A 57671-nucleotide genomic window follows, 5' to 3' on the forward strand; every position below is an offset into this window, starting at 1 on the left:
CGAAAATCCCCCGGCCGCACTTAAGCATGAGGCAAATAAGAAAGGTATTTAAAAAGCAGCCTTGATCTTTTTTGCTTCTGTTTTTTGGATCAAGCCAAAAAATGAAGTCGGGTTTGGGCGAAGCGCCAATTTAATTAGGACAATAATGCCTAAATATTGAAATGTTTGGCTAAAAAAGCAGATTTATACTCTAATGATAGTATGCGGCTATGGTTGCCAATAGTTTGGGATTACTTACCCAAATCGTTTGGGATTACCTTCCCCGATTGTTTGGGCTTACCTTCCCAAATCGTTTGGGATTACCTTCCCAAATTGTTTGGGCTTGTAAGCTTAGATAGTTTACGGCTGGAGACATCACAAATGGGAATGGTTCCTTGCTTGATATTTTTGTATTACCTTTAACATCAATTTTATAGATAAAGCCATTTTAGTCCGTTGAAAATCAGTATAACTGTAACTACATCCATCCATGTGGATTTGTATTTAAACAGTACTTTTTATTCTTTTTAAACCTGCAAAAATGAAAAAAATTAGCTTTTATCTTCTCTTGCTGACTACTCTCTGGCTCAGCGCTTGTTCCCAACCAAAAGCAGATCATATCCAGTTAAAAATAATGGGAACCAGTGATGTACATGGTGCATTATTACCCTACGATTTGGTGAACGATACCGAAACCAATTCCTCTTTAGCACAGGTTTATTCCTATGTTGCCGAAGCCCGTAAAGATAAAACTACCGATCTTATTCTTTTGGATAATGGGGACATTCTTCAGGGCGATCCTATGGTTTACTATTCTAATTTTGAGAGAACCGATACCACGCATATTTGTGCGCAAGTGATGAATTATATGCACTACGATGCCGCAACTGTAGGGAATCATGATATTGAACCAGGTCATGCAGTATACGATCGGGTAAGACAGGAATTTAAATTTCCATGGATGGCTGCCAATGCCGTTCGCAACAGCGATGGAAAGCCTTATTTTAAGCCCTATACCATTATCGAAAAGGAAGGTGCGAAGATTGCTGTACTGGGATTGATAACACCTGCTATTCCAAAGTGGTTACCCGAAAAAATATGGTCGGGAATGCATTTCGAACCCATGGTTTCCAGTGCTAAAAAATGGGTGAAAATTATTCAGGAGAAAGAACATCCCGATTTTGTGATTGGTTTGTTTCATTCCGGAACAGGAGAAACATCAACGAAAGAGGGCGAAGTGCCCGAGAATGCTTCCATTTTGGTGGCCAAAAATGTTGCCGGTATCGATATGGTAATCTGCGGACACGATCATCACGAAAATATACTTTGGGTAGAAAATCCGGAAGGTAAAAAAGTATTGGTGATGGATCCTAGAAACAAAGCCAGGTTTATCGCTGAAGCCGATGTGGATCTGGATTGGAATGCCGAAACAAAGGCTTACGACAAACAAATAGAAGGCAAATTGGTTCAAGTCTCCGATTTAAAGGCATCTCCCCAATATGTAGCTCATTTTCAACCAATGTTCGAGGAAGTGAAAAGCTATGTATCCAAGCCCGTTGGTGTTTTTAAGGAAAGTATTTCTACCCGCGATGCCATGTTTGGTGATTCTCCTTTTATGGATTTGATACAGAACATTCAACTGGATTTGGCTAAGGCTGATATTTCTTTTGCTGCACCACTGTCCTACAATACAAGTATCGATTCAGGAAAACTATATGTTCGGGATATGTTTAAACTGTATCGTTTCGAGAATTTGTTGTACACCATGAATCTCACCGGAAAAGAGGTGAAAGACTTTTTGGAGTTTAGCTATAAAAATTGGTTTCGGCAGATGAAAAAACCAACGGATGATTTGCTGAATATCGAAACTACCGAAAAAGGAAGTCGCTTAACCACCTTGTTTTTTAATTACGATGCCGCCGAAGGAATCGATTATATTGTAGATGTTCGCAAGCCTTACGGCGATAGAGTTAAGATTCTGCAAATGAGTAACGGCAAAGCTTTCGACGAAACTAAAATGTACAGGGTTGCTTTAAATTCGTATCGTGGCAATGGCGGCGGAAACCATCTTACCGAGGGTGCAGGATTGAGCAAAGCAGAACTAACCTCCCGATTGGTGAATTCTACTACCAAAGATTTGCGTTATTATCTGATGAAATGGATAGAGAAAAAAGGAACGGTAGCTATTAAATGTAATCACAATTGGAAAGTAGTTCCCGAAAAATGGTGGCAGCAAGCCAAAGCAAAAGAATACAAATTGCTTTACGGCGAAAAATAAAATAGGAAAGGGATGTTCATATGAGCATCCCTTTTTTTGATTTTAGTAAAGAACTAAAGTTTTTTAGCACTCATACACAATCCGAAAAATCTCCCGTAAGCATTCCTGCCGTTGTTCGATAAAACCCATGTGTCCTGAGGTTTGCAAAATGAAAGGAGTTAGTTCATTATCCTGGGCAATTTTACCTGCCACACTCATCGGAATAAAATTATCTTTCTTGCCAATGATACTCACTTTTGGTATATCCAGTGCTTTCAGTACATGGTTCCGGTCTGGTCGGTTCATCATTGCTTCTAAAGCGGCAATGATTCCCTTCTCGGGAGTTTTAAATGCAATTTGAGTGATTCGCTTAATTTCATGAGCAAATTTTTCTTGATTTTTATTCGAGAAGGTATTCGGAATATTAGTTTTACAAATCAGCTCTTTCTTACCTTGCCGAATCAGTTCAATTTCGCGTAATCTGTTTGCCTTTTTTTCTTCTGTATCAGCATTGGGAGTAGAATGAAACAGGCAAAAACTCTCTAATTTATCGGCATATTTATCTGCGTAAGCAAGCGCTACATAGCCACCCATCGAATGCCCAAACAAGTTAATTTTATCCAGTTTTAAGTGTTTGGCTAAATCATTTACAGCCTCAGCCATATCCTCCACGCTACATGTATCCTTTTTTAATTCCGACAAACCATGACCTGGTAAATCGAGTGTAATTACACGTGCCAGCCGGGCTAAGTCATTGGCAAAAGTTTCGAATGTTTCTAAGGATTCCAAATAGCCGTGAAGAAGAATTACAATATTTCCTTTTCCTTTATCTCTGTATCGTATGCTGTAATCTTTAAATTGTAAAAATTGATTCATTTTGGTAAAACTTATTGAATATTAAAAGAGTCCATCAGGAGAACTATTTTTTGATGTGATTAATAATTATTGATTGGTAATGCTTTGTTTTTCCAAAGTTTATTAAAAAATTGGAAACAATATTTTACGGAAGTAAAAATAATTGCAGATTCTAAATTAAAACAATCTCTCAAAACCTTGTTCTATAACATACGATTATTTTATAAGTTGCCTTTTTTTGCAGGAAATCAATAAGGAAATATTTCTTCAATTGGTTTATGCTTAGAATTATAGCTAGATTTAAACCTCTGAAAATATAGTAGCTTGAAACTCAGGTTTATTGTAGAATCAGTCTAAATAAAATGCACATGTTCCTAAATATTGTTTCCACAGAAAGGAGCATCTACATTTGCGTGATTATTATAGTAAAGCTTACAAAAAAAACAGTCTAATTTAATCTTTTAATCTTATGAGCAGTTTTTTAGGTTCATCTATTGGGAAAAAGTTGATAATGAGTTTATCAGGCCTTTTTCTTGTACTATTTGTTTTAGTGCACCTGATATTGAACTCCTTTTTAATGTTTGACAGTACTGGGGAGTTGTTTAATGCGGGAGCGCACTTTATGTCATTGCCAATTATCCGTTTCGGATTGCAGCCTGTTTTGGCAGCTGGTTTTCTTATCCATATCATTTATTCGATAATTTTAACCTTGCAAAATCAAAAGGCTCGTCCACAAAAGTATGCTACTCAAAATTTGAGTGAAAGCAGTACCTGGTCTTCCCGCAACATGTTTGTTTTAGGAGGTTTGGTTTTGGTTTTTATTGCGATGCACTTATTGCATTTCTTTATTCCAATTCAGATTCATGGTAATGTACACGATGATTATCAGTTAGTAAAAGAGCTTTTTACTAATGGTAGTACCGGATTAATTTACAGTGGTCTATATGTAGTAGGAGCAATTTTATTGGGTTTACACCTGGCACACGGATTCTGGTCTTCTTTCCAATCTATTGGATTTAGTAATACCATCTGGCGAGCTCGTTTGGAAAAGTTGGGTTATATCTACGCCATATTTATTGGTGCCGGATTTACCACCATTCCTTTGTATTTACACTTTTTTGCTTAATTGCTAATAATAAAAAACGGTTATGACAATATTAAATTCAAAAATTCCAGCCGGACCATTAGCTGAAAAGTGGTCGAAACATAAAGCTGCTATTAAAGTAGTTAGTCCTGCGAATAAGAGAAAATTAGATATTATCGTTGTAGGAACCGGATTAGCCGGTGGATCTGCTGCTGCATCATTAGCAGAGATGGGATACAACGTAAAGGCATTTTGCTACCAGGATTCGGGTCGTAGAGCTCACTCTATTGCTGCCCAGGGTGGTATTAATGCTGCTAAGAATTATCAGAACGATAACGATTCGGTATATCGTTTATTTTATGATACAGTTAAAGGTGGTGATTATCGTGCTCGTGAAGCTAACGTTTATCGTTTGGCAGAAGTAAGTGGTGACATCATCGACCAATGTGTTGCACAAGGAGTTCCTTTTGCACGTGAATATGGTGGAACGCTTGCCAACCGTTCTTTTGGTGGAGTATTGGTTAGTCGTACTTTTTATGCTCGCGGTCAAACCGGACAGCAGTTGTTGTTGGGTTGTTACGCTTCTATGAACCGAATGATCGGACAAGGTAAGATTGAAATGCACGAGCGCAACGAATTACTTGATTTGGTAATTGTTGACGGAAAAGCCCGTGGTATCATTACACGTAATTTGGTTACTGGCGAGATTGAGCGTCATGGAGCACATGCTGTTGTAATTGCTACAGGTGGATACGGTAATGTATTCTTCCTTTCTACTAATGCAATGGGATGTAATGGTGGTGCTGCATATCAGGCATATAAAAATGGTGCTTACTTTGCAAATCCTTGCTACGTACAGATTCACCCAACTTGTATTCCGGTTCATGGAGAACAGCAGTCTAAGCTGACTTTGATGTCGGAATCATTGCGTAATGATGGTCGTGTATGGGTTCCTAAGAAAAAGGAAGATGCGATTAAATTGCAAAAAGGTGAAATTCATGCCAATGACATAGTAGAAGAAGATCGTGATTTCTATTTGGAAAGAAGATACCCATCTTATGGTAACTTGGTTCCTCGTGATGTTGCATCACGTGCAGCAAAGGAAAGATGTGATGCTGGTTTTGGTGTGAATGAAACAGGAAAAGCAGTTTATCTCGATTTTAAATATTCTATCGAAAGATTAGGGCGAGATGTAATTGAAGCTCGTTATGGAAACTTATTCCAGATGTATGAGAAAATTACAGATGCCGATCCTTACAACGGTCCGATGATGATTTATCCTGCAATTCACTACACAATGGGTGGTGTTTGGGTAGATTATAATTTAATGACCAATATACCTGGCTTGTATGCTATTGGAGAGGCTAATTTCTCTGATCACGGAGCAAACCGTTTGGGAGCTTCGGCCTTAATGCAGGGATTGGCTGATGGTTATTTCGTATTGCCATATACAATTGGAGATTATCTTGCAGGTGAAATTCAGACTCCTCGTATCGATTTGAGTCATCCTGAATTTGAGAAAAAAGAGAAAGCTGTGAGTGAGCGTATGTCTCGTTTGTATAACGTGAAAGGTACCAAGTCGGTTGATTCATTCCACAAGCACCTGGGTCACATCATGTGGGATTATGTAGGTATGGCTCGTAACGAAGAAGGATTGAAATTCGCTATCACCGAAATTCAGAAGGTTCGGGAAGAGTTCTATAAAGATGTTCGCATACCAGGGGAGCTTAACGCAATGAATATTGAGTTGGAGAAAGCCGGTCGTGTAGCCGATTTCTTGGAGCTAGGCGAATTGATCGCTCGTGATGCTTTGAACAGAAACGAATCTTGTGGTGGTCACTATCGCGAAGAATCAACTACTGAGGAAGGCGAAGCAAAACGTGACGACGACAACTTTACTTATGTAGCAGCCTGGGAATATCAAGGCGAAGGAAAAGATCCTATAGTTCATAAGGAAGAATTGGTATTTGAGAATATTAAATTGACTCAACGTAGCTATAAGTAAAGTAGTATCTTGATTCTAAATTTCTAAAGAAATGGCAGATAAAATATTAAAAGAATTAACATTGAAAATTTGGCGTCAAAAGGATGCTAAATCAAAGGGTCAATTTGAGACCTATAAGGTAAATAATATCTCAACCGGAACTTCATTTTTGGAAATGCTTGATATTTTAAACGAGCAGCTAATTAATGAAGGAAAGGAACCTGTTGCATTCGATCACGACTGTAGAGAAGGTATCTGTGGAATGTGTAGCTTGTTTATTGATGGACGTGCTCATGGACCAGACGATGATATTACTACTTGTCAGTTGCATATGCGTAAGTTTAAGGATGGTGCAACCATAACTATTGAGCCATGGCGAGCTGGTGCTTTTCCAATAATCAAAGACTTGATTGTGAATCGTACTGCTTTTGAAGAAATTCTTCAGTCGGGTGGTTACATTTCTGTAAATACCGGAGGTATACCTGATGGTAATGCAATTCCAATTTCACAGGATGATGCAGAGGAAGCAATGGATGCTGCTGCTTGTATTGGTTGTGGTGCTTGCGTAGCAACTTGTAAAAATTCATCGGCTATGTTGTTTGTTTCGGCTAAGGTATCTCACCTTGCTAAACTTCCTCAAGGTCGTGTAGAAGCTGCTCGTCGTGCGAAGAATATGGTTGCAAAAATGGACGAATTAGGTTTTGGTAATTGCACCAATACTGGTGCTTGCGAGGTAGAATGTCCTAAGGGGATTTCTATTGCAAACATCGCCCGTTTGAATCGTGAGTTCTTGTCGGCTAAGATTAAGGATTAATTTAGACTGTAGTCCAAATATGTAGAGCGTTGCCCAAGGGTAACGCTCTTTTTTTACCACTATAAACGAGTGCAGAAAGCTTTCGGTATCTTGTGGTTTATTACATCAGTACAGCAAACTGAACCTATTTAAGGATCTCTATCTGAATTCAAGCACGAAGGCAAAATTCAATATTTTTAGAATAGGCAAAAAAAAATCCGGTACAAAACCGGATTTTCCTATTTATTGGGAATAATTACTCTGTAACTGTTGTGCTGTTGGCAAGGTTTGTATAATAAACTTCCCAAGCCACTTTATTTACTAAATGCTCTGCGAAATAAAGATTAGACATAGAGCTGAAAATAGTATCCAACATATCAAGGGAATCACCTAAAAGTTCGGATAGAACAACTTCAGATCCATCAGCAAATGTGATTTTTAAGTCACGTCCTTTTCTACAGAATGCAATATCAGAATCAACAGATGTGCCATTTTCGTCTATAACTTCCACTACTGCGCCTTCTTCCAATGCGCCATCGCGATACACCTGAAGACTATCATTGGCAGAAGTTTTCACCAATTGAATATTACCAATGGTCAAAGTGTAATTCATCACATGATGGTTGGTAGTGTCTTTATTAATTTGAATTTCTTCTCCAAACAATACTCCTTCAGCATTATCTAAATGATATGCGTAATGTATGGTATCGCCGAACTGGAAATTAACGCCTACGGAATAATCATCGGTGAAGGTATAATTAGATTCATATTTGAAGTTGTGATCTGCTGCAATAGACCAGTTTACAAATAGATTTCCGGCAAAGGCTTCTTCAACATCCAAACGTGTATCTAAAAGATAATCGAATTGCATTCCACCTTCGTAGTTGTAATGAAAATCTGAAGTAGTAATCACAAAATCATTTACCAAACTACTATCAGCAGCTTCTGTAACGTACAGATTCCAAGGAGAAGTAGCCTTTTCTTTAGGCAAACGAATAATAAATTGATCGCTGTCTCCGGTTCTTTCAAAAATCTTTTGAAATCCAAATTTCGCTTGGGTGGTTTCATTGTTTACTGCTGGATTGTAATCGTAAATTCCTTTTACATCATCCAATGTGATACTTGCCGAGAAGCGGGAATCATCCGTCATTCCATCCTGAGAACCGGATTTCGTAGAATTAGAGTCTTCCATTGTGATGATTTCAAAACCTTTAGAGGCACTTATATCAGCAACGGCGGTACTTAAATCCTGAGCTTTAATATCCAAAGACTGTACCAGAGACAAATCTTTTTCCGGGTTATTATCTGAGCTGTTAGAACAACTCCAAAGACCTGCGCTTAACAACAATGACAAACCAACTGCAACAATATTTCTTTTCATATTCCTAAATTTTTAGTTGTTAAATATCCTATAGATTTGATTCAAATAAGTGAAAAGATGCAAATAGAATACCAAGTTCACTTTTTTTAATCTTGATTTTTAATTTGGATTGATAACAACCTGTAAACGAAAAGAAAAGCGAAATGGTTACAAGATTGAACCAGTTAATTGAAATTGGTACTTTTAGTTAATTTGGGGAATAATGTTGAACAAATTGTAGATATATTCCACAGAAGCATTTTTTTTTTTTGAAGTCAAAAGAAAATCCCGAGCTAATGGATAGACGGGATTTTACAGGTTGAGAATTAGGGGAGTTTCTTAAAATCTCCAGAGTAACATACTAACTAAAAACAGAGAGCCATAAACAATTGGAATGAGATACATGATAGAAGTATTTTTCACATTTATCTTTTCGTTGACTTTTCTGATTGTAAACATGCTAATTGCAATTCCAGAGGAAAGGATTAATACTGAAAGGATAGAAATCATAAGCTGAGGCATTTGCCCTAGCTGAAATAAACTGATTTGTCCCGTAAGAAATAGATGAGTGTTCTGTAATCCGTTAATATTCGAGAACACATGCTCAAAATAAGGAATTCGAGACGTTGTTTTTAGTAATGCCTTACATAGGTGAGCGGATGCCATTATGGGAATGAATCCAGCAGCAAAAGTCTTTAAATAGGTCATTACTGATATTTTTTCTCTGAATAATCTGCTCAAACCAAATGGGAGGAGCCAGATCATGGTAGGGACGAATACATATAAAATGATCGATCGAAGCATACCGGAGAGAAATGGATTGTCTATGGCTAGCCATGTATTCACATGCTTCGGTAAGAACATTAAGACGGATTTGGTTACAGACCATTCACTTAATATTTCATAGACTACAAAGCCAGACAATATCATGGTAAAAATAAGTTCGGGGGAACTCAATTCTAATTTTGTAAAGATGTTGTTCTTGACCTTTAAGCGCACAAAGCCAGGGTTAGGGCGAGATTCATCTTGTTTGGAGTTGGTACTCTCACACGCCTGTCTACAACCGCCGCATAAGATGCAGGAGGAATTGTCCGTAATATTTTGGGGATATAAATCCAATTGACAGCTTTTTTGTCTAATCTTATAGAGATTTGATTTCTGCACACAGGATTTATCCTTACAAGTATCACAGGTATTTGGTTCTTTCACTCTCCATCCCAAAAAGGAGAATCGGGAATATAAACCCAGTAAAAAGCCAATAGGACAAACGTATTTACAGAATGTGTTCTTGCGGTAAATTGCACCAATTATAATGGAAATACACACAATACTTAATAAGTAAATAGCCATGTATCTTGGATTCCGGTGAATTGCGAATCCATTGATTCCTACAAATAGAATAAAAACATAAAGAAAAGTAATTAGCCAACCTGATTTTAACCAACCTGGTCTTTCTTTGCGTAATCCTAATTTGGCTGCCAGTGAGGTAAGGAGTTCAACCGGGCAAATCATACACCATATTCTACCAAAAAAAATAGAGGAAACAACCAGAAATGGCCACCAGTACGACCAAATAATTAAGTTGGCCAAATTGAAGTTTCGAAGTTGTTTTAATGTCGCCGAATCGTTTGAATCGGCCGAAAAACCAATGATTATCAATAGCATTAAAACTAACAGAATCACAATTTTGATGCTTTGTGAAAAATATCGAAGAGTAATTAATTTATTCAATAATCTCATTGGGTTGTCCTTAAAAAAAAGAGGGATGGAATCCCTCTTTTAATATTCTTAATAAGTTGTTGTTTTACTTAGTACCGTGGAAATTAGTAGCTTTTGCTGATAATTGTTCCATCGTCTTAGTACTTTGAGAACCACCTAAACCATTTACATCTTTATGACATTGGTAGCAAACATAGTCTAATGACATTCCTAATCCTTCAGGATTTGCAACAGTACCTTCTGCATTAAATAATTTACCATCGGCAGCAGCGTTGATATTGAAAATGTGAGTTTTGATATCACCTTTATAATCACCTGTTTTAATTGCAGATTTTGAAGCTTTAGGCATGTGACAAGTAATACATTCTAATTGAGCACCGCCATGGTTGTCTGCATTAAATGTAGAGTGACAATCAGTACAAGCTTTGGTTACACCTTGTCCTAATGCTTTATCATCATATTTTACTGATGCATGAGGATCATGACAATCAATACAACCAACATTATTTGCATTGTGACTACTGGTCAACCATTCGTCATATTGTTCGTGGTGCTTGATAAAACCTCCACTTGCAGCGATAGAACGGTCTGCATTTCTGGTGTGACATCTTCCGCATAATTCAGATGTTTTGTCTACATGTATATCTGATTCCTCAGTAGTAACAGTATGAATGTTACCCATTCCATGGCACTCTTCACAATGAACCCCACCAGCAAAAAATTCACCTGCAATACCTTCCAGGCCATCCTGATGTGCACCACCGTCGTCTGTAGATTTCCATCCTGTAGTGTGGCATTTACCACAATCATAAGGTTTTGTACCCATTGCATGACTTGTTGAATAACCAACTTGTGTCCCATCTGCCATATTAAATTGGGTATCATCATTACTGTTATTATCAGTCATGATATAACCATTTGAATCTAACCAACGAGCTTTCCATCCATAACCACCAATCATATAGGTTACATCAGCCCATGTCTTGCCTTGTGGTAATTGAATATATCCAAGATCGTGCCATGGAATTTCAGGCTCATTACCATCAACAACTTTATTCAATTTGTAAGGGTGACCGCTTTCAATAAACATGTCATATTTGTCTTGGTGACATGTTGCGCAAGTTTCCGATCCTGCAAATGCCAACTCTGTTGGTACTGGATCTGGATCCGGAGTAATTGGATCATCATTATTACTACAACTAGTCAAACTTAAACTAGAAGCGATAAAAACGAGCCCCATTATTGGAAATAAATTTTTGATTTTCATTTTATTAAGAATTAAGTTTTTTTCGATAGTATAAAACTACATACGCCTAATTCTTAATACAATCGCAACTTTTACGTATTTCTTCTACCAGATACTACGTAGTTTTTTGGGTGAAATTCTGTGGTGTTTTTAAATTGCATTCGTTACGACTCTTAGAAACAGGGCTAAGTACCCCCCATTTCAGGTCAATAAAGTCCTACTTTTGTTCCTGTCGAATAGATTGGTTCAATCTGTATTTTTATAATCATTACTTTTCATTTTTAAATGATTTACACCACCCGATTCTGTGATATTTTAGTCCTAAAAAACACTTTTTAATAACATCCTTTAAATATATTCTGTCTGCGAATGCATGCAATTAATTTTATAAATTTTGTATATTCGCATTAACCATACTAAATTATTCATCAAGCAAAACCTGAATGCCCTACCGAAGATTACCAAATACCGACCTGGCGCGTGTTCGTGCTCTAAAAACTGCTCTTGACCAAAGTAAGAAGGAAAATCGCTTTGATATGAGCTTTTCTTTTCCTTTTCTTCAAAAATTGGAATGTTTTGTTCCGCATTACGAACTTGCCGTTCAAAATCAACGTTTGGCTTTAAAGCAACAATCCGAAAAAGGGAGGGCTTATAATGAGAAAATGAGAAAAGCCAGGTTATATGTTTCTCATTTTCTACAGGTTTTGAATTTTTCTATTTTGCGTGGTGAGTTAAAACCTGAAGTACGGGAGTTTTATAGTTTGAAAAAAAATTCTAAGGCTATTCCATCTTTACTGCAGGAGAAAAAACTTATAGAATGGGGTGATAAACTGATAAAAGGAGAACAGGAGCGCATTAGAAGAGGTGGGAATCCCATTTATAGTCCATCGATTGCTTTGGTGCGTGTTAATTGTGAAAATTTTAAGCAAGCTTACAGTTATCAGAAAACCTTACAAAACAATACACAGCGATTTTCGGATAAAGCGCTGGAGTATCGGGATAAAGCAGATCAGTTAATCTTGAATATTTGGAATGAGGTGGAAGCCCATTACTCTAATTTGCCAATTGATGAACGCCGTGAAAAATGTAGCGAATATGGTGTAATATATGTTTGGAGAAAAGAAGAAATAGAAAAACTAAAGCTGAATCAACAGGCCAAAGAACAGGAACTTAGTTTAAATTTCACGCCTCCAGAAGAATCCGAACATCAAGAGAATCACCAGAAAGCATGATAATAAACCTAAAAACCAAAAGTTGTCATTGGTTCCAACACTTTCCATTTGTTTGGGTAAGTTTCCTCTTTGTATATAGTAGGCGCTTAATACGGCTAATCCGTTATTCATTAGATGCGCAACGATTGGTACCCATAAACTTTTCGTCCAAATTAGTAAATAACCAAAGAGAATGCCCATTGCCATTCTGGGGAGCAAACCAAAAAATTGCATGTGGAGGGCTGCAAATAAAAATGCTGTGATCACGATTCCCCAATGAATATTATTGGTCATATTGGTGAAAATCTTTTGAAGGACACCACGAAATAATAATTCTTCGCCTAATGCTGGAATCACTGCTATTAGAAGTAAATTAAGCAGCAGATCCAAGGGAGAGTTCATCACCAAAAATTTTTCAGTAATGGTTTTCGCCTGATCTTCGCTTGTTCGCATCCACGATTCTGCGCCAGAAAGGAAATCCGGTAATTGGAGATGAGAATTGATTTCTGCCAGAAAGTTAATCATAGGTAATGCTACGATAATAGTTACACTGGCAACTACAAAGGTTAGAAAAGGAGTTTTGTGATTCAGAAATAAAAATCCAAACACATTATTGTGCACCAAATATGCAAGGATGAAAGGAGGAATAATAAACATTCCGGTGGAATAGATGGCCTGATAAAATTTTAATGCAGATATATTTGCCGCATCACTAAGTATATTAATGCTTTCCGTATCGGTTAATATATTGATATTAAAAAAGAAATAAGCTAAAACACTTCCTGCAAACATGGTAAGAAAAAATGATCCCAAAATGATCAACAAACTTAGAACTAATTGAGAAAGCGGACTATAATGACTAAATGAAGCTTTTAACATGGAACTTATTTTAATGTAATGCACAAAAATACAAATTCCTTTTAAGGGAGAGACAATTCCATTCGTAAAGCAGCTATTTATTCAATAACAATTACCACAATAGGAGGAAACCTTTTATAAGGTATAGCGAATTAGGAAGCCAGCAGCGAACACCTCCACTATTTGTTTTATCTTTGTTAAAATTTTAGATTAGGATTTATGGATACAACTAGACAAAACAAAGTGTCAAGGTTATTACAAAAAGATTTAGGGGAGATTTTTCAATTAGAATCTAGAAATCTTTTTGGAGGAAAACTAATATCGGTGACTACCGTTAGAATCAGTCCTGATTTGGGATTGGCAAAAGTCTATCTTAGTATTTTCCCAACGGATAAATCGGAAGATACTCTAAAGGCTATTAAAATGAATACCAAAAATCTGCGCAGAATATTAGGAAATAGAGTGGGGAAACAATTAAGAATTGTTCCCGAGTTGGCTTTTTTTGTTGATGATTCACTTGATTATATAGAGAACATTGACAATTTACTTTCCTAATTCAGTTTTTATTTCAATATTCTCTAGCATAAATTGAATCTTCCATTTTATATTGCCAAGCGATATCTCTTTTCTAAGAAGAAGCAAAACGTAATCAATATCATTTCTTTGATTTCGGTAATTGGTGTGTCTGTTGGTACCATGTCTTTGGTTATCGTTTTATCTGTATTTAATGGATTCGACGGATTGATCACCAACTTGTTTGGAAGCTTCGACCCTGATCTTAAAATCCTACCCGGCGAGGGGAAGACCTTTATTCCTGATTCTACTTTTGAACAGGTGAAGAAGTTGAAACAAGTCGTTTTTTATAGTGAAGTATTAGAGGAAAATGCCCTGCTAAAATATGGAAATCGTCAACGTCCGGCTATCGTAAAAGGAGTGGATGAGGAATTTAGCCTCATGACAGGTATTGATACGATGATGGTAGAAGGGAACTTTGTTCTAAATCGTCCCAATCAGCAATTTGCTGTTTTGGGTTATGGAGTAGCTGCAAATTTAGGCGTTGGTTTAAGCTTTGTGGATCCCATCAAATTTTATGTACCAAGGCGGAATGCCAAGTTGGGACTTAATCCGATGGATGCTTTTAATGTGGAATATTTATATCCTTCGGGATATTTTATGATTCAGGCCGATTTCGATGCACAATACGTATTGGTTCCCTTACAATTTGCACGTAAACTATTCGATTACGATCGCGAAGTTAGTGCTATTGAATTATCCATAGGAGATAAGGAGGAGATTGAGGAGGTTAAGCAACAAATTCAAAGTCTTGTAGGAAATGGTTTTGTTGTAAAAAACAGGTTTGAGTTGCATAGCGTTCTGTTTAAGATGATGCAATCCGAAAAGATGGCAATCTTCTTCATCTTAGCATTTATTCTGTTGATTGCCTCCTTTAATGTAATCGGTTCTCTCACTATGCTTATCATCGATAAAAAACAGGATATTTCTACACTTCGTAGTATGGGTGCGACGGAAAAAACCATTCAGAAAATATTCCTGTTGGAAGGCTGGTTAATATCAATCTTAGGTGCTTTTATTGGAATATTTTTGGGGAGTGTGATTTGTCTGCTTCAAATACAATATGGCTTTATTGAATTTCCCGGAGGTGGGAGTTTTATCGTGAACAGCTATCCTGTAGAGCTTCAAATTAGCGATATTTTTATCATCTTTACCACTGTTGTGTTAATTGGATATATTGCTTCGCGATTTCCGGTTCGATACATCACCAAAAGGTATCTGCAGTTCAATTAAAATTGATCTGAACGGATACCAAACCATCAAATACACCGTTTCAAGCATGTTAGGATAGTCTTCCTTTGATTTATCCGCAATAAGATTTAAAACTTACAAGAATGAGACAAATGATGCTTTTTTGCTTGTTTATTCTGGGAATCTCCCAATTGGTACAAGCACAACAAACAGCTACTACTTCCACTGGCAAAGTGGTAATTCTTTACGATAATGGAAGCTGGAAGTATGTGGATGCAAATCTTGCAGAAGAAAATGTTAATTCTCAGAACAATTTACAAAGTAATAGTCTGGAAGAATTTCCCGTTAGTAAAGAAGTGAAAATAAAAGACGGTGTAGTGGAAAAGACTGTCTTTGTCGAAGGACCTAGTGCGAAACTTCAAAAGTACTTTAAAATTAAAAATATCGTTCGTTGTAACTTTACATTGAATTCTAAAGATGGCAAAGTGACTCTAAAAACGGATTGGAAAGTAATGAACGGAGAAGGATATTCGTATTTTGGTTTTATCAACAAAGGCAATAAAATAAGCCTGGAATTGGTCGGAGGACAAAGTCTGGATTTGGTATATACCGAAGAATTTGAACCCAAAGAATTCCCCAAATATGGTTTTACTACCTATACCGCTTCGTTGGAGTTAAGCAAGGAGCAGATTGAATTGTTACGCAGAAGTATTGTATTGCGCGCAAGCATGAACTGGAGCCGAAGAACGGAGGAATATAAGGTAATTGCACCTTCCTATTTTATCAAAGCACTTGCTCAGATTTTAGAATAATCATTACTATTAAAAACCCAAATACATAACCAATGAATAAGATAGGCATAGTGCTTGTTTTCTTGCTGATTCCACTTTCCCATCTGGATGCTCAAATAAGACTGAGAACTCCCGAAGGTAAATTTGTACTCCTATTTGATAATGGAACCTGGAAATACGAAGAAACAAAACCGGTAATTCAAGAAATGAAGGAAGTTGCTCCTCTGCAGATGAAGGAGGAGGCTGAAAAGCCCATAAATTTTAAAACTGCAAGTTTGGATGCTCAAACCGTTATTAAAGGAACTAGTGCCAAACTGAGTAAATTCTCGAAGACCAATAATGTGGTAAAATGCGATTTTGCATTGGTTTCCACAAAGGAGAAAGCGATTCTCCATACCAATTGGAAAATAATGGATGGGGAAGGCTTTCGATTCTTTGGATATATCACGAAAAAATCGAAAATGGAATTGGAACTTTCCAATGGGGAAACCATTATTCTACAATATCAACAGGATTTTGCACCCAAGGAATATCCGCAATATGGATTTACCACATTTACAGCTGAGTTGGAATTAAGCAAGGAGCAAATTCAAAAGCTACAAGCTGCCTATCTGCAAAAGGTAAATATGTATTGGAGCAGAAGAGTCGAAAGCTATGATATATTCAATCCCGATTATTTTATCAAGGCAATACCGGAAATAACGGAGTAGGCATTCCTACCTGTATATATCACTTAAATAGTGATTGAGCCGCCATCAGCTAACAGCAGAATCCAATTCATTAACAATCCATACGTAAACATATGCTTGTCTGCCTTCATCGGGATATTTCTATCCCCGATAGGGAAGGCATGCCTATATAGGGCGTATGGAAGCGGTAAAATAGTACTAAATCACTCTCTTTTTACGCTTACCACATCTCTTTTTAACAAAATGGCTTTCTTGTTGCTCTTACTCACTATCTTTTCATCCTAAACTGGTGTCTTGTTACCCTTTTCTTATTTCTTTTCTAACAAGAAAGGCATTTAGAACAACTAGAAGGGAATATAGTTAACAAGACACTAATTTAGAGCAACAATGCAGTTGTTTAGTTTAACTAGAGAGGCTTTTTGCTAACAAGCTTGCTATTTAGAATTAATATCGTCCTAAACGTTTCTGTTTATTTATATCTTTTATTGCAATCCAAATGTTTATGGCTGATAATACTATAAAGGGGTTGTTTTTAAGGATCTTGAACAGTGGCATCTTCTTTAAATACTTTTCGTTTTACGAAAGCTTTAGTAAGACCGGGAAGTTGAGAACTTTGTTCGAAAATCACCCGGCCGCACTTAAGCTTGAGGCAAATAAGAAAGGTATTTAAAAAGTAGCCTTGATCTTTTTTGCTTCTGTTTTTTGGATTAAGCCAAAAAATGAAGTTGGGTTTGGGCGAAGCGCCAATTTAATTAGGACAATATTGATTTAGAATATATTTACACCGATTTTACTACTTAAACAGGAAATCGTTAGACACGAATCATCGATTCATTACATCTTTTTTACTTGTCTTGAGTATTGGCATTGCTTTAAGCGGTTTGCTGCCTTATTTGTCTTCCTTTTTAGTCTTCCCCGATGGATAAATCGCCCCAATTGGCCGAAATCTTATCCAAAATCTCCATCAAACTGGCATAATCATTTGCCCGAAGCATGGCAATACGGGTTTGTTTAAAGTCGTATAAGCCTTTAAACATACCAGCCATATGCCTTCGCATGTGCAAAATTCCACGGCGTTCATCTATCCAATCAATGGCAGTATCAATTTGTTCTTTTAGCATTTTTACCTGTTGCGAAACGGTGGCAGGAGGTAGGAGTTCTCCGGTTTGCAGGTAATGCTTCACATCGCGGAAAATCCAGGGTTTTCCAACCGCAGCGCGCCCAATCATAATGGCATCAACACCATATTTATCAAAAGCCAGTTTTGCCTTTTCGGGATTGGTAATATCGCCATTTCCGATAATAGGGATGTGCATTCTAGGGTTGTTCTTCACCGCACCAATCAGACTCCAGTCAGCTTCTCCACGGTACATTTGGCAACGGGTTCTGCCATGAATTGTGAGACCTTGAATTCCCACATCCTGTAATTGTTCTGCCAGTTCAACAATTATTTGCGAATCAGCATCCCATCCCAAACGTGTTTTTACCGTTACCGGGATATTTACAGCCTTTACCACCTCCTCGGTGATTTTTAAAAGCAAAGGAATATTTTTAAGCATTCCCGATCCGGCACCTTTAGTGGCAACCTTTCGCACCGGACAACCAAAATTCAAATCTAAAAATTCGGGATTGGCTTGCTCCACAATTTTGGCAGCTTCCACCATAGGATCCACTTCCTTCCCGTAGATTTGAATCGCTACCGGTCTTTCTTCTTCCAGAATCGTCAGCTTTTTCATTGTTCGGTTGACCGAGCGAATTAAAGCATCTGAGGAGATGAATTCGGTGTACATCAAATCTGCACCATATTGCTTACAAAGCAAACGGAACGGAGGATTGGTAACATCTTCCATGGGAGCAAGAAGCACAGGTTGTTGACCTAAATCAAGATTTCCTATTTTCACACGACTTTCTTTTGATTTGGGCACAAAGATATAAAATCCTATCACATCTATTTTTACCTTTGCCAGCTATGACGGAATGGTTCGAATATGGATACTGGGGTTTGTTTTTTGCTAGTTTTCTGGCGGCAACATTATTGCCTTTCAGTTCCGAAGCCATTTTAAGTTTGTTTCTGTTTTCAGGCTATGATCTCACGCTTACTATTGTCATTGCCAGTTTGGGGAATTGGTTAGGTGGTATGTTGAGCTACTATTTAGGATATTTGGGCAAGTGGGAGTGGATAGAGAAATTTCTTCGGATTAAAAAAACAAAAGCCGAGCGCATACAGGAATACCTTAAAGATAAAGGTGGGGCTCTGGCATTTTTTGCATTTTTACCATTTATTGGAGATCTCATTCCGTTAGGCTTGGGCTTACTCCGAAGTAAAGTAATTTGGGTTGCCCTTTTTATGGCTGCCGGGAAGCTATGCAGATATGTGGTTTGGGCCTGGCTAACGATGCAGGCTTTATCTGCCTAACCTTTTAGCAGATTCTGTGGGGTATTTTTATGGAACTTTCTACTGAAAGGATCTAGCTCAACTTACAGTTTTTTCTTAGCTACCAACTATTAGAGATCAACAGACCCGGATTTTCATCCAGGTCCATTTTCTACTATTACTATAGTTTGTGATATATTATACTGCCAAAATATCCCGAATAATCGGTTTTAGTCCGCTAAAAAAGAATTCTACAGCAATAACCATCACAATTAAACCCATTAAGCGCATTAGGATTTTATTTCCGGTATCGCCTAAGAAATTGGTGATGCGGGAAGAACCCCATAGAATGAGATAAGTAGCCAAACAAATTATCAGAATGGAAGCCACTAAAATTATCATCATATTAATACCATTGGCCGATTCCATCAGAACAATGCCATTGGTAATAGCTCCGGGTCCACAAATCATTGGTATTGCCAAAGGTGTAATGGAAACATCATTTACATATTCCTGAATTTCTCCTTCGCTCACTTTTATTTTGCTAAGTCGAGCCTGTAGCATATCCTGCCCCATGATAAAGAAAATGATTCCACCAACGACTTTAAGGCTGTTAACCGATATTCCGAAAAAATTGAAAAGTAATTGTCCGGAAAAGGCAAAAGCCACTAAAGTGAAAAAGGATACTATGGTAGCCTTTCGTGCCGTTTTCTTCCTTTGTTCAGGACTCAAATCACTTGTAATGGTCATGAATATAGGCATCACTCCCAATGGGTTGATCAAAGTAAAAAAGGAAGTAACTGCCAATAAACCAAAAGTCCAGTATTCGTTCATTTCAATGCTTGCTTTATTTCAATCCTAATTTTTTAGCAATGGCTTCGGGTATGGCATTCTTATTCACCATCACCGAAATGGTTTTGTACTGCACAAATGCCTTGGAAGCATAAAAATATCCGCCATAGGAATTCAAATCGGTTCCCCAGCTATTTTTTATCAGGTAATATTTGCTTCCGTTCTGATCTTTGGCAGTTCCCACCATATGCATCAAATGGTCTTCGGTAGATTGATAATTATCAAAAGCTACCTGGCGCATTTCCTGCGTAATTTCTTTTTCTTTCACAGGATGATCGAGTCCGTAGCTGGATTTATCCTCTTTGCTCATTTTTTCCCACTTCGAGATTTCGGCATTATCCATATTTTCTTTGGCTGTTTCCGGCACAACGGCAACTCCCTTGCGATGCGAAAAGCCATCCTCACTAACATCGCTTCCCCATGCAATAGAATATCCTTTTTCGATGGCAGTATCTATTACTTCCATCATATCATCCATAGGCACATTGTACACCTCTCCCAACGACCAGTTGTCGGGACCTTCGAAAATAAAAGGCTGGTAAAAAGGATGATGCGTAAAGGAAGTAATCGTAACATAGTCATCCATATTTAAACCCAGTTCTTTCGCAAATGATTTCGGAGTATATTCCTTCCCCTTGTATTGAAACGATTCCGGTATTTCGCCTAAATAAGCATTCAATATACCATCAAATCCTTTTAACCACACGGGTGTAATCTTTTTATTCTTATTTTTCACAATGCCATCTACATAAGCTTTTAGAACGGCATCCATTTCACCATGAACCGGAAGTTTTTCACCAATGGTATTTCCCGAATAAGCCTTTTGTGGCATCAAACCAAACTGGCGAACTACATTCAAAGCATCCCAACCTTCGGCGCCTGGCGAAAAGCTCTTCATTCCATGATAACGCACATAGTCGGTAGCCCGCAGATGATAATTTCGATTCACAATAAACATCTCCGAAAGGTCGAAATCCCCCTTTCCCATTCGTATCAATTCCGATTCTAAAAAAGATATGCTGGCAAAAGACCAACAAGTACCTGATCTATGCTGATCTTTCACTGTGGTGGCCTTCAATTGTTTTTCGATGGTAAACTGATAGCCTTTTTTAGGCTGTTCTTTCTTTTTTGCAAAGGAAGTTTGCAGCATGGCAAACATCAATAATCCTACAAGTAATAATCGATTCTTCATTTTTTGTAAGTGTTGCTTGTTTAAATAAATTAAAAACTATTCGCTTAAAGTATTCCTTTCTTGATAATGCAAAGGATTGCATGTATTTTTGATCTTGCAATTTTAAGCGTGCAATGTAAAAAAATATTGAATCAAGTTTATCCTTATTCGCGCTTATAAGAACCTAAGTTCATTATCTAACTAAAATTTAATTGTATCTATGAAAAAAATCACATCCATTGTTTTATTTCTTGCTTTAGGATTGGGCTTTACAGCCTGTAATCAGAAAGTAGAAAAGAAGGCAGAAGTATCTCCCATGCAAAAATTGGTTGATCAATATGCAGAGGTTGACCTAACAACCAATACCAGCGTATTGAGCGAAAAGCAAAAACAAATGCTTCCTATCCTGTTCCAGGTTGCGGATATTATGGAGGAATTATTCTGGAAAGATGCCGTTGGCGATAAAACAGAGTTCCTATCAAAATTAACCGATCCGGCTGCTGTTGCTTATGCTAAAATAAACTATGGTCCCTGGGATCGTTTGAATGACAATAAACCTTTCTTAAAGGGATATGGAGCAAAACCGTTGGGCGCAAATTTCTATCCTAAAGATATGACCAAGGCGGAGTTTGAGGCTTTGGATGATGAGGCAAAAACCAGTTGGTACACCAAGATTCAACGCGACGATGAAGGAGCACTTCAAGTTGTTCCTTATCATGTAGTTTACAAAGAACAAATCGAAAAAGCTGCCACATTGTTGAAAAAAGCTGCTGAATTAGCCGAAAACGAAGGCTTAAAAAAGTTCCTTAGTTTACGTGCTGATGCACTTTTAACCGATGATTATCTTGCTTCTGATTTGGCTTGGATGGATATGAAATCTAACACCATTGATTTTGTTGTTGGTCCGATCGAAACTTATGAAGATGCTCTTTTCGGATATAAAGCTTCTCACTCGGCTCAAATTCTGATAAAGGATAAAGTATGGAGCGATAAGCTGTCTCATTTTGCATCCTATTTGCCAAAATTACAGAAAAATCTTCCGGTACCTGCCGAATATAAAGCAGAGAAAGCAAATGCAAATGCCGATTTAAATGCTTACGATGTGGTGTATTACGCCGGAGATTGTAATGCTGCCAGTAAAAATATTGCAATTAATCTTCCCAACGATCCTAGAGTGCACGCTCAAAAAGGAAGTAGAAAGTTACAGTTGAAAAATGCTATGAAAGCAAAATTCGATAAGATTCTGGTTCCCATTGCCGATCTGCTAATTGACGATAGCCAACGCAAAAATGTGACCTTTGATGCTTTCTTCGAAGATGTAATGTTTCATGAAGTATCCCATGGTTTGGGAATCAAATACACGATTAAAGATCATATTAGTGTTCGCAAAGCATTAAAAGAAACCTATACTTCTATGGAAGAAGGAAAAGCTGATATTTTAGGATTGTACATGATCACACAAATGGCAAAATGGGGGGAGTTGGATGAAAGCAAGCTAATGGATAATTACGTGACCTTTATGGCTGGTATCTTCCGTTCGGTTCGTTTTGGTGCTGCAAGTGCTCACGGAAAAGCGAATATGATTCGCTTCTATTTCTTCCAGGAAATGGGTGCATTTAGCAGAAATCCAGAGACAGGAAAGTATAAAATCGATTTTGAGAAAATGCAGCTTGCCATGAACGAATTGGGAAAACAAATCCTGATTATTCAAGGTGATGGCGACTACGAAGCAGCAAAACAATTAATTGCTGAAAAAGGTTTTATTCGCGCTGATCTTCAAAAGGATTTAGATCGTGTGAACAATGCTGGCATACCAAAAGACATCGTATTCAGACAAGGTCCTGCAGTTTTGGGATTGAAATAAATTTCTAAACAGAAAAATATTAAAAAGCCATCTCTCTCGGGATGGCTTTTTTAGTGCATTTTGTACTCTACTACTTTTATATCTTGCACTCTCTTAAAATTTGCTTGGGATCTTCTCCTTTTGCAGTAAGTTCTTGCTCCATTTCGTGTTTCAGTTTTTTTAAAACAGGTATTAATTCCTTATGCATTTTCTGATTTTGCACATACGATTTTTTCCACATCGAAAGTAATCGTATAGCTTGCTTATCCTTTCTTAATCGCAAGTAATTTTGATAGCTAATCTGAAGATTATCCTCACAATATTTTATAAATATTGGATAGATATAAGTTGATCCAAATTGATATTGCCAATCTTGTTGATTTTTGATCCATTTTAATTTGGATTCATAGTATTCAAAAATCTTAATCTTTAAGCTGCTATTTTTTATCAGATTTGCTCCATCATACTTGGCACACTCAAAAGCTCCGTTATTCTGATCCATGTAAGAGTTTCCAACAGGTAGCATTAAAGGTTTTTTCAAACTCTTAAAATCAACAGGTTTTGAAGTTTGCAAGCAACTGTCCAGTCTGTTTAATACTTTGATGTATGAAACATCAAATTTTCTGATTACACTTTTCACATCCACCAAGTCCGTATTTAAATCAACATAAATAGCACTCAATAATTTCAGCTCCTTCTGTTTTTGTTTTCGTGCCTCGTTCCAATTATTAAACTGCATGGATAGTGTAATTCCAAAAAATATCATGAGAATTTCAAATATTTTGGAGCTTTTTGTAAATCGGGATAGTAGGTTAGTCATGTCAGAGGATTAGTTCGTATTATATAATTCCGAACAAAAGTAATTAAACCATCTTTTATGACCAATAGATTATCTGTCGGTATTTACTTATTATCGCAATGTCGATCAAAAGTATTTTTTTTGATTGTAGATTATGAAGTAACTTGAGAAGAAAAAATATCATGAAAGAACTAGTGCGCTGTCGTCCCTGTGGTTACGTAATGGAAAAAAACAAACTAAATGGTGTTTGTCCCGCCTGTGGTTTACCCGATAAAGTTTTCGAAGCCTATCGGGAGCGAGTTTCCCTAAACCGTCTCTTCATCTTAAATTTAGATTTGCACCCTATTGCAATTCATATATCACAAAGTTTTATTGCCTTAATTCCGCTCCTATTAGGAATTTTATTCTTGTTCCCAAATTACCATGCTGAAGAATTATTCATTGTTGTAACTTTCCTAATCACTCTTTTACCCTTTGCGCTTATCCTGGCATTTTTAACTGGAATGATTGATGGAATAACACGTTTCAAAAGTCTAAAACCTCCGCTCTTAAGAAATAAAATAATATACAGCGCTTTACTTCTGATTACATCTGGGGTATTACTCTTAGCATCTTCACAAGCTAAATCGATATTAATTCTATTATTTGTGAGCATTATCGGTCTAGTATTCGCAGTAATATTAGGTTTAATTGGAAAAAGCTTGTTAAATGTAATTCTGCCTGGCAAGTATCCACAGAAGAAAGCACAAAAAAAATAGTTTACTCATATCTATTTTATTCGGGAAGTGAAGAAATTACCAAAAGAAAGCTTCTATTTTATAACATAGAGAATAAAATCGAAGCTTAGTATATTACCAATCATTCCGAATCCGATAAATATAATGTAAGTATGAGGCAATTTGGTAATATAAGTTGGAGAGGCAGTCTCTTATTTTTTCTTCTGTTTCTTTGTTGTTTTCAGGCTACTGCCCGAAAGCAGAGAGTGTTGGTTTTACATTCGTATCACCAGGGTTTGAACTGGACCGACAATATTAGCAAAGGAATTCAGTCTGTTCTGGAAAAAGAGTCTAATGTAGAACTGACATTCGAATACATGGATACCAAACGTCATTCGGAACCTGAATACTTGAAAGAATTTGCTAAACTTTATGCGTTAAAACATCAGCGAAACCGATTCGATCTTATCATTGCATCCGATAATAATGCACTGGATTTTGTACGAAACTATTATTCAGAATTTTTTAAGGGCATTCCTATTGTCTTTTGTGCTATTGATCAGTTTAAGCCTGACTTAATTGAAGGAATCGATCAGGTTTCAGGAGTGACTGAAGAAATTGATTCCCGTAAAACTATTGAGATTGCTTTGCGACTTCATCCCAATGCCAAGCAGCTGGTGGTGATCAACGACAATCAAACCAAATCGGCTATTCTTAATCGAAACAACATCAAAGCCCTTTGGCCAAAAATAGATACCAAAGTAAAATTGGTTTTTCTTGAAAATCTTTCTATTCCAGATTTAATCAAGCGTGTAAAAAAGCTGGATCCTAATAGTGTGATTTATCTAATCAATTTTAGTCGTGATAAAGAAGGTAATTTTATTTCGTATCAGGAGAATATCGAGATTATTCGTAATGCTACCAATCTTCCCATTTACAGTAGTTGGGAATTCTATTTTGGAGAAGGAATTGTAGGAGGAATGCTCACGAGTGGATTTAAACAAGGTGCTTTGGCTGCTCAAATTGCCTTGCGAGTTCTTAAAAACGAAGATATCGCAACAATCCCAATTGTAAGAACCGGTTACAACAGCTTTAAATTTGATTATAAGCAAATGAAACGGTTTGGTATCCTTCCCAAACAACTTCCTGAAAATAGTTATATAAGCAATCGTCCCCCGTCTATTGTACACCAATACCAAACCTCTTTATTGGTTATTGTTTGTTTTATAGTGCTGATCACAATCTTGCTGAGATATTCGAAAATAAAGAGGGATAGAAATGAAAAAAGATTAATAAAAATCAATACGGAACTAGACCGCCGGGTAGCTGAGCGTACCAAAGAATTAATTTTTGTGAATGAAAAATTAGAGCTGCAAACCGATCAAATCATTAAGCAAAACAAGGAATTAGAGCAGCACCGACACAATTTACTGGAATTGGTTCAGGAAAGAACCGAAAATCTGGAAGAAGCAAATTTGGAATTGAAAAGTAGTAGGGATAGACTTTTACGCATGCTGGATGCCAATTCCGATGGGGTATGGGAATACAACTTTTTAAATGAACAGATCTATATCAGTAAAATTATTTGGGATAAGTTGGGTTATCAATCTGTAACCATTTCAAAAACTAAAGAACTGCTTCGTAAGCTTATTCATCCCGAAGATCTGATCACCATTAAACAGAAACAGAAGCTGAACAGACAAGGGAAAAGTGAACTTTTTATCGTTGAATTTCGAATGTTAACCAGGCAAAAAGAATGGATGTGGTTTAAAGCGAAGGGTAAAATTTTGGATTATAATGAAAAGGGAATTCCTTTGAATATTGTTGGTACTCTAATTAACATCACACAGCGCAAAATAGCGGAGGAAAAAATAAATATTGAAGAAAAAAAACTTAGACTATCCGAAAAACGCTGGCGTTCTCTCATTGAACAAGCTTCCGATGAAATCCTAATTTATGATATCGATGGTTGTATTCTGGATGCCAATTCAGCAGCCTGCGAATGGTTAGGCTATACCAATGAAGAATTGTTGAACCTTAACTACTGTGAAATTGACCAAAGCCATCGTTGTTCTGAGTTACAATCCTATTGGAAAAAATTAAATACTTCGAATCCTTCCTATTCTTTTGAATCGACCCAAAAAAGAAAGGATGGTAGTAGTTTTCCAGTGGAAATTCGATTGAGTTTGATTGAATTGCAGGATAGTAATTTGATTCTTTCTGTGGGAAATGATATTAGCAAACGACAGGAAACCGAACGGAAGATTCTGAATACAGTTATCAATACCGAAGAAAGTGAGAGAAAACGCTTTGCAAAAGATTTACACGATTCCATCGGACCGCTCCTATCCAGTATTAACTTATATCTTTCTACCCTTAGCAAAGTAAACACAGAAAGCGATAGAGACAATATAATCAGAGCTTCGGTGGATGCAGTGAATGAAGCACTTGTTAGCATTAAGGAAATATCCAATAATTTAAGTCCGCATATCCTTAACGATTTCGGACTGGAAAAAGCCATTCGTTCTTTTACTAATAAAATAAACCTTTCTCAAGCTATTAATATCAGTTTCATCGCAGAGAATCTGGAGGAACGAATCAATCATCAGGTGGAAGTTGTTATCTTTAGAGTGGTAGCTGAATTAATCAACAATACCATTAAGCACGCAAAAGCCAAAATAATAGAAATTAATTTGTCTAAGGAGGTGAATTTGCTTTCTTTAATTTATATCGATGATGGAATTGGTTTTGATACCAATGCTATCAATGCTGGTACTTCAACCGGAATGGGTTTGTACAATGTCTTGAGCAGAATCCGTTCCCTGAATGGAACCCACAAAATTAAAAGTAATCCTCAAAGAGGTGGAATGATGGTTGTTGTGGAAATAAATCTAAATTAGAATCAAATGAAAGAATATAAGGTAATAATTGTTGATGACCACAAAATGTTTCGTAGTGGTCTGCGATTTTTATTAAATAATGTACCTGATATAAAAGTTATTGGGGAAGCTGCCAATGGAAGCGAATTTTTGCAGATGGCAGAGAAAGAACCAATTGATATTGCCCTCATGGATATTAATATGCCGGAAATGAACGGCATTGAAGCTACCAAAATTGCCATGGAAAAGTTTCCGGATTTAAAGGTAATTGTGCTATCCATGCATGGAGAGGAGGTGTATTATGACCAGATGCTGGATGCCGGTGTAAAAGGTTTCCTACTCAAAAATTCAGGGGCTGATGAACTAATACAAGCATTGGAAGCTGTAATGGCCGGGAAAAGCTACTTTTCGCAAGAATTACTGGTTAATATTCTGGATCAGAAAAGACAACAAAAACTGAATACCAATGCCGTTAAATTATCCAATCGGGAATTGGAGGTGCTTAAATTAATATGCGATGGCTACAGCAATGCCGAAATTGCAGAAGCATTATTTATAAGTCAGAGAACTGTTGATCGGCATCGTTCGAATCTCCTAAGTAAAACTGCTTGCAAAAACTCTACTTCGCTGGTAATGTATGCCGTAAAAAACAGAATTGTAGAAATAGAATAAGTGTCTTTTAAAAATCATTTCGATATGGTTCGATAAATCGGTCGGGTTATTTCTAATTAACAAGGTATTTGTATAACACAATCAAAATAAAATGATCTCCTTCAAAAAAGGCTTGCTGCTTGCTCTACTACTTTTTTTTCTAAGCATTTCGACTGATGCACGAAGAAAAAAAATTTTGGTATTGCATTCCTATCATCAGGGACTAAACTGGACTGATAATATTACCAAAGGTATCTTGTCAGTACTCCAGCCAGAGGATAACCTGGAAGTGCAGTTTGAATATATGGATACCAAACGGCAATATAACAAAGAATATCTGGACGCATTTGTGAAATTATATCGTCTCAAACACAAAAAAATCCCATACAATGTTGTAATTGCTTCCGACAATAATGCCCTATATTTCACTCGCGACCATCAAGACGAATTCTTTAAAGATATTCCTATTGTATTCTGCTCTATTGACCAATTTCAGGATAGTTTAATTAAAGGAATGACCAATGTTACCGGTATTACCGAGGATATTGATTTTAAGCAGACCATTGAACAGGCATTGCGCCTTCACCCCAAAGCAAAAAATCTAATCGTAATTAATGATAACGTAACCACTTCCGCAATCATTAATCGAAATCATATAAAATCCTTTTGGCCGGAACTTCATACTAATGTCCACCTAAAATTTCTGGAAAATCTAAGTATTGATGAGTTAGTGGAGAAAGTGAAAAAACTGGATGATTCCAACATTATTCTTCTCATCAATTTTAGTCGGGATAAGGAAGGAAACTATATCTCCTATCAGGAAAATATTGAGATTATCCGTAATGCTACAAAATTACCTATCTACAGTGCCTGGGAATTTTATTTTGGAGAAGGTATTGTCGGAGGAATGCTCACTAGTGGTGTTAAGGAAGGTCAACTTGCTGCTGAATTAGCTGTGAAAATTATTAATGGAACTTCTCCGGATTCTATTCCGATAGTAAATACAGGTTACAATAGTTTCAAGTTCGATTATAATCAAATGAAACGTTTTGGTATAAAAACGGAAGATTTACCAAAAGGTAGTTTTGTACTCCATCAACCACCTACTTTTTTGTCAAAGCACAAGCTTAGTCTGATCATCTTTTTCTCTTTTCTAGCCTTATTGCTGATTATTATTGCTTATGCCAGAGTGAAACGTCGCCAGGCAGAGAATCGCCTAATTGCGAGAAATAATCAATTGAAAACCAGTAGAAACAGATTGTTACGAATGCTGGATGCCAATTCTGATGGAGTTTGGGAACACAACTTCATCGAGAATTCAACTTATCTGAGTAAAAGCATATGGGAAAAACTAGGTTATCACGCCGATTTAGTTCAGAACAAACCAGAATTTGTGGAAAGGCATATTCATCCTGATGATTTAAAAGTCTATCTGGAGGAAAGAATAAAATTGGAAACTCGAAAACTTGACCTCTTAAATGTAGAATTTAGAATTCAAGCAAAAGATAAAACCTGGATGTGGCTAAAAGCAAGAGCTAAAATACAGGAATTTAATGAGCAAGACAAAGCGGTAAATTTGGTTGGAACCCTCATGAATATTACCAAAAGAAAACTTGCCGAAGCAAAAATAAAGGAAGATGAAATTGAAATTCGCGCCTCGGAGAAACGCTGGAGATCACTTATTGAGCAAGCCTCCTACGAGATTATTATTCATGATTTAAAAGGAACAATATTAGATGTGAATCCAGCGGCTTGCAAATGGTTGGGATATAGCAGGAAAGAATTAATTGGTTCAAATTTTTCTCAATTAGACCAAGCTAATGACTTGCAGCATTTTTGTAATGTTTGGAATAAATTAAATCAAAAGAACCCTTCCTTAAAGTTGGATTCGATTCAGAAACGCAAAGATAAATCTACTTTTCCTGTTGAAATTCAGCTTAGCTTGATTGATCTTACAGATAGTAAATTAATTCTGGCAGTAGCTAGTGATATTAGCGTTCGTCAGGAAACAGAAAGAAAGGTTCTCAATGCAGTAATTGAAGCGGAAGAAAATGAACGTAAAAGATTTGCAACGGATCTTCACGATTCCATTGGTCCTTTGCTTTCCAGTATCAACCTGTATCTTTCGGCTTTAAGCAAAGCGAATCCAAATGAAAAAAGTGAGAAAATAATACTTGCCTCAAGAGAAATAGTAAATGAATCTTTAATCAATATTAAAGAAATATCGAATAATCTGAGTCCCCATATTTTAAACGACTTTGGACTGAAAGATGCCATTCAATCCTTTATTCAAAAATTAAATCTATCGGACGATATTCATATTTCCTTTGAAACAAAAAACCTGGAAGGTAGATTAAATCAACAAGTTGAAGTGGTTATATATAGAGTGGTGAGTGAATTAATCAATAACACCATTAAACATGCTGGTGCAAAAAATATTCAAATTACTATCTCCTTAGAAAATCACTCCTTAAATTTGGTTTATATTGACGATGGAATTGGTTTTGATCCGGATCAAATTTCCAGTAAAAAAGAAAAGGGAATGGGATTGCACAATATCCTAAGTAGAATTAAATCCTTAAATGGAACTCATAAAATTCAGAGTAATCCTGAAGTTGGTGGTATGATGACTGTTGTAAATATAAATTTGAAGTAAAAAATGGAAGATTATAAGATAATAATAGTTGATGATCATAGAATATTCCGAAAAGGACTTCGCTTTCTTCTAGACGATATGGAGGGAATTAATGTAGTGGGCGAAGCCGAAAATGGCAAAGAATTTCTCACACTGCTCAAGATTACTTCAGCTGATATTATTTTAATGGATATCAATATGCCGGAAATGGATGGTATAGAAGCGACTATTAAAGCTCTGGATCGTTTTCCTGAATTAAAAATAATTGTGCTATCCATGCATGGGGAAGAACAATATTACGACAAGATGGTAGAAGCAGGTGCAAAAGGATTTTTGTTGAAAAATTCCGACGTTGATGAGCTATCGAAAGCCCTGCACACCATCGGAGCAGGAGGAACTTATTTCTCGCAGGAACTTTTAGTAGGAATCCTTAATAAACGAAAACAACAAAAACACCCTTCGGAAGTTATTCAGTTCACCGATCGGGAATTAGAAGTGTTGCAATTAATTTGCAAAGGGCATAATAATAATAAAATAGCCGAAGAACTCTTTATTAGTATCCGAACCGTGGAGCGGCATCGTGCGAATTTACTTAGCAAAACCAACTGTTCCAACTCCATCGCTATGGTGATGTATGCCGTAAAAAATAATATTATCGAAATATGATCCCAACTTTTTAAGTCCCCTCTTAATTGTAAACATTCCAAATAAAGTGTAACTGTCTACATTTCCATTAGTTACGCCCATAATCTACGTAAAAATACTCATTTGTATGTGAGCGTATTGTGAGTGAAATTGTGCAAAATTACCCTTTTCATCCGCAAACGATTCCAGTTGTTTTGTATCGATATAAATTATCTGATAGATAAATTTTTACTCAAAACAAAACAACTAAATTATGGTAACTTTTTTCTTAAGTATTGCGGCTCTTATTATCGGATACATAGTGTATGGTAAATTTGTAGAACGCAAATTTGGAGTAGATCCCGAAAGAACAACCCCAGCTATTGAACTAGAAGATGGAGTTGATTTTGTACCTATGAATTGGAGGAAAATCTTCCTCATTCAATTTTTAAATATTGCCGGATTAGGTCCTATTTTTGGAGCCATTGCCGGAGCTTTATGGGGACCAGTAGCATTCCTTTGGATTGTTTTTGGTTGTATTTTTGCCGGAGGTGTTCACGATTATTTTTCCGGTATGCTTTCTGTTCGTCACGATGGTGCAAGTATTCCTGAAGTTGTTGGTAAGTATCTTGGACCTGCCTTTAAAAATTTCATGAGAGTATTCTCAGTAGTGCTTTTAGTTTTGGTTGGTGTGGTTTTTATCAAAGGCCCTGCAGCCATTCTTAACGGATTAACAGGATTTAATGTAACCATCCTAATCGGTGCTATTTTCCTTTACTATATTCTGGCAACCTTAATTCCTATCGACAAACTTATTGGTAAAGTCTATCCATTCTTTGGACTTTGTTTATTGATCATGGCAGTTGGTATTGCAGGTGCGTTAGTATTTGGAGGATACAGTATTCCTGAACTAATTCCAGCAAACATTGCTAATATGCATGCTGCTCCAGGAAAATACCCTGTATATCCATTATTATTTATCACTATTGCCTGTGGAGCAATTTCCGGATTCCACTCTACTCAATCTCCTTTGATGGCACGTTGTATGACCAATGAAAATCAAGGAAGAAAGATATTCTACGGCACAATGATCGCTGAAGGAGTTGTAGCACTTATTTGGGCTGCAGCAGCAATGACATTTTTTGGTGGTGTTCACGAATTAGGAGATACCATGGCTGTTACAGGACACAATGCAGCTTATGTGGTGAATATAATTTGTAATAGTTTACTAGGTAAAATTGGAGGTTTACTTGCAATCTTTGGAGTAGTAGCTGCACCAATTACCTCTGGTGATACTGCCTTTAGAAGTGCGCGTTTAACTATTGCCGATTCTCTTAATTTTTCTCAAAAATCTTTGACTAAACGTCTAATTATCACCCTTCCTCTTTTCTTAGTTGGATTCCTTTTAACACAAGTGAATTTTGCAATTATCTGGAGGTATTTTGGATGGGCAAATCAAACTCTTGCAACCGTTGTGCTTTGGACTGCAGCAATGTATATGGTTACTAAAGCCAGAAGCCATTGGTTTATTTCCATTCCTGCTACATTCATGACAGCAGTAGTTGTTACTTATATTCTTATTGCACCTGAAGGATTTAGTATCTCTCAACAGATTGCTTATCCTCTTGGAATTATTGCAGCAGTTTCCAGTCTTGGAGCCTTCCTTTTTGTAGCAAGTAAAAAGCATGCAAAACAAGTGAAGTTAGAATACAACATCAATAATCAAAACTAAATCTATAAAAATGAAAACTTTTAAACTTTTACTAATTGGAGTATTGATCGGTTCGGGTTTACTTGCAAAAGCACAAGAAAAACCAAAAGTAACGCTTCATGGATTTGTTGTTGCTGAATCGTATTTTGATACCAGAAAAACAGTTTCAGCAAGAGACGAAGCTATCCTTTTATTTCCTGCCGCCAAATCATTAGATGCTCAAGGAAATGATTTAAATGATCGTTCTGAATTCATGATGACTGGTATTCAGTCCAGACTTCAAGCTAAAATGACAGGATTTGAAGCATTTGGAGCAAAGGGTACTGCTGTTATCGAAGGTGACTTTGTGGGTACCACTAATGATCAAACAGGTTTATTTCGCCTGCGTCATGCCTTTATCAAATTAGATTGGGAAAAAGATCAATTGTTAGCTGGTAAATATTGGCATCCACTATTTATAGAATCTGCTTTTCCACGTGTATTGCACTGGGGTGCAGCAATTCCTTTCGGAGTGCTAAATCGCGCACCACAATTGAGATATACCCGCAAATTCAAAAACAGTAAGTTGAGCTTTTCTTTGCTTTCTCAAATGGATTTTAAGAGTAAAGGACCTGATGGCAATAGTGTAAAATACGCACAGCAATCCAGCATACCGGAATTCAATGCCAGATTCGATACCAAACTTTCGAATGTTATTTCAACCGGTTTTACTGTTGGCTACAAAACATTAATGCCATTAACAGTAAATTCTCTTGGAGTTAAAACAGATGAGAAAATCGGTAGCTACTATACCAATTTATGGTTGGGTATTACTGGTAAAAAATTCAAATGGAATCTTCAAAATATCTATGGCCAAAATATGTGCGATTTCTATATGATTGGCGGATATGGTGTGAAGAATGTAAAAGCTAATGGCGATTATGAATATACCAATATCAAAACCTGGAATTTAGTTTCTGATATCTTCACTACTACTGGAAATGTTAGATATGGTTTGAATGCTGGTTATAGCAAAAACCTGGGAGCTGATGATGATTTGGCTTCTAACAATGGTAGTTTCGTTGGTCTGTATAGCCTTGGATCCAATATCGATTACCTTTATCAGGTGGCTCCCAGAGTTGAATTTTTAGCAGGTAAGATGAAAATCGGAGGAGAAATTATTTACACCGCTGCTGCTTATGGAACAACTCAAACAGATGGTACCGTAGCTAATACCGATTTGGTAAACAGCACTCGATTCCTATTACATTTTAAATATGCTTTTTAGTAAAAAATATAATTAGTGGTTCTATTTAAAATCAGATCCGGGTTAAAAGGAGCCCGGATCTATTTTTAAAATTTGATATATCACGAAACAAGCCGTTAGTAAAGCTTTCAATCCCAAGTATAGGTTTATTCAGGCGGCTACCATGTGGCCTTAACACGAAAATTATAACACATGAAACAGGCAGAAATCTTTTCTCAGGCGTTGAATTTACCGAAATCATGGCTTATTGACACAATTGAATTTCAGGATGTAAATCAAGCTCAAAAGGCACTTCATATTCAAATTAAATATCAAACCAGTCATTATTTTCGCTCTTTAGATGGGGAGAAATATCCGATCTACGATTGTATCGAGATGATACAAAGACATTTCAGTTTTTTAAACTATACTTGCTATCTGCATTGGTCTTTGCCAAGATATGTAGATGCTTCGGAACATTTGATTCAAGCAAATCCTCCATTCGAAAAAAATCATCTTACATAAATTTGTAAGAAAATAATATTTTGTATTTTTAACATTAAAATTATTGAAAATACAAGATGAAACAGAACTCCGAACTCCACTTAGCAAACCAATATATTCGATACACCAATACCAACCTGTTTTTAACAGGAAAAGCAGGAACAGGAAAAACGACTTTCCTGCGAAAACTAAAAACAGACTTACCCAAACGTATGGTTGTGGTAGCTCCCACCGGAGTTGCAGCAATTAATGCAGGAGGAGTAACCATTCATTCCTTTTTTCAATTGCCTTTTGGTCCGATTCTACCAGGACAGATCTTAAATGACAGCAGAAATGATGCTAAGGCATCCGGGAAAGCTTCCTTTCGGAAATTCCGTCGCGAGAAAATCAATATTATTAAATCGCTCGATCTGCTTATTATAGATGAGATTAGTATGGTTCGGGCTGATTTATTGGATGGAATTGATGAGGTGCTTCGAAAATACAGATATTCCAACCAACCCTTTGGTGGTGTTCAGGTGCTCATGATTGGCGACTTGCAACAATTACCTCCTGTGGTGAAAAATGAGGAGTGGTCCTTACTTAAACAACATTATAACTCGCCCTTCTTTTTTAGTAGTCTTGCCTTTCAAAAATCACAGCATGTTAGTATCGAACTCAAACATGTTTACCGCCAGAAAGATGATGATTTTATCCATATTTTAAACGAAGTACGAAACAACCAGCTTTCCGAAGCTTCCTACAAAAAGTTGGAGGAAAGATATCTCCCCGATTTTAATCCCGGCGATAAGGAAGGATATATAACCCTCAGCACCCACAATGCTCGTGCAGAAAAAATAAACGAGGATAAAATAGCTCAGCTTAAAGAGAAAAAACAAAGCTTTAAGGCGACAATACAAGGGCAATTTCCCGAATATTCCTATCCAACAGCTGAAAATCTTATCCTGAAAAAGGGTGCACAAGTGATGTTTGTAAAGAACGACAGCTCGCAGGAGAAACGCTATTTTAATGGAAAAATAGGAAACGTAATCGATTTTGAGGATGATTTGATACGGGTACAATGCGATGGGGATGAAACGGAGATTGAAGTATATACCGAAGAATGGCAAAATATCAAATACACGATTAACGCAACAACAAAAGCGATTGAAGAGGAAGAGGTTGGCTCTTTCATTCAATTTCCTCTAAAGCTTGCCTGGGCAATTACCATTCACAAAAGCCAGGGACTTACCTTCGAGCGGGCGATTATCGATGCCAATGCAGCCTTTGCCCACGGTCAGGTTTACGTTGCATTAAGCCGGTGTAAATCACTGGAAGGAATGGTTTTAAAATCGCGCCTAAGTAAAACGGGAATCATCTGCGAATCGTCGGTTTCTGAATTTACCAGGGAGGTAGAACAAAATCCGCCAAACGAAAAGAATTTTGAAACAGCAAAACAAAATTATCAATTTCAACTGCTGCAAGAGTTATTTTCCTTTCACGAAATTTTCCGATTCTTTCGCTCTTGCGACAAACATCTGCAAGAAAATGCAGCCAGCGTATTAGGCAACTTGAAAGACAAGATAAAAGATTGTTTTCCTTCGGTACGAACCGAGATATTGGAAGTAGGAGAAAAATTTATTCCACAAATAAGACAATATTGTTTTTTGGAGGAGGAATTGGCACAAAATAAAACTGCTCAGGATAGAATTCAAAAGGCAGTCAGTTATTTTATCAGCAAATTGGAAGAAAATGTTTTATCGATTCTGCAGGATTACACCTTCGATACCGACAATCAGGCGATAGAGAAAACAATCAATGGCTATCTGGAACAATTAAATGAGAAAACAATTATCAAATTAAATTGTTTAAAAGCCTGTTCCAAGGGTTTTGTTATTGGAGAATATCTGGATAGCAGGGCACAGGCAATTCTACAAAAAGCTACGGCTCGTAAAAAGAAAGCAAAAGAGATTTCGGAGGAAAATATCGAACATCCGGAACTGTTTAATTTATTGCGGAAATGGCGAAAAGAAATATCAGAAAAAAATGATGTTCCTGCTTTTTATATTGCTTCGCAAAAAAGCATGGTTGAACTGGCCAATAAGTTACCCTATACCTCAGATCAATTAAAAAACATACATGGTATGGGTAAGAAAAAAATAGAGCGATACGGCAAGGATATTATGGCTATTGTACTGGAATATCGACAAAAAAATAAACTCGGACTCCTAAACTTCACCCTTGATGAGAAATCGGAACCAAAGAAACCCAAAATCCCAACCAGAGAAATTAGTTTCGATCTTTTTAAAAAAGGAAAATCTATTGCTGAAATTGCAACAATTCGCGATCTGAAGGACACTACAATTGCCAGTCACCTGTCCCATTATGTAGGTCTGGGCATTTTGCCGCTGGAGGATTTTGTGGACAAGAAAAAAATTGAGAAAATAAAGGCACAATTTAAATTAAGTGGCATGGAAGCTTTACGCGATGTGAAAAATACTATGGACGATTCGATTAGTTTTTCCGATTTAAGATTTGTACAGGCTTTTCTGAAAAATGCAAATACAAAATAAGCTGATGAACTTTTAAGTTTCATTAACTTTAATTCTATCCTTTTAGCACTCCTATGCACTACATTTGTAATGTAAAAAACAGAGAAAGTTTTTTCATGGGTTAGATTTAGGTTAGTAATTAGGGTTAGAGAAAATCCCAGGCTGTAAAGTCTGGGATTTTTCTATTTAATAAAATCTGATACGAATTTTAATCACTCCTAATTTTTCCTGCAAAGTACTTGTCGTGACAATTTAATATTTATATTTGCCATGACAAATATATAAACAATGAACAAAGTAAACCTAGAAAAATCAGTAAACCATCATATTGCGATAAGTGCAATCATGATAAAGCGAGTCTTCTTTAAAATATTAAATGATAACAAGCTTGATATTACCCCTGAACAATGGAATATTCTATATCATTTAAACGAATCTGATGGCATGACAATAGGCAAACTGAGTGAAATCACATACAAGGATTTCGCTAATATGAGCCGAATGACTCAAAAGCTTGAAACAGCAGGTTTTGTTGAAAAAAAACGAGAGGATATTGACAAAAGAGTATTCAAACTGTTCATTACCAAAAAGGGCAAAAAATTAAATGATCAACTACATCAATGTGCTTTTGAATCAACAAATATAGCTCTTGAGGGATTGGAGGAAGAAGCCAGAGAAATCATGATAAAAAACCTCAAACATGTTATCACAAATACTCAGAAATTTCTAAAATAAAGAACATGAAACAATTGTCAACCACTCAAAAGAAATGGCTTAAATCAATTCATCTTTTAGCTGCCGGAATATGGATAACAACGGGATTAATCATGTTCCTTTTACATTTTATGCGCAACGAAGTACAAACTGGGGATCATTTGTATTTAATGAATAAAATCATCCATTTTATTGATATGAAGATACTGGTTCCGGCAGCAATAGTAAGCCTGCTCACCGGATGGGTTTATTCCCAATTTACAAAATGGGGCTACTTTAAACACAGTTGGATGACATTTAAATGGATCATCACCTTACTGATAATCATACTTGGTACGCTGTATTCGGGACCATGGATTGCCGAAATGGTAAGAATATCAGGTGAGCTTGGCATGGCTGCCCTTAGCAATACCGAATACCAATGGTATGATAAATGGCAAACAGTTATGGGAATTTGCATGAATGCTACTCTAATCATCACCATTTTTATATCAGTATTCAAGCCAAAAAGAACAATTAATAAGGCATTATAATTAGGTCGAATTTAAACTGTATTGAGACGAATAATACCAAAATCGATGCAATGAATAAGGATTTGAAAGTTGCATTTACAAATTTGATTCACTTTATTTGTATTCATTTTAAATAACAGAACTATGAAAGATATAGAATCTCCTTGTATTAAGATTTGCCGACAGGATAGCAACGACGTATGTTTTGGTTGCAGAAGAACTTCCGAAGAAATCGGCAATTGGTCGCTATATACCAACAACGAAAAGAAAGCTGTTTTGAAAAAAGCCAGCGAAAGAAGAAACGCAGCAGACACTTCCACCGCTACTTTTTTTAGATAAAATAAAAAGACCTCGCTAATGGAGGTCTTTTGTTGTTTTTGGAGGAATTTGCCTTTCCTTCGCCTATTTAATCTGCGCTGCGGCAAAATTATAGTGTCCTGCGCGATTTTTTGCCTTCCTGCGGCAGTATTTTGCAATTCTGTGGCTATTTCGGGTCTCCTGCGGCAGTTTTTCACAATTCTGCGGACTTTTATGGCTTCCTGCGGCAAAATTACCCTTCCTGCGGGTTTTTGCCTAGCCTGCGCGGGGGTTTCAGAGCGTTTTCGCTGCTTCGTCCTCTTCTTCTTTTTGTTTCCGGAGTTTGCGGAAATATGCCGAAGCATACTTTTCTAACTTCTCTTCGTCTTCCCAGAACACAAATTTACCAAAGTCGCTAATTTGATCAATAGCCTCTTTTAAATAGGTGTAAGCCCTGTCGCGCATCTCTTTAGCTGGTTTATCGTTCTCGTTCCGTTCTCCATTTATACTACTCACCATTGGACCCAATATATCGGCAAATTCAGCAGCTTTATCCAACTTTGCAGTGTCAAAATAGATGGCCGTTAAAAAATCGGGATGTTTCTTCCCCAAAGTGCACAAATCACTAAAATCCTGAACCATATCAGCATATCCATTGCCATCTGCAATATCATCCACTACTGCTTTCAGCTCCTTATCGTTGCGATAGGCAAAACGGAATTCGTGTAATAATTCGCGATGCAGTTTTTCAGCATTTTCCGATACCTCGCTCCACTGTTTAGCCATTTCGGTTTTACTTTTTGATACTGCTTTCCATTCCGATTGGGTGTACTGCAAAGCTCCAATTCTTGCAGGCAAAGAATCGATATATTCTGCAGCTAAACCGTTTGCCACCAAAAGTTCTTTGTCTTTTGTGGCATAATAGCTTTTATCCTCGGCCTCCTGCAAATAAATATCAACGGGCATACCTAGCTTGTCAATATTTTCTTCTTGAATTGCTAATAGTTTTTCTTGTACGGTTTCAAAATCTGTAACATTTGACATTTCTTTTTGTTTTAGGGTAATTAACTAATATTTTTATTAACGACACTGAAATTAAAACATATTTTCAGATATTCAAAAACAAAAAATGAACTCTCCCGTTAACTAAGAAAAATTTTAAACTACTATATTGTTAGCAAATGCCCGTAAAACCTGGCATCTTAGTCTGTAAAAATTATGATTTAAAATTGAACTCACCCTAAATATGTTTCACAACATAATGCTTAATGGGTTACCTTTTAAAACACAAATGAAGAAGGAGCATCCCCCACTGCCGAACATTTGCATTATGTGATCTATAAAAAACGGGCTAAATGAAATAAAAGAAGCATTAGTACACTACGGCTAATGCAACAAGTAAATGGAGGAAATACAACTTATTCTGGACAAAAGAAATAGACGAAGCATTACAGCAAACCAAAGGCTTTACAGTAGCTTGCTCTCCCCCATTCAACTTATGAAAAGCTTATTTATATTGATTCCAGCTTAATTGCTTTCAATTTTGCACAGGCAAATTAAATAATATGTATATTTTTATCGGACTGAAATAAAATCAACAAATTTTGTATTGTTTTAGAGGATCAATTATTTTGAAAAAGGGCGGCAATAATTGATCTGAGGTAGCATTCACAGCCCAACAGCTGATAAAAATCTGTAAAAATTATAACCAGCGATGGATTCTTACTGTTTAATGTTAACGTCCTTTTTTTAATATAATTATTGATTAAATAATTACAGAAAGAAATATAAACAAGTTCTTTTTAGATAAAATATTGTTGGGAATAAGCCGAAAAGCCAATATAATTTTGAAGTAGGTAAATAAATAAATCAAATTTAAATGAAAAATACATTAACTATCCTATGTTTACTTATTACAACAGCTCTGTTTTCACAAACAAAACTTTATGTCAATCCAAATTATTACGTTTCAAAAACTAAAACAATTGCAATATTACCTTTAAGAGTTCAAGTGAAATTGAGACCTAAACAACTTAAAGATTTCACATCAGAACAAATAGCTCAAATGGATAAAGATGAATCTCTTGATATTCAAAAAGGAATGTATACTTGGTTTTTGACAAGAAAAAAAAGGGGAACTATGCTAGTAGAGGTTCAAAATCCAGCCCGAACAAATGCATTATTAAAGAAAAATGGTATTGACATTTATTCAAATGAAGAATACCTGCCAAGCGAATTAGGGAAAATTTTAGGGGTTGAGACTTTAATAACAGGTACTTTTGAAACTTCAAAACCGATGTCAACTGGTGCAGCTGTTGGACTTGCGGTTCTTACTGGCGGATTGTTTGCTACAAATAGTGCGATAATGAATATGGATTTTACAAGTACAATCGATGATGAATTAGTAGTAAATTACAACAAAAAAATAAAAGGCTCTCTTGGTTCCGATGCACAAGATCTTATAAATATTCTGATGAGAAAAGTTTCGAGAAGAATACCTTATACAAAATAATGAGATTTTTATTCATCATATAAATACCGGTTGGACCTAAAATATTCTTCTGTAAACATATGAGTAGGCTACCGCTAGGCATTAGCCTAGCGGAGCACATCTCACACCACTAGATACTGTGATAAACCATACAAAAGGGAATGAAATTTTAAAAGTAAAATTATAAATCAGAATAGCTTAGAATTTACTTTGGTGGTATTCACAGCAAAACTCATCCCAACACGCTGTAAAAATCATAACAGGTGACGGATTCTTACAGCTATTCGTTAGCCACAATACGAAAAAGACACAGCATATGAATAGAGAACAAGCTGAAATAAAACTCAAACGGATTTTTGGATTTGATAGTTTCTATGATGAACAATGGGAAACTATAGATATGCTTTTTCAAGGAAAACGAGTTCTATTGATAGAAAAAACTGGATTTGGAAAATCATTGTGCTTTCAATTTCCCGCTACGCAATTTGAAGGTATAACTATCATATTTTCACCTTTGATTGCATTAATGCGTGACCAAGTTAAAAGTCTTGTTGAAAATGGAATTAGTGCCAAATTCATTAATTCAGAACAAACCCAAAAGGAGAACTCACAAACTATTCAAGATGCAATTAACGGTAAGCTGAAAATATTATATATAGCACCTGAAAGACAAGAAAATCAAGAATGGATTCAAGCTACGAGGCAAATGAATCTTTCAATGATTGTAATTGATGAAGCTCATACTATTTCAGTTTGGGGGCACGATTTTCGACCAGCTTTTAGGAGAATAATAAATTTAATACAATTACTTCCCAAACATATGCCTGTTTTAGCAACTACTGCAACAGCAACAAAAAGAGTTCAAATTGATGTCGAAAAACAAATATCTAATGACATAACAACATTAAGAGGAAGATTAATCAGAGATAATTTCAACTTGTTTGTAATCAATGTTAAATCAGAAGATGAAAAGTTGATTTGGCTTGCCGAGAACTTAAATAATATTGAGGGAACAGGTATAATTTATACAGGAACAAGAATAAATACTGAAATATACTCACGTTGGTTTGACTACCTTAAAATAAATACTACCGAATATAATGCAGGTCTCGATGGCGAGACAAGAAAAGAAGTTGAAAATGGTTTAATGGCTAATAAGTGGAAGGTTATTGTTTCTACTAATGCCCTAGGAATGGGAATTGACAAACCTAATATTAGATTTTTAATTCATACACAAATACCAGCTTCACCAATTCATTATTATCAAGAAATAGGCAGAGCAGGTAGAGATGGAAAGCCAACAAGTATAATTTTATTTTATAACTCTTCAAAGGATGATAAAGGAATAGAAGAAGATTATAAACTTCCAAAAGCATTTATTGATGGTGGACGACCAAGTTTAAATAAGTATAATAAAGTAATCAATGCTGTTAAAGGTGAACAGTTGGGTGAACGTCAAATAATGAAGGCAACTAACCTAAAACAAACTCAGGTACGAGTAATTAAAGCCGACTTAATTGAACAAGGCATAATAAAAGAGGTTATTTATGGTCGGTCAAAAAAATATGAATATCAATTTGATGCACCGGATTTAAACACAAAAGCATTTGAAGAATTGAGAGAATTAAAACTTCAAGAACTTGAATCAATGCTTGAATATGTCAACCTAAATTCTTCAAGAATGAAATTTTTGTGTAATTACCTTGGTGATTCGATTCCTGACCAAATTGAAAACTGTGATAATACAAATCTTCAAAAACTCATTTCCAATCCTAAACCAGAAACGATCAAATTGCTATCGGATTTTAGAGAAACTTATTTTCCTATTTTAAAAGTTGAAAGTAGAGGTTCTAATATCGTTAATGGAATTGCATCAAGTTATTATGGTGTATCAAATGTTGGTGCAGCTCTTAACAGATGCAAATATCATAATGGAGGAGATTTCCCTGATTTTTTACTTAAATTGACATTAAAAGCATTTCGGAAACAATACGGGCAAGAACTATTTGATTTAATTGTATATGTGCCTCCGACTGAATCAGGAGACTTAGTTAAAAATTTTACAGAAAAAATATCAAGGATCCTGAAAGTGCCTATCTCACATAATCTTGTGAAAATAGGAGAAACACAACCACAAAAAGTATTTGAAAATGGCTATTTAAAAAGAGACAATGTTGAAGGAATGTTTACTTTCAATAATCCTGAACAAATAAATGGTAAAAATATTATTATTTTTGATGATATTTTTGATAGTGGTGCAACAATAAAGGAGATTGGAAGAATGTTAACTAATAATGGGGCGAGTAAAATTGCACCCTTAATAATCGCCAGAACTGTGGGTGGTGATATATAAATAAGAATAATATGAATGAAGAATTATCATATTGGCTTGCTTTGGCACATTTGCCGAAACTTAGAACCCAAAAAAAGAATGAAATAATTGTCAGGTTGTTTGAAGAACAAAAAACAATTATTGATTTCTTTCATTTTGAGCCAAAGCAATGGAAAGACAATTACGAATTAAATGAGAATGAGATTTTATTATTTCAGGAAGCTATAAAGGAATTGTCAAATTACGCTTTTATGGTTGAAGACCTTCTTGAACAAGGTTACAGTATTTTACCTATCACTTCACCTGAATATTCACCCATTCTTAAAAAGAATTTGGGTAGAACATACGCACCACCCTTAATTTACACAAAAGGAAATAAGGCGATAATGAAAGAAAAATCTGTTGCTATTGTAGGTTCAAGAAAAGCAGATAAATTGTCTTTGGATTTTACTGACAATGTCGCAAAAACTGCGTCCAATGATTACAAAGTTATTGTAAGTGGTTTTGCCAAAGGAGTTGATAAGCAAGCATTAGATTCAGCACTAAAATATAAAGGGCAAAGTATTATTGTTCTTCCCCAAGGTATTTCAACATTTAATTCAGGATTTAAAAAATATTACAAACAAATTATTGATGGTGATGTGATGGTATTGAGTACTTTCTATCCAAAAGCGACTTGGAGCGTTGGTTTAGCAATGGCACGTAATCCAATCATTTATGGTTTAGCAACTGAAATTTTTGTTGCCGAATCAAGTAATAAAGGTGGCACTTGGTCTGGTGTTGTTGACGGACTTAAAAAAGGTCGGAAAATATTTGTCAGAAAGCCTGACTTTAAAGAAAAAAATGCGAATAATCAATTAATACAAAAAGGTGCTGTTCCTGTTGATGCAGAAGGGGATGTTTTAAGCTATGAACAACAAATTAATATAAATCAAAATGTTGTTTCTGAACCTGACCCAAATGATGTTGAATATAAAATCATTGAATTATTGAAAAAAGGTGTATTCACTTCAAAAAAAATAGTTGATACACTTAAAATAGATTGGAGTTCAAGAAAAGTCTCCTCGTTTCTAAAAGAACAAGACGAAATTATTACCGTGAAAGGAAAACCATTAAAATTTGCTCATAAGGAACGAACAATTCAATCTCAAAAAACATTATTTGACTGAAAATGAAAATGTAAAGTGGCTAATCGAGTAGGCTGCCGCTAGGCCATTAGCCTAGCGGAGAACCTCTCACACCACTGTACGTACGGGTCTCGTATACAGCGGTTCGTTAAGTTGTGGGGAAACACGTTTGTAGATTTCCAGCATAGAAATGTAACCTCGTTTCTTCAAGCGAGCCAAAGTAATGGTCATTCTCAGAATGGGACTCTGAGCAATTGCCCAGCCTCCCATTCGTGAACGAGACCATGCATAGGCTTGTCCTTGCTGAACACCCAAGCGGATAAGGCTTCGCCTTTTCTTTTCGGGTATGTTATTCACAAAATTCTTTTATTATAGGTGTTCATGGTCTTGCTACGCTCGGCACCAATGATGCCAAATGCAATACCTGAGCCTGTTGCGCAACCAACCGTCGAGATCTTCAAGTTTGTTTAAAATACTTGCCATACGGAAGTTATTTACCCAACCTCGCTGAACCTCTTTCAGTTTTTGGATGCGTTCCTCAAAGCTCATCGGTGTCGTTTTCCGAGTGATGGTTTTCAGCTTTTGCCATAAGCCTTTCCAACTATTAGAGAATACTACCAACAAATGTAGCATGTCCAGTATAAAGCCAGCCTTACCACCAAAACAAAAAGAGATCACCCTGGCGGATGATCTCTTTTGCAATAATTTACTTTTATCTTATTTCTATATCGACTTTGAGAACATCTTGTCTCCACCATTTTGGGCATAGCGCAGTTTATTGTCGAATATCCTGGCAATATTTCTTAAAAATACCATTCCCAAATCCGTAACTTCCATTTTTTCCTCATCGAATCGGATGATTTCCTCTTCGGCCATTACTTGCAATTCATCTTTTAATGTAGTTGGTAAAAAGGCCTTTAATTCATCGGTGAAGAATAATTCCCGGCGACAGGTAATATCTAATATTGCACGTTTTACAATCAGATCTTCCTTATTCAAAAAATATCCTTTCACCAAATCTAAATCGCCTTTCATTGCAAAGCTTTGGTAAGTCTTAATATCCTTGTTGTTCTGTACGTAAGCGTATTTAGCATCAGAAATAGAAGATGCTCCCAAACCAATCAATAGCTCGGTATGCGAAGTATTGTATCCCATAAAATTACGGTGCAAACGCTTCTCTTCCCTGGCCTTATATAAATCGTCGGTCTTGAGTGAAAAATGATCCATTCCTACATCACAGAAGCCAAGTTCTTCTAATTTTTCCTTTCCCAGATCGTACAAGGCTCTTTTGGCAGCGCTATCCGGAATATCCTCATCGGTAAACATTCTTTGTCCTTTGGTTTTCCAGGGCACATGAGCATAGGAATAATAGGCAATCCGATCTGGTTTTAGTTCTGCTACCTTTTCGAATGTATCGCGAACCGAGCTTAATTGCTGTTTAGGTAAACCATAAATCAAATCGAAATTAACCGAATGATAACCAATTTCTCTGGCGGCAAGTGTTACCTCTTTCACCACTTCGAAACTTTGTTTGCGATTGATCACCCTTTGCACTTCAGGGTCAAAATCCTGAACACCATAGCTTACTCTTCGGAATCCAACCTCGTACAAGGCTTGTAAATGCTCGCGGGTAGTGTTGTTGGGATGTCCTTCGAAACTAAATTCATAATCGGGATGTAGTCTTGAATTTTCCTTCAATCCATTAATCAATCTTTTTAAATTCCCGGGACTAAAAAAGGTAGGTGTTCCACCTCCCAAATGTAATTCGCGAAGCACAGGAGCTTGTCCAAAAGTATCCAGATAAATCTTCCATTCCTGCAAGAGCGCATCAATATACTCCTCTTCCAGCCCATGATTTTGGGTAATGGTTTTGGTACATGCACAGTAGGTGCAAAGCCGCTCGCAATAAGGCAAATGCACATAAATACTAATTCCTTTAGAATTATTCGATTCATCAAAAGTCTTTTTCACCACCTGCAACCACTTGCTAAGCTCAGGTTTTGCATCGTCCCAGAATGGTACCGTTGGATAACTGGTATATCGGGGTACCGGAACGTTATATTTATCGATTAATTTTTCTCTATCCATAACTCTAATTTTTTGCTGTAAACTTTACAAATATATCTGTTTTTAGATGAATCGGTTCTTTAAGTACCATCCATCTCATTAAAAACTACACAAGTGGATGGACTCATCGATTTTTATCGGATTTCTGAATTTGATTAATCTCAATTCTTGTCATTGATCCGAACAAAACAGATATTTGCTAAAACCCATCAAACTTATTGAGATGAAAGAAGGACTACAAGATGATTTTTTGAATAAATGGCAAAAATACTTTGATGAAAAAGCGGAACTTCCCATTGCCTTTTGGTTTAGTGAAGATCGCATTCAGAAGGAAGAAATTGTTAGCAAATCGTGGAATTGCCTGATTGGATTGCTGCATAAAATAAGACATGGAAAATCTGCAAGCTTTTCGGTATATTCCATCGGATGCGGTGGTGGAAAATGCTATTGTGGTTTTGCGGATCGTCCTGAAGGTTTGAATGTATTTCTTTCCACCGGAAAGGAAAGATATTTGAAAAATCCGGAGATAGCACAAAAAGCCATTGATGCATTTCCTGTTTTTAAAGCTCCTGCAAAATATATATGCTTTAAGCGTTGGGATCGACTTACTGAAGAGGATAATCCGGATGTCGTGATATTCTTTGCCACTCCCGATGTGTTATCCGGTTTATTCACGCTGGCCAATTATGATCAGGAAGGCCCTTTTGTAAACATTGCGCCATTTTCAGCAGGTTGCGGATCGATTATTAGCTACCCTTATCAGGAAAGTAAAAAGGATAAACAAAAAACTATATTGGGGATGTTCGATGTTTCAGCTCGCCCCTATGTTCCGGAAAATAGTCTAAGTTTTGCAGTACCAATGAAAAAATTCGAAAGTATGATCGATAATATGGACGAAAGTTTTCTGACTACAGACGATTGGAAAAAGGTACAAAAGCGCATTTCAAAATAACGGATGGTGTCCTGAATAAGTTTTTGTATTTTCAATCCTCCATTTAAAACAACTAAGCTATGAAGCCAAACGAAATTGTGGTGGTAATCAATCCGGGATCTACCTCTACTAAAATTGCCTTGTACAATAGAAGTAAATTGATTGCAGAAAAAGTAATGCGCCATGCGCAGAAAGATCTGGATCAATTCCGGAAGGTTACCGATCAATTTGAATATCGATACCAGATGGTGGAAGCTGCCTTAGATACGATGTTTCGCGATAACAAGCTTATTGTTGTTGGGATGGTTGGCCGTGGTGGAATCGTGAAGCCTTTAAAAGGTGGAACCTACCGAATTAACGAGGCTTTTTTAGCTGATGCACAAAGCGGAAAATATGGCGATCATGCTTCTAATTTAGGTAGTATGCTTGCCAATGAGCTAGCCAAACATTTCCATTTAGCCGAAAGCTATACGGTTGATCCTGTTTCTGCTGGCGACATTGTGGATAAAGCGAAGATATCAGGTGTTCCGGGGATTGAACGCAACCGGCGCGGACATCCTTTAAATATGAAAATGACTGCCCGTAAAATTGCCCAACAACAAAACATACCCTACCGGGATACAAAATACGTGATTGCTCACTTGGGTGGTGGTATTTCCATTGCAAGTGTGGAGGGTGGTAAAATCACCGATGTGAATGATGCCTTGATGGGAATGGGACCATTTTCGCCCAACCGTGCCGGAGCTATTCCCACTCGCGGGATCATGGATTTATGCTATTCGAAACCGCGAAATGAAGTAGAACAGCAATTGAGCAAGAATAGTGGTTTAAAAGCCTATTTGGGTGTGGATGATTTACGGGATGTTTTCAAATTGATAGACAATGGGAACAAACAAGCACAGTTAATATATGAGGCATTTGTTTACCAAATTGCCAAGGAGATCGGAGCCTATCACGCCGCGATGAAATGCAAAGCAGATGGAATCATTATAACTGGTGGAATAGCCTATTCCGATCGGTTTATTACTGATTTGAAGGAATACGTAGCTTGCCTTACAGCTTTCTTTATTTATCCCGGCGAAAATGAAATGGAAGCCCTCGCCGAAGGTGCTTTTCGGGTAATTGACGGAAAGGAATTGGCTTTGGAATATTAACTTACATTAATGATGGAATCGATAAATATTTGCCATTAAACCCTAATACTACCTACCATATTTTTCCTGCAGGGGTTTATTAATCACATCATACAGTCTTCCTTGTAGGGTTTTAGTATCCTGTCTTGTTAATCCTGTAGTCGGGATTAGCGGATGGATGATAACTTCTGCCACACCTGGGCTCGCATTGCCTTTAAACAAACTACCTCGTTGTAATCTTTTCCAATTTGTGGTTTGTGTTATAGGCAAAATAGGAATTCCCATTTGTATTGCTATCGATACAGCACCGGCTTTAAATTCCCCCAATTTGGGTGCATCTTTTGGTATAGTACCTTCTGGTAGAATCACTAATGGATGTCCGTTATCGATAACCTCCATCATCTTTTTAAAGCTTTTTAATGCACCCAATCTGTTGTGCCTATCCACCAAAATATTCATGCCTGAAGTATAGAATATATGAAATAGTGGCCATTTCTCTATTTCCTTTTTACCCGTAAATACAAAGTATTGATCGAAAATAGCATATAGGGTTGCCGGATCGATAAAAGAGCTATGATTGGAGCATATTAAAAAAGGCTGATTAGTAATTATATTCTCTTTCCCCTTAATCCGGATAAATATTCCTGAACCATAAAGCCATACTTTAGCATATACTTTTATCACTTTAAAAGCAGTTGGAAATCTCTCTTTTCTCGATAACAAGTACTTAAATATGGGATAAAACAGCACGAGTGTGAAAATGAAATAGATCAGAAAATACAGCTTGTATAATATTCGAAAAGGAAATAGTAAAATGTTCATTCTAAATTGAATTTAAATTCATTGTATATGCCGGCAAAGTTCACCAGAATTAAGAAAGTAGATCGTCATTTTTAATAGCAAATATCAAGGTACATCTTTTTAGTAAAAATAAGATTTATTGTTTTTATAGAAATCAAAATGAAATCCGGAAAATTAGATGGAGGATAAGCGGAATAAGAAAATGCCACTCCAACGGAATGGCATTTTATCTCTCTTTCTTTTCCCTTAGAATTTACGGAAACCAATTAATTTGCGTACTTCTTCGAGAGTTTTTGCCGCACTTTCACGAGCTTTTTCTGCTCCCAAGCGGGTTACCTTGCTTAAGTATTCATCATCTTTTGAAATATCAAGAATCCGCTCGCGAATTGGTGAAGTAAAGTTGATAATATCTTCTGCCAATTGCTTTTTCATATCGCCATAGCGGATCTCGCAATTGTTATACTTATCATTGAAAAAATCGTAGGTATCTTTTGTGGATACCACATCCATCAAGGTAAACAGGTTATGAATAGCCTCTGGTTTTTCCTGATTCATCTCTGTTGGACCACTATCCGAAACGGCTTTCATCACTTTTTTACGAATATCTTTCGGATCATCAATCAGGCAAATGGCATTTCCTTCTGATTTTCCCATTTTACCGGATCCATCCAGTCCGGGTATTTTTACAAATTCACCCGAAAAAGAATAAGCCTGAGGAATGGGGAAAGTCTCCTCACCATAGGTATTATTAAAACGACGAGCAAATTTACGAGCCATCTCCAGATTCTGTTCCTGATCTTTTCCCACTGGTACTTTTTGAGCCTTGTGAATCAAAATATCCACAGCCATTAATACCGGATAGGTTAATAGACCTGCATTCACATTTTCTGGTTGCTTCCGGGCCTTATCCTTGAAAGATGTTGTGCGCTCCAATTCGCCTAAATAGGCATTCATGTTCATCAATAAATACAACTCAGGAATTTCAGGCACATCACTTTGTACATATATACTAGCCTTTTCGGGATCAATACCACAAGCAAGGTATTCGGCCAATACACGCTTCACGTTGTCGTGCAGGTCGGCAGGTGTTGGATGTGTAGTCAAGGAATGCCAATCAGCAATAAAGAAAAAGCAATTGCTCTTGTGCTGCATTTGCACAAAATTCTTTACCGCACCGAAATAATTTCCCAGATGTAAATTACCTGTAGATCGAATTCCACTTACTACTGTATCCATGTTTAAATCATTAATTGCTCAGTTCTGAGCTGTTTATACTTAGAAAAATTTCCTCGCAAAATTATGAAACGAAACCGACAATTAAAACTATCCGACCAAACTTACATCAAAATTTACAGTGACTGAGTCTGTATGGTGGAGATTTGCAATCATTCTAAAGATCACGAACAATTTGGAAATGGAGTTCAAATTAGACGTTGGTCTTACATTCTGCACTTGTAGTTGATGATTTTGCAGATGTTTTCCTGCGATCTGCATTTGGAGTTGACTATTTTGGAGATGTCTTCTCGCAATCTGCATTTGCAGTTGACTATCTTGGAGGTGTTTTCTATTCATCTGCACTTGCAGTTGATGATTTTGCAGATGTTTTCTCGCCATCTGCACTTGCAGTTGATAAGCTTGCAGATGTTTTCTATCAATCTGCACTTGAAGAAGAATACCTTAGAAAGATAGCTTGGGTTCTCTTACCTGCGAGGGATTAAAGGAGGTATAAAAGAAATAATAGCAAGGAATAAAAAAGGCCGAATCGGAATGATTCGGCCTTTAGTATTATTTTAATAGAGATCTTACTTTGCAGTAGGACCAGCTACATAATCGAATGTTGGATTTGGAGCTGATTTAGTACAAACAAAATCCATAGTGTATATTCCGTTTGAACCATCGTAAGTTGTAAATGTAACGATATAATGTACATCAACACCTTCAACTTGTGCAACAGCTTCAGGGAACTTATTAGGTAAGAAAGCTGTTTTCAGAGCTTCTTTTACAGCCTCGTCCCAAGTAGCGAAGGTAGTACTATCAAATTTTCCATCTCTTAAATCGAAATTTGAATAATGAGCACCCGCTCCGTAATAAGCTTCAGCAGTTCCATAGCTATCTACATAATCAGCACTAACATTAGCATTAACATAATCAACAATGATCTGATAATCGTCTGAAACCATTGTGTACAATACGGTTGGATCAAACTTCCATCCATCTGCAAATCTTAGATACTGATCTGTTTTATTAATGGTTGAAGTATATTCTACCCAAACACCATCAGTTAAAGTATATTCTTTTGCTCTGGTTTCGGTAACACCGCCACCTGCATAATACTTATAAACAGTTGCGATTTTATCTCCTTCAGCAGCATATGGGAATTTCTCTCCCAAGAAAATTGGTAAATAACTTTCAGGAGCATCAGAACCAGAGAAGTTATTGTATTTACCTGGAGTTCCCATTGAATCGTAATCAGCGGCTTCCAATTCGTAAAGGGTAACACCATCAGGAATTTCAGGAGCTACTTTTTCAGATTGTGCCCATACCGAACCATCAAAAGCCCAGAATTCTGTTATTTCAGAAACACTTCCATCATAGTATTTATAGGTAACAGCAACTTCATCATCTTGAACAGCATCAGGATATTTTGTCAAAAGAAAATCTGGCAAATAATCTGCTGCTGGTGTAGTTGATGAGAAGTTATTGTATTTACCAGGCTCGTTAGAACCAGTACCCATAGAGTCGTAATCTGCAGTACTTAATGTATAAGATTGAATTGCAGCTAAGTCTTCGAGGTATGCAAGATAGTCTTTCAAATAAGTAAGACTTCCCTGGTAATACTTATAGGTAACATTGATTACCGAATTTTTATCTAAAGTAGCATACTTATCATTTAAGAAAGCAGGAAGATAATCAGCAGCAGGATCATAAGAGCTAAAGCTACCATATTTAGCAGGATTTTCACCTATTGCTGCATAATCGGCATCGGTAAGCTGGTATTGTAAGTTCTGGATGTTCTTGACTCCGCCTTGTGCATCAAGATCATTGTAAACATCCCCCATTGGATCGCAACCGGCAAAAATCAATGCCAGAAATGATACCATATATAATAATTTTTTCATACGATTTAATTTTACGGTTTTACAAATGACTGATTAAAATTTAATTTTCAAACCTGTTGACCAAGTAGTACCAAAACCATAGTATACTAAAGCAGAGGCTGCATCATGACCTGCTCCATCAGCAGATTTAGATACATAAGAAACATCGAAAAGGTTATATACATTACCGTAAATAGATGCTTTTAAACCAGCAATTTTAAATCTGTAGTTGAAGTTCATATCCATAATACCAACTTCTGGTATTTCCCAAGCATCTACTCTATCCTCAGCACCATTGGTTCTGTTTGTAGGATCGAAATCTGAATAGTTGTTTCCGTAATAAACGTAATCAGCACCAACTCTTAATTTAGGTAATACTTCGTAGCTTACAGAAACAGATCCGGTAAGTTGAGCCGAGTTTCCAACATGAACATCCTTAATGAATGCGCTATAGTCACCAATCTTCACATTAGCATCATCATAAAGACTAAAGTTTACATCATCCTGATATTTCCAATCACCATAAGAGAACATACCATTAACTCTTAATTTTCTGGTTGGATTATAAGAAGCTTCTACTTCGATACCTTGGTGAAGTTGATTCAATCCACCGATATTAGCAGTTTGTCCTTGTAAACTCATTACCAAACCTCTGTCTTTCCAGTTGGTGCGGTATGCAGTAACAGTAGCTTTGAAATTAGGAGAAGTATAACCATAACCGATTTCAGCAGTAATGATTTTTTCATACTTCACTTTATCGTTGATGTCATTCTTATAGTTCAAGAAAACATTAGTGAAATATGGAGTTCTTTGAACGTAACCACCGTTAACAAATACGTGGTGTACAGAGTTGATTTTGTAGTTGAAACCAGCTTTCACATTCCAAGGATAGAAATGTTGCCAATCGGTTGCCTGATTTCCAGGAGTATATTGGAAATAATCAACACGCTTGTAGCTTTTTCTTGCTAACGCACCTGATATAAATGCACTATAGTTATCATCTACATATTCCATTTGTGAAAACAAACCAGTGTACATTACTTTACCATCGTTGTGATAAGAGTATTTGTCTCCTTTTTTTAATTTAGTATTAGCATCGCGATTGATATTTGCACCATCTAAAAAGAAAGAACCACCTAACAAATCTTCTACTTCTCTGTAGTGTTCTCCTTTATAATAACGACCATCGAAACCAGCAGTTAATTTCATTTTATCGAAATTCTTAGTCAAAGTTGACAACAAACCAGTCCAAACATGATTGTTTACAGAGTTTCCGATTACAGCTTGAGAACCGTCAACAACGTTAGCCTTGTTTAATTCTGCTACGCCATCAAAATCCAATAAACCATTTGCAGTTCTCATTGTTTCTGCATAGTCTTCACCGGTTTTGTTATTTACACCTAACCAGTTTGCTTTGTTACCGGAAACTCTTCTTCCTCCACCAGTACCAATAGAACCATACCATGAAGTAGTCAAGTTGGTTTCATCGTCTATTTTCCAATAGTCGTTTAATTGAGCCTGAGGTTTGTGATAGTAGTTATATCCATATCCACCACCATACATTTTTCCTTCGCGGATACCGTAATCAGAGTTGAATTTATACTTGTCCTTATTGTTACGATATTGCTGAATTGTGTGCTTATTACCTCTTTGGTTGTGCCATTGAGGAGCACCAGTGATCATGAAAGCAAGGGTATGCTTGTCATTTATTTTTTTAGAAACATTTGCAAAATAACTCCATGCATCGAAATCTGTTCCTTTTACATATCCATTACCATATGTGTGCGATCCAAGAAGAGATACTGCCCATCCATTATCTAACATACCAGTTGACAATGAAATTAAATCTTTTCTGTATCCTGAGTTTGCAACACCTGTTTTAATTACTCCGCCTTTTTTAGCATCGGTTGAGTTGGTTAAGATGTTGATGGTTCCTCCAACAGACGAAAGTCCAAGCTTTGAAGCTCCAAGACCTCTTTGCACCTGCATGGTACGAGTCACATCAGAAAGACCGGCCCAGTTAGACCAATACACTTTACCATTTTCCATATCGTTAACAGGGACCCCGTTAATCAATACACCTACGTTATTTGAATCAAAACCACGTACGTAAACAGTAGCATCTCCAAATCCACCACCTTCTTTAGAAGTATAAATAGAAGGAGTTGTTTTTAAAATTTCAGGATATTCCTGAGTTCCTAATTTTTCCTGGATAATTTCAGGAGAGATAGTTGAAACAGAAATCGGTGTTTGACGATCGGTAACTACCGAAGCCATCACACTTACTTCTTTTAGACCTACAGCATCAGATTCTAATTTAATAGTACCCAAATCCTGAGCTCCTTTTAAGGCAATTTCTTTATCAAGAAATCCCACGAAACTTACTAGAACTTTTGATGTTCCCTCTGGCAATTGCAGTGTAAAAGAACCATCAAAACCCGAAACAGTACCAATTGTAGTGCCGGGAACAACGATAGATGCACCAGGTAAACTTTCGTTGGTGCTACCGTCAACAACCACCCCTTTAACGGTGGTTTGAGCAATAGTTGCAATGGACAACATCATAATTGCTGCCAATGACAAAATACTTCTCATAGCTTTTTTCATAAAAACGAATTGTTAGGTTAGTAATTATGCAGCAAAATCGCTACAAAATCATCTCACATTCCTTGGAGAAAAGGATTACAAAAATGGTTGGTTTGAAGTGGAACTGCAAATAATTTATACTTTTATTATCGCAGTTCATCCTTCGTTTTTGGGAGTTCATCGAAAAAAATATTTTCATCACTGAAATTGGGATTCAATTCTTTAGACAAGCTCTATATTATTCGAAACAAAATTAAAGCTTTTGGCTTTTAAAAATGGGTACGGAAGGTAATATTTTTCTTTTTAATTCCATAACCTGAAAACTCCCAAAGAATTAGTTGATTACATTATCTAAATAGAATTTTTAAATAAGATTAATTCCTATCCTTGAAAGCACAAGGATTTTAGGAAATTTTAACATCCCAATTATCCTTAATTATTTTCATTCTAAATTAATCCTAAAGCTGTATTTTAATTTCTCCTTCGCAAAAATAAACAATTAAGTCCTTTAACTCCTTTAATTTAACATTAATAAAAGTGTAAGAAAACATCAAATCTCAGAAGTGAAAATTAATACAGTAAATACGGATAATTAAAAAAAATAAAGCGTACTTTTGCAGCCGCAATTTCAAGTATGCAATCGATTCAATTCCAATATTTTCAATGAAAATAAAATTGACTAGTTGCATTTTAACTGATATTGCCTTACAATACAAGTATTGATCCTTAAATAATTGGATCAAATAATGGGACAATCCCTGATAAAGAAGAAACAAGATGAAGAAATTAAGGAACATTGCGATTATCGCTCACGTTGACCATGGTAAAACAACTTTGGTTGATAAAATGATAATGCATAGTAACATTTTTAGAAAAAATGAGAATCCTGGAGATTTAATCCTGGATAGCAACGACCTGGAGAGAGAGCGTGGAATTACCATCTTGTCAAAGAACGTTTCTCTTGAGTATAAGGATGTGAAAATAAACATTATTGACACACCGGGTCACTCTGATTTTGGGGGTGAAGTGGAGCGAGTACTTAATATGGCAGACGGAGTTTTGTTGTTGGTTGATGCATTTGAAGGAACCATGCCTCAAACTCGATTTGTTTTATCTAAAGCTCTTGCTCTTGGATTAAAACCGGTTGTGGTAATTAATAAAGTAGATAAACCAAATTGTCGTCCCGAAGAAGTTCAGGAACAAGTTTTTGAATTGATGTTCAATCTGGAAGCGACAGAAGAGCAGTTGGATTTCCCAACTATTTATGGCTCGGCTAAGCAAGGCTGGATGTCGAAAGATTGGAAAAAACCTACTACTGATATTACTGCTATTCTGGATGCAATTTTGGAATACATCCCAGAACCAAAAGTCTTGAAAGGAACTCCACAAATGCTAATTACGTCTTTAGATTATTCGAGTTATGTTGGGCGTATTGCTGTAGGACGTGTACATCGGGGAGAATTGCGCGAAGGAATGGATGTTAGTTTGGTGAAGCGTGATGGAAGCATGAAGAAATCACGAATCAAGGAATTACATGTATTTACTGGCTTGGGCAAAGAAAGAGTTTCTAGTGTGAAATCAGGTGAGCTTTGTGCATTGGTGGGAATAGATGGTTTTGATATTGGAGATTCAATTTGCGACTTAGAAAAACCAGAACCATTGGATCCTATTGCTATTGATGAGCCAACTATGAGTATGTTGTTTACCATTAATAATTCTCCATTCTATGGTCAGGATGGAAAGTACGTAACTTCCCGACATTTAATTGATCGTTTAGAGTTGGAGTTGGAAAAAAACCTGGCACTAAGAGTAGAAAAAACGGATTCTGCAGATTCTTACAATGTTTTTGGTCGTGGTGTACTTCATTTGTCTGTTCTTATTGAAACAATGAGGAGAGAAGGTTATGAGTTACAAGTTGGACAGCCTCAGGTGATTATTAAAGAAATTGGTGGTGAAAAATGCGAACCAATTGAAATTCTATATGTTGACCTTCCTGAAGATGTATCGGGTAAGGCAATCGAATTGATTAACCAGCGAAAAGGGGAGATGCTTACGATGGAACGTAAGGCGGATCGAATTCATCTTGAATTTCAAATTCCATCCAGAGGAATTATTGGATTGAGAAATCAAATTCTTACTGCAACTGCAGGTGAAGCTGTAATTTCTCATCGATTTCTTGAATACCAACCTCATAAAGGTGTAATTCAAGGTCGGGTTAATGGTTCGTTGATTGCAATGGAAACAGGAACAACCTTTGCATATGCCTTAAATAAATTACAGGATAGAGGTCGATTTTTCGTATCGCCACAAACTGATATTTATCAAGGTCAGGTGGTAGGAGAACATACTCGTGCTGGAGATTTGGCAATTAATGTTACCAAAACTAAAAAACTAACCAATATGCGTACTTCTGGTACCGATGAAAAGGTTAGACTTGCTCCTCCAACTATTTTCTCTTTAGAGGAAGCTTTAGAGTA

The 57671-nt window shown here is 36.5% G+C and carries 47 protein-coding genes (1 of these 47 running past the window's edge); 30 read left to right on the forward strand and 17 right to left on the reverse strand.

Annotated elements, in window-relative coordinates; genetic code table 11:
* Positions 1-520: 520 nt before the first annotated feature.
* Complete coding sequence (locus DLK05_RS08135; protein ID WP_127343517.1) at positions 521-2257, forward strand: bifunctional metallophosphatase/5'-nucleotidase; 1737 nt, start codon at positions 521-523, stop codon at positions 2255-2257.
* A gap of 63 nt (positions 2258-2320) precedes the next feature.
* Here the strand turns inward: DLK05_RS08135 and DLK05_RS08140 are convergent, their stop codons facing one another.
* Entirely contained in the window at positions 2321-3112 is a 792-nt protein-coding gene (locus DLK05_RS08140) for an alpha/beta fold hydrolase (RefSeq protein ID WP_127343518.1), read from the reverse strand.
* Between the two features lie 448 nt (positions 3113-3560).
* On the opposite strand from DLK05_RS08140, the gene DLK05_RS08145 reads away from it, so the two are divergent.
* Genes DLK05_RS08145 through DLK05_RS08155 form a run of 3 tightly spaced genes read left to right on the forward strand, consistent with a single transcriptional unit; the run spans position 3561 to position 6973 of the window.
* Entirely contained in the window at positions 3561-4217 is a 657-nt protein-coding gene (locus tag DLK05_RS08145) for a succinate dehydrogenase cytochrome b subunit (RefSeq protein ID WP_127343519.1), read from the forward strand.
* 22 nt (positions 4218-4239) lie between these two features.
* Positions 4240-6180, forward strand: coding sequence for a fumarate reductase/succinate dehydrogenase flavoprotein subunit (locus tag DLK05_RS08150; protein ID WP_127343520.1), 1941 nt, complete (start codon positions 4240-4242; stop codon positions 6178-6180).
* A 31-nt stretch (positions 6181-6211) separates the two neighbouring features.
* Positions 6212-6973 (forward strand): succinate dehydrogenase/fumarate reductase iron-sulfur subunit, encoded by a 762-nt coding sequence (locus DLK05_RS08155; RefSeq protein WP_127343521.1) that lies wholly within the window; start codon positions 6212-6214, stop codon positions 6971-6973.
* A gap of 235 nt (positions 6974-7208) precedes the next feature.
* On the opposite strand, the gene DLK05_RS08160 is transcribed toward DLK05_RS08155, so the two are convergent.
* The 3 genes from DLK05_RS08160 to DLK05_RS08170 form a co-directional block, all read right to left on the reverse strand.
* Positions 7209-8333, reverse strand: a complete 1125-nt coding sequence (locus DLK05_RS08160; RefSeq protein ID WP_127343522.1) for a hypothetical protein — start codon at positions 8331-8333, stop codon at positions 7209-7211.
* A gap of 318 nt (positions 8334-8651) precedes the next feature.
* Complete coding sequence (locus DLK05_RS08165; protein WP_127343523.1) at positions 8652-10052, reverse strand: 4Fe-4S binding protein; 1401 nt, start codon at positions 10050-10052, stop codon at positions 8652-8654.
* A 64-nt stretch (positions 10053-10116) separates the two neighbouring features.
* Positions 10117-11298, reverse strand: coding sequence for a cytochrome c3 family protein (locus DLK05_RS08170; RefSeq protein ID WP_127343524.1), 1182 nt, complete (start codon positions 11296-11298; stop codon positions 10117-10119).
* A gap of 422 nt (positions 11299-11720) precedes the next feature.
* Here DLK05_RS08170 and DLK05_RS08175 point away from each other — a divergent pair, with 422 nt between their 5' ends.
* Complete coding sequence (locus tag DLK05_RS08175) at positions 11721-12509, forward strand: hypothetical protein (RefSeq protein ID WP_209319793.1); 789 nt, start codon at positions 11721-11723, stop codon at positions 12507-12509.
* Here the strand turns inward: DLK05_RS08175 and DLK05_RS08180 are convergent.
* Positions 12453-13367: a CPBP family intramembrane glutamic endopeptidase gene (locus tag DLK05_RS08180; protein ID WP_127343525.1), complete on the reverse strand. Its 915-nt coding sequence runs from the start codon at positions 13365-13367 to the stop codon at positions 12453-12455. The genes DLK05_RS08175 and DLK05_RS08180 overlap by 57 nt on opposite strands.
* A gap of 198 nt (positions 13368-13565) precedes the next feature.
* Here DLK05_RS08180 and rbfA point away from each other — a divergent pair, with 198 nt between their 5' ends.
* From rbfA to DLK05_RS08200, 4 genes are all read left to right on the forward strand, one after another.
* The gene (rbfA, locus tag DLK05_RS08185) at positions 13566-13901 is read left to right on the forward strand and encodes a 30S ribosome-binding factor RbfA (RefSeq protein ID WP_127343526.1); all 336 of its coding nucleotides are present in this window, start codon (positions 13566-13568) and stop codon (positions 13899-13901) included.
* A gap of 33 nt (positions 13902-13934) precedes the next feature.
* Complete coding sequence (locus DLK05_RS08190; RefSeq protein WP_127343527.1) at positions 13935-15152, forward strand: FtsX-like permease family protein; 1218 nt, start codon at positions 13935-13937, stop codon at positions 15150-15152.
* Positions 15153-15253: 101 nt separating this feature from the next.
* Entirely contained in the window at positions 15254-15922 is a 669-nt protein-coding gene (locus DLK05_RS08195) for a hypothetical protein (protein ID WP_127343528.1), read from the forward strand.
* Positions 15923-15954: 32 nt separating this feature from the next.
* Positions 15955-16611 carry a hypothetical protein gene (locus tag DLK05_RS08200; RefSeq protein ID WP_127343529.1) on the forward strand — a complete coding sequence of 219 codons (657 nt, stop codon included), beginning with the start codon at positions 15955-15957 and terminating at the stop codon, positions 16609-16611.
* 884 nt (positions 16612-17495) lie between these two features.
* Here the strand turns inward: DLK05_RS08200 and dusB are convergent.
* A complete protein-coding gene (gene dusB / locus DLK05_RS08205; protein WP_127343530.1) occupies positions 17496-18491 on the reverse strand; it encodes a tRNA dihydrouridine synthase DusB in 996 nt (331 codons plus the stop codon).
* Positions 18492-18559: 68 nt separating this feature from the next.
* Between dusB and DLK05_RS08210 the strand changes: the two genes are divergently transcribed.
* Positions 18560-19006 carry a YqaA family protein gene (locus tag DLK05_RS08210; protein WP_127343531.1) on the forward strand — a complete coding sequence of 149 codons (447 nt, stop codon included), beginning with the start codon at positions 18560-18562 and terminating at the stop codon, positions 19004-19006.
* Between the two features lie 156 nt (positions 19007-19162).
* Here the strand turns inward: DLK05_RS08210 and DLK05_RS08215 are convergent, their stop codons facing one another.
* Both DLK05_RS08215 and DLK05_RS08220 read right to left on the reverse strand, forming a co-directional pair.
* The gene (locus tag DLK05_RS08215; RefSeq protein ID WP_127343532.1) at positions 19163-19798 is read right to left on the reverse strand and encodes a MarC family protein; all 636 of its coding nucleotides are present in this window, start codon (positions 19796-19798) and stop codon (positions 19163-19165) included.
* A 13-nt stretch (positions 19799-19811) separates the two neighbouring features.
* Positions 19812-21008 carry a C1 family peptidase gene (locus DLK05_RS08220; protein WP_127343533.1) on the reverse strand — a complete coding sequence of 399 codons (1197 nt, stop codon included), beginning with the start codon at positions 21006-21008 and terminating at the stop codon, positions 19812-19814.
* 199 nt (positions 21009-21207) lie between these two features.
* On the opposite strand from DLK05_RS08220, the gene DLK05_RS08225 reads away from it, so the two are divergent.
* On the forward strand, positions 21208-22851 hold the full coding sequence (locus DLK05_RS08225; RefSeq protein ID WP_127343534.1) for a dipeptidyl-peptidase 3 family protein: 1644 nt from the start codon (positions 21208-21210) through the stop codon (positions 22849-22851).
* Between the two features lie 76 nt (positions 22852-22927).
* Here the strand turns inward: DLK05_RS08225 and DLK05_RS08230 are convergent, their stop codons facing one another.
* Positions 22928-23650: a DUF6090 family protein gene (locus tag DLK05_RS08230; RefSeq protein WP_127343535.1), complete on the reverse strand. Its 723-nt coding sequence runs from the start codon at positions 23648-23650 to the stop codon at positions 22928-22930.
* A gap of 161 nt (positions 23651-23811) precedes the next feature.
* Here DLK05_RS08230 and DLK05_RS08235 point away from each other — a divergent pair, with 161 nt between their 5' ends.
* The 12 genes from DLK05_RS08235 (at position 23812) to DLK05_RS08290 (ending at position 38670) form a co-directional block, all read left to right on the forward strand.
* A complete protein-coding gene (locus tag DLK05_RS08235) occupies positions 23812-24387 on the forward strand; it encodes a rubredoxin-like domain-containing protein (protein WP_127343536.1) in 576 nt (191 codons plus the stop codon).
* 131 nt (positions 24388-24518) lie between these two features.
* Positions 24519-27245 carry a sensor histidine kinase gene (locus DLK05_RS08240; protein ID WP_127343537.1) on the forward strand — a complete coding sequence of 909 codons (2727 nt, stop codon included), beginning with the start codon at positions 24519-24521 and terminating at the stop codon, positions 27243-27245.
* 6 nt (positions 27246-27251) lie between these two features.
* Positions 27252-27896: a response regulator transcription factor gene (locus DLK05_RS08245; protein WP_127343538.1), complete on the forward strand. Its 645-nt coding sequence runs from the start codon at positions 27252-27254 to the stop codon at positions 27894-27896.
* Between the two features lie 91 nt (positions 27897-27987).
* Positions 27988-30531 carry a sensor histidine kinase gene (locus tag DLK05_RS08250; RefSeq protein ID WP_127343539.1) on the forward strand — a complete coding sequence of 848 codons (2544 nt, stop codon included), beginning with the start codon at positions 27988-27990 and terminating at the stop codon, positions 30529-30531.
* 3 nt (positions 30532-30534) lie between these two features.
* A complete protein-coding gene (locus DLK05_RS08255; RefSeq protein WP_127343540.1) occupies positions 30535-31176 on the forward strand; it encodes a response regulator transcription factor in 642 nt (213 codons plus the stop codon).
* Between the two features lie 232 nt (positions 31177-31408).
* Positions 31409-32866: a carbon starvation CstA family protein gene (locus tag DLK05_RS08260; RefSeq protein ID WP_127343541.1), complete on the forward strand. Its 1458-nt coding sequence runs from the start codon at positions 31409-31411 to the stop codon at positions 32864-32866.
* A gap of 10 nt (positions 32867-32876) precedes the next feature.
* Positions 32877-34112 carry a hypothetical protein gene (locus DLK05_RS08265; protein ID WP_127343542.1) on the forward strand — a complete coding sequence of 412 codons (1236 nt, stop codon included), beginning with the start codon at positions 32877-32879 and terminating at the stop codon, positions 34110-34112.
* A gap of 171 nt (positions 34113-34283) precedes the next feature.
* Positions 34284-34595 (forward strand): hypothetical protein, encoded by a 312-nt coding sequence (locus tag DLK05_RS08270; protein ID WP_127343543.1) that lies wholly within the window; start codon positions 34284-34286, stop codon positions 34593-34595.
* A 56-nt stretch (positions 34596-34651) separates the two neighbouring features.
* A complete protein-coding gene (locus DLK05_RS17955) occupies positions 34652-37126 on the forward strand; it encodes an HRDC domain-containing protein (RefSeq protein ID WP_127343544.1) in 2475 nt (824 codons plus the stop codon).
* Between the two features lie 267 nt (positions 37127-37393).
* Entirely contained in the window at positions 37394-37840 is a 447-nt protein-coding gene (locus DLK05_RS08280) for a MarR family winged helix-turn-helix transcriptional regulator (protein WP_127343545.1), read from the forward strand.
* 5 nt (positions 37841-37845) lie between these two features.
* Positions 37846-38352 carry a hypothetical protein gene (locus DLK05_RS08285; RefSeq protein WP_127343546.1) on the forward strand — a complete coding sequence of 169 codons (507 nt, stop codon included), beginning with the start codon at positions 37846-37848 and terminating at the stop codon, positions 38350-38352.
* Positions 38353-38475: 123 nt separating this feature from the next.
* A complete protein-coding gene (locus DLK05_RS08290) occupies positions 38476-38670 on the forward strand; it encodes a DUF1289 domain-containing protein (RefSeq protein WP_127343547.1) in 195 nt (64 codons plus the stop codon).
* 252 nt (positions 38671-38922) lie between these two features.
* Here DLK05_RS08290 and DLK05_RS08295 read toward each other — a convergent pair whose 3' ends face one another.
* Complete coding sequence (locus DLK05_RS08295; RefSeq protein ID WP_127343548.1) at positions 38923-39672, reverse strand: hypothetical protein; 750 nt, start codon at positions 39670-39672, stop codon at positions 38923-38925.
* Positions 39673-40507: 835 nt separating this feature from the next.
* Here DLK05_RS08295 and DLK05_RS08300 point away from each other — a divergent pair.
* The 3 genes from DLK05_RS08300 (at position 40508) to DLK05_RS08310 (ending at position 44620) form a co-directional block, all read left to right on the forward strand.
* The gene (locus DLK05_RS08300; protein ID WP_127343549.1) at positions 40508-41140 is read left to right on the forward strand and encodes a hypothetical protein; all 633 of its coding nucleotides are present in this window, start codon (positions 40508-40510) and stop codon (positions 41138-41140) included.
* A 295-nt stretch (positions 41141-41435) separates the two neighbouring features.
* Entirely contained in the window at positions 41436-43472 is a 2037-nt protein-coding gene (locus tag DLK05_RS08305) for a RecQ family ATP-dependent DNA helicase (protein ID WP_127343550.1), read from the forward strand.
* Positions 43473-43483: 11 nt separating this feature from the next.
* A complete protein-coding gene (locus DLK05_RS08310) occupies positions 43484-44620 on the forward strand; it encodes a DNA-processing protein DprA (RefSeq protein ID WP_127343551.1) in 1137 nt (378 codons plus the stop codon).
* Positions 44621-44686: 66 nt separating this feature from the next.
* On the opposite strand, the gene DLK05_RS17845 is transcribed toward DLK05_RS08310, so the two are convergent.
* The 3 genes from DLK05_RS17845 to hemN all read right to left on the reverse strand — a co-directional run bounded on the left by DLK05_RS17845 (position 44687) and on the right by hemN (position 46666).
* Positions 44687-44935 (reverse strand): hypothetical protein, encoded by a 249-nt coding sequence (locus DLK05_RS17845; protein WP_235831976.1) that lies wholly within the window; start codon positions 44933-44935, stop codon positions 44687-44689.
* A gap of 33 nt (positions 44936-44968) precedes the next feature.
* Positions 44969-45211 (reverse strand): group II intron maturase-specific domain-containing protein, encoded by a 243-nt coding sequence (locus DLK05_RS17850; RefSeq protein ID WP_262707814.1) that lies wholly within the window; start codon positions 45209-45211, stop codon positions 44969-44971.
* A 90-nt stretch (positions 45212-45301) separates the two neighbouring features.
* The gene (gene hemN / locus DLK05_RS08320; protein WP_127343552.1) at positions 45302-46666 is read right to left on the reverse strand and encodes an oxygen-independent coproporphyrinogen III oxidase; all 1365 of its coding nucleotides are present in this window, start codon (positions 46664-46666) and stop codon (positions 45302-45304) included.
* 202 nt (positions 46667-46868) lie between these two features.
* On the opposite strand from hemN, the gene DLK05_RS08325 reads away from it, so the two are divergent.
* On the forward strand, positions 46869-47597 hold the full coding sequence (locus DLK05_RS08325; RefSeq protein ID WP_127343553.1) for a DUF169 domain-containing protein: 729 nt from the start codon (positions 46869-46871) through the stop codon (positions 47595-47597).
* A 59-nt stretch (positions 47598-47656) separates the two neighbouring features.
* A complete protein-coding gene (gene buk, locus DLK05_RS08330) occupies positions 47657-48730 on the forward strand; it encodes a butyrate kinase (RefSeq protein ID WP_127343554.1) in 1074 nt (357 codons plus the stop codon).
* A 48-nt stretch (positions 48731-48778) separates the two neighbouring features.
* On the opposite strand, the gene DLK05_RS08335 is transcribed toward buk, so the two are convergent.
* Both DLK05_RS08335 and trpS read right to left on the reverse strand, forming a co-directional pair.
* Complete coding sequence (locus DLK05_RS08335; protein ID WP_127343555.1) at positions 48779-49531, reverse strand: lysophospholipid acyltransferase family protein; 753 nt, start codon at positions 49529-49531, stop codon at positions 48779-48781.
* Between the two features lie 225 nt (positions 49532-49756).
* Entirely contained in the window at positions 49757-50746 is a 990-nt protein-coding gene (gene trpS, locus DLK05_RS08340) for a tryptophan--tRNA ligase (RefSeq protein WP_127343556.1), read from the reverse strand.
* A 197-nt stretch (positions 50747-50943) separates the two neighbouring features.
* Here trpS and DLK05_RS08345 point away from each other — a divergent pair, with 197 nt between their 5' ends.
* A complete protein-coding gene (locus DLK05_RS08345; protein ID WP_127343557.1) occupies positions 50944-51228 on the forward strand; it encodes a hypothetical protein in 285 nt (94 codons plus the stop codon).
* Positions 51229-51312: 84 nt separating this feature from the next.
* On the opposite strand, the gene DLK05_RS08350 is transcribed toward DLK05_RS08345, so the two are convergent.
* Both DLK05_RS08350 and DLK05_RS08355 read right to left on the reverse strand, forming a co-directional pair.
* Positions 51313-52629 carry a hypothetical protein gene (locus DLK05_RS08350; protein ID WP_127343558.1) on the reverse strand — a complete coding sequence of 439 codons (1317 nt, stop codon included), beginning with the start codon at positions 52627-52629 and terminating at the stop codon, positions 51313-51315.
* A gap of 33 nt (positions 52630-52662) precedes the next feature.
* Positions 52663-55215: a TonB-dependent receptor gene (locus DLK05_RS08355; protein WP_127343559.1), complete on the reverse strand. Its 2553-nt coding sequence runs from the start codon at positions 55213-55215 to the stop codon at positions 52663-52665.
* Between the two features lie 756 nt (positions 55216-55971).
* On the opposite strand from DLK05_RS08355, the gene typA reads away from it, so the two are divergent.
* Positions 55972-57671, forward strand: partial view of a translational GTPase TypA gene (gene typA, locus DLK05_RS08360; protein ID WP_127343560.1) — the 5' portion only. 97 nt of this gene lie beyond the right edge of the window; only the first 1700 of its 1797 coding nucleotides appear in the window; it begins with the start codon at positions 55972-55974; the stop codon falls past the right edge of the window.

The organism is Ancylomarina longa (assembly GCF_003996985.1).
In the GTDB taxonomy this organism is placed as follows: Bacteria; Bacteroidota; Bacteroidia; order Bacteroidales; family Marinifilaceae; genus Ancylomarina_A; species Ancylomarina_A longa.

Excerpts from the sequence above, each read along its gene's own strand:
- DLK05_RS08290 (WP_127343547.1), top strand. The coding sequence starts at position 38,476 with ATGAAAGATATAGAATCTCCTTGTATTAAGATTTGCCGACAGGATAGC.
- DLK05_RS08280 (WP_127343545.1), top strand. The coding sequence starts at position 37,394 with ATGAACAAAGTAAACCTAGAAAAATCAGTAAACCATCATATTGCGATA.
- DLK05_RS08265 (WP_127343542.1), top strand. The coding sequence starts at position 32,877 with ATGAAAACTTTTAAACTTTTACTAATTGGAGTATTGATCGGTTCGGGT.
- DLK05_RS08175 (WP_209319793.1), top strand. The coding sequence starts at position 11,721 with ATGCCCTACCGAAGATTACCAAATACCGACCTGGCGCGTGTTCGTGCT.
- DLK05_RS08355 (WP_127343559.1), bottom strand. The coding sequence starts at position 55,215 with ATGAAAAAAGCTATGAGAAGTATTTTGTCATTGGCAGCAATTATGATG.
- DLK05_RS08310 (WP_127343551.1), top strand. The coding sequence starts at position 43,484 with ATGAATGAAGAATTATCATATTGGCTTGCTTTGGCACATTTGCCGAAA.
- DLK05_RS08335 (WP_127343555.1), bottom strand. The coding sequence starts at position 49,531 with ATGAACATTTTACTATTTCCTTTTCGAATATTATACAAGCTGTATTTT.
- DLK05_RS08230 (WP_127343535.1), bottom strand. The coding sequence starts at position 23,650 with ATGACTAACCTACTATCCCGATTTACAAAAAGCTCCAAAATATTTGAA.
- DLK05_RS08305 (WP_127343550.1), top strand. The coding sequence starts at position 41,436 with ATGAATAGAGAACAAGCTGAAATAAAACTCAAACGGATTTTTGGATTT.
- DLK05_RS08255 (WP_127343540.1), top strand. The coding sequence starts at position 30,535 with ATGGAAGATTATAAGATAATAATAGTTGATGATCATAGAATATTCCGA.
- DLK05_RS08145 (WP_127343519.1), top strand. The coding sequence starts at position 3,561 with ATGAGCAGTTTTTTAGGTTCATCTATTGGGAAAAAGTTGATAATGAGT.
- DLK05_RS08195 (WP_127343528.1), top strand. The coding sequence starts at position 15,254 with ATGAGACAAATGATGCTTTTTTGCTTGTTTATTCTGGGAATCTCCCAA.
- DLK05_RS08225 (WP_127343534.1), top strand. The coding sequence starts at position 21,208 with ATGAAAAAAATCACATCCATTGTTTTATTTCTTGCTTTAGGATTGGGC.
- DLK05_RS08250 (WP_127343539.1), top strand. The coding sequence starts at position 27,988 with ATGATCTCCTTCAAAAAAGGCTTGCTGCTTGCTCTACTACTTTTTTTT.
- DLK05_RS08150 (WP_127343520.1), top strand. The coding sequence starts at position 4,240 with ATGACAATATTAAATTCAAAAATTCCAGCCGGACCATTAGCTGAAAAG.
- DLK05_RS17850 (WP_262707814.1), bottom strand. The coding sequence starts at position 45,211 with ATGCTACATTTGTTGGTAGTATTCTCTAATAGTTGGAAAGGCTTATGG.
- DLK05_RS08140 (WP_127343518.1), bottom strand. The coding sequence starts at position 3,112 with ATGAATCAATTTTTACAATTTAAAGATTACAGCATACGATACAGAGAT.
- DLK05_RS08160 (WP_127343522.1), bottom strand. The coding sequence starts at position 8,333 with ATGAAAAGAAATATTGTTGCAGTTGGTTTGTCATTGTTGTTAAGCGCA.
- DLK05_RS08235 (WP_127343536.1), top strand. The coding sequence starts at position 23,812 with ATGAAAGAACTAGTGCGCTGTCGTCCCTGTGGTTACGTAATGGAAAAA.
- DLK05_RS08200 (WP_127343529.1), top strand. The coding sequence starts at position 15,955 with ATGAATAAGATAGGCATAGTGCTTGTTTTCTTGCTGATTCCACTTTCC.
- DLK05_RS08215 (WP_127343532.1), bottom strand. The coding sequence starts at position 19,798 with ATGAACGAATACTGGACTTTTGGTTTATTGGCAGTTACTTCCTTTTTT.
- DLK05_RS08260 (WP_127343541.1), top strand. The coding sequence starts at position 31,409 with ATGGTAACTTTTTTCTTAAGTATTGCGGCTCTTATTATCGGATACATA.
- DLK05_RS08240 (WP_127343537.1), top strand. The coding sequence starts at position 24,519 with ATGAGGCAATTTGGTAATATAAGTTGGAGAGGCAGTCTCTTATTTTTT.
- DLK05_RS08155 (WP_127343521.1), top strand. The coding sequence starts at position 6,212 with ATGGCAGATAAAATATTAAAAGAATTAACATTGAAAATTTGGCGTCAA.
- DLK05_RS08135 (WP_127343517.1), top strand. The coding sequence starts at position 521 with ATGAAAAAAATTAGCTTTTATCTTCTCTTGCTGACTACTCTCTGGCTC.
- DLK05_RS08220 (WP_127343533.1), bottom strand. The coding sequence starts at position 21,008 with ATGAAGAATCGATTATTACTTGTAGGATTATTGATGTTTGCCATGCTG.
- DLK05_RS08270 (WP_127343543.1), top strand. The coding sequence starts at position 34,284 with ATGAAACAGGCAGAAATCTTTTCTCAGGCGTTGAATTTACCGAAATCA.
- DLK05_RS08210 (WP_127343531.1), top strand. The coding sequence starts at position 18,560 with ATGACGGAATGGTTCGAATATGGATACTGGGGTTTGTTTTTTGCTAGT.
- hemN (WP_127343552.1), bottom strand. The coding sequence starts at position 46,666 with ATGGATAGAGAAAAATTAATCGATAAATATAACGTTCCGGTACCCCGA.
- buk (WP_127343554.1), top strand. The coding sequence starts at position 47,657 with ATGAAGCCAAACGAAATTGTGGTGGTAATCAATCCGGGATCTACCTCT.
- DLK05_RS17955 (WP_127343544.1), top strand. The coding sequence starts at position 34,652 with ATGAAACAGAACTCCGAACTCCACTTAGCAAACCAATATATTCGATAC.
- DLK05_RS08325 (WP_127343553.1), top strand. The coding sequence starts at position 46,869 with ATGAAAGAAGGACTACAAGATGATTTTTTGAATAAATGGCAAAAATAC.
- DLK05_RS08300 (WP_127343549.1), top strand. The coding sequence starts at position 40,508 with ATGAAAAATACATTAACTATCCTATGTTTACTTATTACAACAGCTCTG.
- DLK05_RS08170 (WP_127343524.1), bottom strand. The coding sequence starts at position 11,298 with ATGAAAATCAAAAATTTATTTCCAATAATGGGGCTCGTTTTTATCGCT.
- trpS (WP_127343556.1), bottom strand. The coding sequence starts at position 50,746 with ATGGATACAGTAGTAAGTGGAATTCGATCTACAGGTAATTTACATCTG.
- rbfA (WP_127343526.1), top strand. The coding sequence starts at position 13,566 with ATGGATACAACTAGACAAAACAAAGTGTCAAGGTTATTACAAAAAGAT.
- DLK05_RS08165 (WP_127343523.1), bottom strand. The coding sequence starts at position 10,052 with ATGAGATTATTGAATAAATTAATTACTCTTCGATATTTTTCACAAAGC.
- DLK05_RS08245 (WP_127343538.1), top strand. The coding sequence starts at position 27,252 with ATGAAAGAATATAAGGTAATAATTGTTGATGACCACAAAATGTTTCGT.
- DLK05_RS08350 (WP_127343558.1), bottom strand. The coding sequence starts at position 52,629 with ATGAAAAAATTATTATATATGGTATCATTTCTGGCATTGATTTTTGCC.
- DLK05_RS08285 (WP_127343546.1), top strand. The coding sequence starts at position 37,846 with ATGAAACAATTGTCAACCACTCAAAAGAAATGGCTTAAATCAATTCAT.
- DLK05_RS08295 (WP_127343548.1), bottom strand. The coding sequence starts at position 39,672 with ATGTCAAATGTTACAGATTTTGAAACCGTACAAGAAAAACTATTAGCA.
- DLK05_RS08180 (WP_127343525.1), bottom strand. The coding sequence starts at position 13,367 with ATGTTAAAAGCTTCATTTAGTCATTATAGTCCGCTTTCTCAATTAGTT.